60 protein-coding genes, 2 tRNA genes and 3 pseudogenes (2 of these 65 cut by a window edge) are annotated in these 57489 nt (G+C 43.7%); 30 read left to right on the top strand and 35 right to left on the bottom strand.

From position 1 onward, the window contains the following. The 5 genes from HYN51_RS07455 to HYN51_RS07475 form a co-directional block, all read left to right on the top strand. Positions 1 to 135, top strand: partial view of an MATE family efflux transporter gene (locus tag HYN51_RS07455; RefSeq protein WP_108899447.1) — the 3' portion only. Its footprint begins 1239 nt before the window's first position; only the last 135 of its 1374 coding nucleotides appear in the window; its start codon lies beyond the left edge, outside the window; the stop codon is at positions 133 to 135. 167 nt (positions 136 to 302) lie between these two features. Next, positions 303 to 379: transfer RNA gene (locus HYN51_RS07460), tRNA-Val, on the top strand. 26 nt (positions 380 to 405) lie between these two features. Further along, positions 406 to 482 (top strand) — tRNA-Val (locus HYN51_RS07465). Between the two features lie 340 nt (positions 483 to 822). Then, complete coding sequence (pykF, locus tag HYN51_RS07470) at positions 823 to 2235, top strand: pyruvate kinase PykF (protein ID WP_108899448.1); 1413 nt, start codon at positions 823 to 825, stop codon at positions 2233 to 2235. Between the two features lie 370 nt (positions 2236 to 2605). Then, positions 2606 to 2818 carry an LPP leucine zipper domain-containing protein gene (locus HYN51_RS07475; RefSeq protein WP_108899449.1) on the top strand — a complete coding sequence of 71 codons (213 nt, stop codon included), beginning with the start codon at positions 2606 to 2608 and terminating at the stop codon, positions 2816 to 2818. Positions 2819 to 3223: 405 nt separating this feature from the next. Here HYN51_RS07475 and HYN51_RS07480 read toward each other — a convergent pair. Continuing rightward, positions 3224 to 4138: pseudogene (locus tag HYN51_RS07480) on the bottom strand (L,D-transpeptidase family protein); the annotation flags it as partial. Between the two features lie 357 nt (positions 4139 to 4495). Here HYN51_RS07480 and tpx point away from each other — a divergent pair. Continuing rightward, positions 4496 to 4999: a thiol peroxidase gene (gene tpx / locus HYN51_RS07485; RefSeq protein ID WP_108899451.1), complete on the top strand. Its 504-nt coding sequence runs from the start codon at positions 4496 to 4498 to the stop codon at positions 4997 to 4999. Between the two features lie 74 nt (positions 5000 to 5073). Here tpx and tyrR read toward each other — a convergent pair whose 3' ends face one another. The 7 genes from tyrR to pspA form a co-directional block, all read right to left on the bottom strand. Further along, the gene (gene tyrR, locus HYN51_RS07490) at positions 5074 to 6654 is read right to left on the bottom strand and encodes a transcriptional regulator TyrR (protein ID WP_108899452.1); all 1581 of its coding nucleotides are present in this window, start codon (positions 6652 to 6654) and stop codon (positions 5074 to 5076) included. Positions 6655 to 6818: 164 nt separating this feature from the next. After that, on the bottom strand, positions 6819 to 7880 hold the full coding sequence (locus tag HYN51_RS07495; RefSeq protein WP_108899453.1) for a YcjF family protein: 1062 nt from the start codon (positions 7878 to 7880) through the stop codon (positions 6819 to 6821). Next, entirely contained in the window at positions 7877 to 9274 is a 1398-nt protein-coding gene (locus tag HYN51_RS07500) for a YcjX family GTP-binding protein (RefSeq protein WP_108899454.1), read from the bottom strand. Before HYN51_RS07500 ends, HYN51_RS07495 begins: the two co-directional genes overlap by 4 nt. After that, positions 9255 to 9485, bottom strand: coding sequence for a phage shock protein D (locus HYN51_RS07505; RefSeq protein WP_108899455.1), 231 nt, complete (start codon positions 9483 to 9485; stop codon positions 9255 to 9257). The genes HYN51_RS07500 and HYN51_RS07505 overlap by 20 nt, the downstream gene beginning before the upstream one ends. A 142-nt stretch (positions 9486 to 9627) precedes the next feature. Then, a complete protein-coding gene (gene pspC / locus HYN51_RS07510; RefSeq protein ID WP_108899456.1) occupies positions 9628 to 9972 on the bottom strand; it encodes an envelope stress response membrane protein PspC in 345 nt (114 codons plus the stop codon). Further along, on the bottom strand, positions 9972 to 10205 hold the full coding sequence (gene pspB, locus HYN51_RS07515; protein WP_108899457.1) for an envelope stress response membrane protein PspB: 234 nt from the start codon (positions 10203 to 10205) through the stop codon (positions 9972 to 9974). Before pspB ends, pspC begins: the two co-directional genes overlap by 1 nt. Positions 10206 to 10286: 81 nt before the next feature. Then, a complete protein-coding gene (pspA, locus tag HYN51_RS07520) occupies positions 10287 to 10958 on the bottom strand; it encodes a phage shock protein PspA (RefSeq protein WP_108899458.1) in 672 nt (223 codons plus the stop codon). 198 nt (positions 10959 to 11156) lie between these two features. On the opposite strand from pspA, the gene pspF reads away from it, so the two are divergent. The 7 genes from pspF (at position 11157) to fabI (ending at position 18637) form a co-directional block, all read left to right on the top strand. Next, complete coding sequence (gene pspF, locus HYN51_RS07525; protein ID WP_108901992.1) at positions 11157 to 12161, top strand: phage shock protein operon transcriptional activator; 1005 nt, start codon at positions 11157 to 11159, stop codon at positions 12159 to 12161. 146 nt (positions 12162 to 12307) lie between these two features. Continuing rightward, positions 12308 to 14011, top strand: a complete 1704-nt coding sequence (sapA, locus tag HYN51_RS07530; RefSeq protein ID WP_108899459.1) for an ABC transporter substrate-binding protein SapA — start codon at positions 12308 to 12310, stop codon at positions 14009 to 14011. After that, complete coding sequence (gene sapB / locus HYN51_RS07535) at positions 14008 to 14973, top strand: putrescine export ABC transporter permease SapB (protein ID WP_108899460.1); 966 nt, start codon at positions 14008 to 14010, stop codon at positions 14971 to 14973. The genes sapA and sapB overlap by 4 nt, the downstream gene beginning before the upstream one ends. Further along, positions 14960 to 15850 carry a putrescine export ABC transporter permease SapC gene (gene sapC, locus HYN51_RS07540; protein ID WP_108899461.1) on the top strand — a complete coding sequence of 297 codons (891 nt, stop codon included), beginning with the start codon at positions 14960 to 14962 and terminating at the stop codon, positions 15848 to 15850. The genes sapB and sapC overlap by 14 nt, the downstream gene beginning before the upstream one ends. Next, the gene (gene sapD, locus HYN51_RS07545; protein ID WP_108899462.1) at positions 15850 to 16845 is read left to right on the top strand and encodes a putrescine export ABC transporter ATP-binding protein SapD; all 996 of its coding nucleotides are present in this window, start codon (positions 15850 to 15852) and stop codon (positions 16843 to 16845) included. Before sapC ends, sapD begins: the two co-directional genes overlap by 1 nt. Next, on the top strand, positions 16845 to 17657 hold the full coding sequence (gene sapF, locus HYN51_RS07550) for a putrescine export ABC transporter ATP-binding protein SapF (protein WP_407936338.1): 813 nt from the start codon (positions 16845 to 16847) through the stop codon (positions 17655 to 17657). Before sapD ends, sapF begins: the two co-directional genes overlap by 1 nt. Positions 17658 to 17845: 188 nt before the next feature. Continuing rightward, positions 17846 to 18637: an enoyl-ACP reductase FabI gene (gene fabI / locus HYN51_RS07555; RefSeq protein ID WP_108899464.1), complete on the top strand. Its 792-nt coding sequence runs from the start codon at positions 17846 to 17848 to the stop codon at positions 18635 to 18637. A gap of 71 nt (positions 18638 to 18708) precedes the next feature. Here fabI and ppnP read toward each other — a convergent pair whose 3' ends face one another. Further along, the gene (gene ppnP, locus HYN51_RS07560; protein WP_108899465.1) at positions 18709 to 18993 is read right to left on the bottom strand and encodes a pyrimidine/purine nucleoside phosphorylase; all 285 of its coding nucleotides are present in this window, start codon (positions 18991 to 18993) and stop codon (positions 18709 to 18711) included. Positions 18994 to 19235: 242 nt separating this feature from the next. On the opposite strand from ppnP, the gene HYN51_RS07565 reads away from it, so the two are divergent. Both HYN51_RS07565 and HYN51_RS07570 read left to right on the top strand, forming a co-directional pair. Further along, the gene (locus HYN51_RS07565) at positions 19236 to 21179 is read left to right on the top strand and encodes an exoribonuclease II (protein WP_108899466.1); all 1944 of its coding nucleotides are present in this window, start codon (positions 19236 to 19238) and stop codon (positions 21177 to 21179) included. Positions 21180 to 21336: 157 nt separating this feature from the next. Next, positions 21337 to 21597: an Arc family DNA-binding protein gene (locus HYN51_RS07570; protein WP_108899467.1), complete on the top strand. Its 261-nt coding sequence runs from the start codon at positions 21337 to 21339 to the stop codon at positions 21595 to 21597. A 90-nt stretch (positions 21598 to 21687) separates the two neighbouring features. Here HYN51_RS07570 and cspE (HYN51_RS07575) read toward each other — a convergent pair whose 3' ends face one another. Continuing rightward, positions 21688 to 21897, bottom strand: a complete 210-nt coding sequence (cspE, locus tag HYN51_RS07575; RefSeq protein WP_108899468.1) for a transcription antiterminator/RNA stability regulator CspE — start codon at positions 21895 to 21897, stop codon at positions 21688 to 21690. A 452-nt stretch (positions 21898 to 22349) separates the two neighbouring features. On the opposite strand from cspE (HYN51_RS07575), the gene HYN51_RS07580 reads away from it, so the two are divergent. Further along, entirely contained in the window at positions 22350 to 22868 is a 519-nt protein-coding gene (locus HYN51_RS07580) for a M48 metallopeptidase family protein (RefSeq protein ID WP_108899469.1), read from the top strand. A 3-nt stretch (positions 22869 to 22871) separates the two neighbouring features. Here the strand turns inward: HYN51_RS07580 and HYN51_RS07585 are convergent, their stop codons facing one another. Beyond that, the gene (locus HYN51_RS07585; RefSeq protein ID WP_108901993.1) at positions 22872 to 23048 is read right to left on the bottom strand and encodes a YoaH family protein; all 177 of its coding nucleotides are present in this window, start codon (positions 23046 to 23048) and stop codon (positions 22872 to 22874) included. Positions 23049 to 23201: 153 nt separating this feature from the next. Here HYN51_RS07585 and HYN51_RS07590 point away from each other — a divergent pair, with 153 nt between their 5' ends. Continuing rightward, a complete protein-coding gene (locus HYN51_RS07590; RefSeq protein ID WP_108899470.1) occupies positions 23202 to 23789 on the top strand; it encodes a CoA pyrophosphatase in 588 nt (195 codons plus the stop codon). Between the two features lie 262 nt (positions 23790 to 24051). Beyond that, entirely contained in the window at positions 24052 to 25419 is a 1368-nt protein-coding gene (locus HYN51_RS07595; RefSeq protein WP_108899471.1) for an L-serine ammonia-lyase, read from the top strand. Between the two features lie 148 nt (positions 25420 to 25567). On the opposite strand, the gene rlmA is transcribed toward HYN51_RS07595, so the two are convergent. The 5 genes and pseudogenes from rlmA to HYN51_RS07620 all read right to left on the bottom strand — a co-directional run. Continuing rightward, a complete protein-coding gene (rlmA, locus tag HYN51_RS07600) occupies positions 25568 to 26389 on the bottom strand; it encodes a 23S rRNA (guanine(745)-N(1))-methyltransferase (RefSeq protein WP_108899472.1) in 822 nt (273 codons plus the stop codon). A 182-nt stretch (positions 26390 to 26571) separates the two neighbouring features. Beyond that, entirely contained in the window at positions 26572 to 26778 is a 207-nt protein-coding gene (locus HYN51_RS07605) for a cold-shock protein (RefSeq protein ID WP_108899473.1), read from the bottom strand. 200 nt (positions 26779 to 26978) lie between these two features. After that, positions 26979 to 27188: a transcription antiterminator/RNA stability regulator CspE gene (gene cspE / locus HYN51_RS07610; RefSeq protein ID WP_047780981.1), complete on the bottom strand. Its 210-nt coding sequence runs from the start codon at positions 27186 to 27188 to the stop codon at positions 26979 to 26981. Between the two features lie 290 nt (positions 27189 to 27478). Next, positions 27479 to 28405, bottom strand: a complete 927-nt coding sequence (locus HYN51_RS07615) for a Kdo(2)-lipid IV(A) acyltransferase (protein WP_108899474.1) — start codon at positions 28403 to 28405, stop codon at positions 27479 to 27481. A gap of 208 nt (positions 28406 to 28613) precedes the next feature. Beyond that, a pseudogene (locus HYN51_RS07620) lies at positions 28614 to 28838 on the bottom strand (bile acid:sodium symporter); the annotation flags it as partial. Positions 28839 to 29068: 230 nt separating this feature from the next. On the opposite strand from HYN51_RS07620, the gene HYN51_RS07625 reads away from it, so the two are divergent. The 9 genes from HYN51_RS07625 (at position 29069) to gstA (ending at position 38095) form a co-directional block, all read left to right on the top strand. Then, positions 29069 to 30775 carry a formate--tetrahydrofolate ligase gene (locus tag HYN51_RS07625; protein WP_108899476.1) on the top strand — a complete coding sequence of 569 codons (1707 nt, stop codon included), beginning with the start codon at positions 29069 to 29071 and terminating at the stop codon, positions 30773 to 30775. Positions 30776 to 30889: 114 nt separating this feature from the next. Beyond that, positions 30890 to 31471 carry an electron transport complex subunit RsxA gene (gene rsxA, locus HYN51_RS07630; RefSeq protein WP_108899477.1) on the top strand — a complete coding sequence of 194 codons (582 nt, stop codon included), beginning with the start codon at positions 30890 to 30892 and terminating at the stop codon, positions 31469 to 31471. Then, positions 31471 to 32049, top strand: a complete 579-nt coding sequence (gene rsxB, locus HYN51_RS07635; protein WP_108899478.1) for an electron transport complex subunit RsxB — start codon at positions 31471 to 31473, stop codon at positions 32047 to 32049. Before rsxA ends, rsxB begins: the two co-directional genes overlap by 1 nt. Beyond that, positions 32042 to 34222 (top strand): electron transport complex subunit RsxC, encoded by a 2181-nt coding sequence (gene rsxC, locus HYN51_RS07640; protein ID WP_108899479.1) that lies wholly within the window; start codon positions 32042 to 32044, stop codon positions 34220 to 34222. The genes rsxB and rsxC overlap by 8 nt, the downstream gene beginning before the upstream one ends. Next, a complete protein-coding gene (rsxD, locus tag HYN51_RS07645) occupies positions 34223 to 35272 on the top strand; it encodes an electron transport complex subunit RsxD (protein ID WP_108899480.1) in 1050 nt (349 codons plus the stop codon). Positions 35273 to 35281: 9 nt separating this feature from the next. Further along, positions 35282 to 35908: an electron transport complex subunit RsxG gene (rsxG, locus tag HYN51_RS07650; RefSeq protein WP_108899481.1), complete on the top strand. Its 627-nt coding sequence runs from the start codon at positions 35282 to 35284 to the stop codon at positions 35906 to 35908. Beyond that, on the top strand, positions 35909 to 36604 hold the full coding sequence (locus HYN51_RS07655) for an electron transport complex subunit E (RefSeq protein WP_108899482.1): 696 nt from the start codon (positions 35909 to 35911) through the stop codon (positions 36602 to 36604). Between the two features lie 19 nt (positions 36605 to 36623). Next, the gene (gene nth, locus HYN51_RS07660; RefSeq protein ID WP_108899483.1) at positions 36624 to 37256 is read left to right on the top strand and encodes an endonuclease III; all 633 of its coding nucleotides are present in this window, start codon (positions 36624 to 36626) and stop codon (positions 37254 to 37256) included. Between the two features lie 239 nt (positions 37257 to 37495). Then, positions 37496 to 38095, top strand: coding sequence for a glutathione transferase GstA (gene gstA / locus HYN51_RS07665; RefSeq protein ID WP_108899484.1), 600 nt, complete (start codon positions 37496 to 37498; stop codon positions 38093 to 38095). Positions 38096 to 38172: 77 nt separating this feature from the next. Here gstA and pdxY read toward each other — a convergent pair whose 3' ends face one another. The 7 genes from pdxY to HYN51_RS07705 form a co-directional block, all read right to left on the bottom strand. Then, the gene (pdxY, locus tag HYN51_RS07670) at positions 38173 to 39033 is read right to left on the bottom strand and encodes a pyridoxal kinase PdxY (protein ID WP_108899485.1); all 861 of its coding nucleotides are present in this window, start codon (positions 39031 to 39033) and stop codon (positions 38173 to 38175) included. Positions 39034 to 39160: 127 nt separating this feature from the next. After that, a complete protein-coding gene (gene tyrS, locus HYN51_RS07675) occupies positions 39161 to 40432 on the bottom strand; it encodes a tyrosine--tRNA ligase (protein ID WP_108899486.1) in 1272 nt (423 codons plus the stop codon). Positions 40433 to 40537: 105 nt separating this feature from the next. After that, positions 40538 to 41191, bottom strand: coding sequence for a pyridoxamine 5'-phosphate oxidase (pdxH, locus tag HYN51_RS07680; RefSeq protein WP_108899487.1), 654 nt, complete (start codon positions 41189 to 41191; stop codon positions 40538 to 40540). 98 nt (positions 41192 to 41289) lie between these two features. Beyond that, positions 41290 to 41598, bottom strand: a complete 309-nt coding sequence (locus tag HYN51_RS07685) for an MliC family protein (protein WP_157953006.1) — start codon at positions 41596 to 41598, stop codon at positions 41290 to 41292. 65 nt (positions 41599 to 41663) lie between these two features. Then, positions 41664 to 42767 carry an anhydro-N-acetylmuramic acid kinase gene (gene anmK / locus HYN51_RS07690; RefSeq protein WP_108899489.1) on the bottom strand — a complete coding sequence of 368 codons (1104 nt, stop codon included), beginning with the start codon at positions 42765 to 42767 and terminating at the stop codon, positions 41664 to 41666. Between the two features lie 187 nt (positions 42768 to 42954). Then, positions 42955 to 43386 carry a transcriptional regulator SlyA gene (slyA, locus tag HYN51_RS07695; RefSeq protein WP_108901994.1) on the bottom strand — a complete coding sequence of 144 codons (432 nt, stop codon included), beginning with the start codon at positions 43384 to 43386 and terminating at the stop codon, positions 42955 to 42957. A gap of 780 nt (positions 43387 to 44166) precedes the next feature. Further along, positions 44167 to 44406: a DUF1289 domain-containing protein gene (locus tag HYN51_RS07705; protein WP_108899490.1), complete on the bottom strand. Its 240-nt coding sequence runs from the start codon at positions 44404 to 44406 to the stop codon at positions 44167 to 44169. 243 nt (positions 44407 to 44649) lie between these two features. On the opposite strand from HYN51_RS07705, the gene gloA reads away from it, so the two are divergent. Continuing rightward, positions 44650 to 45057: a lactoylglutathione lyase gene (gloA, locus tag HYN51_RS07710; protein ID WP_108899491.1), complete on the top strand. Its 408-nt coding sequence runs from the start codon at positions 44650 to 44652 to the stop codon at positions 45055 to 45057. 178 nt (positions 45058 to 45235) lie between these two features. Then, positions 45236 to 45889: a ribonuclease T gene (gene rnt, locus HYN51_RS07715; protein WP_108899492.1), complete on the top strand. Its 654-nt coding sequence runs from the start codon at positions 45236 to 45238 to the stop codon at positions 45887 to 45889. 54 nt (positions 45890 to 45943) lie between these two features. Here the strand turns inward: rnt and HYN51_RS07720 are convergent, their stop codons facing one another. Beyond that, positions 45944 to 46285: a Grx4 family monothiol glutaredoxin gene (locus tag HYN51_RS07720; RefSeq protein ID WP_108899493.1), complete on the bottom strand. Its 342-nt coding sequence runs from the start codon at positions 46283 to 46285 to the stop codon at positions 45944 to 45946. A gap of 390 nt (positions 46286 to 46675) precedes the next feature. Here HYN51_RS07720 and sodB point away from each other — a divergent pair, with 390 nt between their 5' ends. Beyond that, positions 46676 to 47254, top strand: coding sequence for a superoxide dismutase [Fe] (gene sodB / locus HYN51_RS07725; protein WP_108899494.1), 579 nt, complete (start codon positions 46676 to 46678; stop codon positions 47252 to 47254). A gap of 63 nt (positions 47255 to 47317) precedes the next feature. Here sodB and nagK read toward each other — a convergent pair whose 3' ends face one another. The 11 genes and pseudogenes from nagK to plsX form a co-directional block, all read right to left on the bottom strand. After that, positions 47318 to 48229 (bottom strand): N-acetylglucosamine kinase, encoded by a 912-nt coding sequence (gene nagK / locus HYN51_RS07730; protein WP_108899495.1) that lies wholly within the window; start codon positions 48227 to 48229, stop codon positions 47318 to 47320. 265 nt (positions 48230 to 48494) lie between these two features. Continuing rightward, positions 48495 to 49271, bottom strand: coding sequence for a metal-dependent hydrolase (locus tag HYN51_RS07735; RefSeq protein WP_108899496.1), 777 nt, complete (start codon positions 49269 to 49271; stop codon positions 48495 to 48497). Between the two features lie 28 nt (positions 49272 to 49299). Then, positions 49300 to 50276, bottom strand: a pseudogene (gene holB, locus HYN51_RS16740) (DNA polymerase III subunit delta'). Next, a complete protein-coding gene (gene tmk, locus HYN51_RS07745) occupies positions 50273 to 50908 on the bottom strand; it encodes a dTMP kinase (protein WP_108899497.1) in 636 nt (211 codons plus the stop codon). Before tmk ends, holB begins: the two are co-directional and overlap by 4 nt. 2 nt (positions 50909 to 50910) lie before the next feature. Then, positions 50911 to 51930 carry an endolytic transglycosylase MltG gene (gene mltG, locus HYN51_RS07750; protein ID WP_108899498.1) on the bottom strand — a complete coding sequence of 340 codons (1020 nt, stop codon included), beginning with the start codon at positions 51928 to 51930 and terminating at the stop codon, positions 50911 to 50913. A 139-nt stretch (positions 51931 to 52069) separates the two neighbouring features. Next, positions 52070 to 53311, bottom strand: a complete 1242-nt coding sequence (gene fabF, locus HYN51_RS07755) for a beta-ketoacyl-ACP synthase II (RefSeq protein ID WP_108899499.1) — start codon at positions 53309 to 53311, stop codon at positions 52070 to 52072. Between the two features lie 84 nt (positions 53312 to 53395). Beyond that, the gene (gene acpP / locus HYN51_RS07760; RefSeq protein ID WP_108899500.1) at positions 53396 to 53632 is read right to left on the bottom strand and encodes an acyl carrier protein; all 237 of its coding nucleotides are present in this window, start codon (positions 53630 to 53632) and stop codon (positions 53396 to 53398) included. A gap of 152 nt (positions 53633 to 53784) precedes the next feature. Further along, positions 53785 to 54519, bottom strand: coding sequence for a 3-oxoacyl-ACP reductase FabG (gene fabG / locus HYN51_RS07765; protein ID WP_108899501.1), 735 nt, complete (start codon positions 54517 to 54519; stop codon positions 53785 to 53787). A gap of 33 nt (positions 54520 to 54552) precedes the next feature. Then, a complete protein-coding gene (fabD, locus tag HYN51_RS07770) occupies positions 54553 to 55482 on the bottom strand; it encodes an ACP S-malonyltransferase (protein WP_108899502.1) in 930 nt (309 codons plus the stop codon). Positions 55483 to 55504: 22 nt separating this feature from the next. Further along, a complete protein-coding gene (locus HYN51_RS07775; RefSeq protein ID WP_108899503.1) occupies positions 55505 to 56458 on the bottom strand; it encodes a beta-ketoacyl-ACP synthase III in 954 nt (317 codons plus the stop codon). A gap of 6 nt (positions 56459 to 56464) precedes the next feature. Then, on the bottom strand, positions 56465 to 57489 hold the 3' portion of the coding sequence (gene plsX, locus HYN51_RS07780) for a phosphate acyltransferase PlsX (protein WP_108899504.1). 4 nt of this gene lie beyond the right edge of the window; 1025 of the gene's 1029 nt are visible here — the last part of the coding sequence; the start codon falls outside the window, past its right edge; its stop codon occupies positions 56465 to 56467.

Consider the following 57489-nt stretch of genomic DNA (forward strand, 5'->3'; position numbering starts at 1 on the left):
CCCGCAATGGGGCCCGCTGGTTTCTGGATTGGGTTTATCATTGGTTTGAGCGCCGCTGCTGTTTTGATGATGCTGCGTATGCACTGGTTGCAAAAACAACCCATTGAGTTAATTTTATCGCGTTCTCAGCGCTAATCACTTCTCAGGCAGTCTGTTGGATAAAAAAGAGGCTGCCTGAACAGTAAGTCGCCAATTAGTGATGTCAGCATAAGAAAATCGCTTTTTCTCCTTGCCAGTGAGCCACTTCATCGTTAATATTCGTGCGCGTCGTTAACGCAATAGGCTTTAATGATACATAATATGCGTCCGTAGCTCAGTTGGTTAGAGCACCACCTTGACATGGTGGGGGTCGGTGGTTCGAGTCCACTCGGACGCACCAGATATTTCAGTATCTGGTATTTCAAAGCGCCCTTAGCTCAGTTGGTTAGAGCGCCACCTTGACATGGTGGAGGTCGGTGATTCGAGTTCACTAGGGCGCACCATTTCTTTATCTCTTTATCTCCCACACACCTCCTGTTTCCGGCCTTTTTGTACGTTCTCACTAAATTTAGCTGCTTATTACATTATTTTTTCGACAATTATCCATTTTCTTCTGGTGCATTTCCCCTTTATAATAGGCAAAATAGTTAGTTGAAAGGTTTCAGCAGATGAGCAAACCGCAGTTTCTTCGGTATCAAAGATGATTTCTGTCTACAGACTGGCGATATTGCCTATGTTTCGCAATACTGAAAGTAACCTGATTACGCGTGTATTTTTTTCTGAAGCCTCAATAGCAGGCTCTCGTTTTCTTTCCACACAAAAATATCGGTAAAAATTATCATCATGAAAAAGACTAAAATTGTATGTACCATCGGTCCGAAAACTGAATCAGAAGAAGTTTTGGGTAAGCTGCTAAATGCAGGTATGAATGTAATGCGTTTGAACTTTTCTCATGGTGACTATAATGAGCACGGACAACGTATTTCCAACCTGCGCGCAGTACTGGCGAGAACCGGTCAAAAAGCAGCAATCCTTCTAGATACCAAAGGCCCAGAAATCCGCACAATGAAACTGGAAGGTGGTAGTGATGCTCCTCTGGTTGCGGGTCAAACTTTCATCTTTACTACTGACCAAAGCGTTATTGGTAATAGTGAGCGTGTTGCTGTGACCTACACGGGTTTTGCAGAAGACTTGAAAGTTGGCAATACCGTACTGGTTGACGATGGCTTAATTGGTATGGAAGTTATCGAAGTCCGAGCGAAAGAAATTGTGTGTAAAGTACTGAACAGCGGCGATTTGGGTGAAAACAAGGGTATTAACCTGCCAAACGTATCCATTCAACTGCCTGCCCTGTCAGAAAAAGACAAAAAAGACTTAGTATTTGGCTGTGAGCAAAACGTTGATTTCGTTGCTGCCTCTTTTATTCGTAAGCGTTCAGACGTACTGGATATTCGTGAACATTTAAAAGCAAACGGTGGTGAGCACATTCAAATCATCTCCAAAATTGAAAACCAAGAAGGCCTGAACAACTTCGATGAAATTCTCGAAGCGTCTGATGGCATCATGGTGGCTCGCGGTGACCTTGGCGTTGAAATCCCAGTTGAAGAAGTTATCTTTGCTCAGAAAATGATGATCGAGAAGTGTAACCAAGCGCGTAAAGTGGTTATCACTGCAACTCAAATGCTAGACTCAATGATCAAAAACCCTCGCCCTACTCGCGCTGAAGCCGGTGACGTTGCTAACGCCATTCTGGACGGTACTGATGCCGTTATGCTGTCCGGTGAGAGTGCTAAGGGTAAATACCCACTGGAATCCGTTACTATCATGGCCACCATTTGCGATCGTACCGATCGTGTGATGCCATGTCGCGTAGACAAACTGACCTCTTCCGGTAAATTACGTATTACTGAAGCGGTATGTCGTGGCGCAGTAGAAACTTCAGAGAAGCTGGATGCCGTACTGATTGTTGTTGCGACTCAAGGTGGTAAATCAGCTAAAGCTATCCGTAAATACTTCCCTACAGCACCTATTCTAGCGCTAACCACCAATGAAACGACCGCTCGTCAGTTAGTTCTGACCAAAGGCGTTACGGCTCAAGTGGTTAAAGAAATCGCCTCTACTGATGATTTCTACCGTATTGGCAAAGAAATGGCGTTAACCAGCGGATTGGCACAGAAGAATGATATTATTGTAATGGTATCTGGCGCACTGGTTGCCAGCGGCACGACAAATACGGCTTCTGTACATATTCTTTAACAACTCTTGTAACATTAAGACGCCATCTAACTCAGATGGCGTTTTTTTTCGTCTGTTTTAAGGCTAAACCTACAATCAGAATTATTGGCTAATTGTACTATTCTTTTTATCCAAAAATAGATAATGGTGTATAAAAACACAGGCTTATTTCCCTCACTTATCGTTAGATAAATTTTTCACCACCACACGTTACCTTTTTTTAGTAGCGTAAAATCCTTTTTTTCGCAAATAATAATTTGTTTTGACTATTCTTTAACCAAATAAGCAAAATAGTTTGCGAGAAGTTAAAAAATTATTCTCATTCCGAAAAAGTTTGTGTAATACTTATCGGGCTACATGCAAAAAGTTAATTCAAATTGAGGGTGTAAATATGAACCGTACTAAAGTGGTACTGGGTGCTGTAATTTTAAGTGCTACTCTGTTAGCTGGCTGTGCAAAAAGCACTGACACTTCAACTAACAGCAAGCTGACTCAACTGATCAGCGATGTTGCTGCTTTACGTTCAGATGTACAAGTTGCTAAAGATGAAGCAGCTCGTGCTAACCAACGTTTAGACAACATGACTCGTTCTTACAAGAAATAATATTTCTCGTAAGGGAAAATGGCGCACTTAAGTGCGCCATTTTTTTATCAGTAATAATCCGTCACTGTTCTATAACTTTTCTTTTTATTTATCTGCCCCGCCTATCCTAAACTGTCCACTTTTATTCAGTTATTCGCTAATGCCAATAATAAGCGCCTATGGCTCATTCTAAGCTTAGTATAAAAAAACAAGATCGGCGTGGGGGTTAACAATAAAAATGCCTCAAATTGACACTCAAGCGATTATTTATCGAAATAACATATCAGTACTGAAAAAAATTTAAGGAAGAGAAAAATAATTAAGAGGGAAGCTAAAGGAAAACATTATGGCAGGAAATCTTATTAAAGCAGTGGGAGTATTTCCCCACTGCTTTATGTATAGCTATCGTTAGGGATATTAATGATTCACTAACAGTGGCAATCCAGAACGACGCTCAATTTCAGCATTCACTCGGGAAGCATCCGTTGACGGATTATTAATAAATGTTGCAATGCTTGGGTGAATATCAATTGGCTTAGTCTGCGGATTGTCGTTTTCAGACTTTGATAATGGCTGATGAATTTCGACATAACGAGAACCATCAGGCTCTGTCGTTGCTTTAATCGGCTCATTGATCACCTGAACCCGAGTTCCCACCGGGACCGTGTTAAACAACTCTTCAATATCGTTAGGACGCAAACGGATACAACCTGAGCTAACACGCATACCAATACCAAAATCCGCATTAGTACCATGAATCAGATAAGTACCGCCCGCAGCAGCCATACGTAAGGCGAACAATCCCATTGGATTTTCAGGGCCTGCTGGAACCATTGCCGGTAAAGTAATACCTTCTGCCGCATAATTCTTACGGATATTGGCTGTTGGTGTCCAGGTCGGATTGGCCTTTCTTTCAACAATGGTCGTGGTCATTACTGGCGTATCACGACCCAGTTGACCAATACCAATTGGATAAACGATAACGGTATTTTTGCCTTTCGGATAGTAGTAAAGACGAAGTTCCGACAGGTTAATAACAATACCATCGCGCGGCGTATCCGGCAGGATCATTTGTAGCGGAAGAATTAATTCTGAACCCGCTTTTGGCAACAGTGGATCAACGTCCGGATTTGCTTCCAGCATAGCAATCAGGCCAATTTGATAATCTGAGGCGATTCGTTCCAGTGAGCGCCCGTCATTCGGAACAATCAATACCCTATTCTCACCAATTAAACGGCTATTAGACGGTGGTAACGGGTATTCCATAGCTTGAGCCACTGAAAAATGACCAACGAACAATATAGCCAGTACAGCCTTACAAACTGCAAAAACACGGTTCATTCTTAATTCCTAAACTTCAGCTTTATATCAGTTAAATTTGTCTGGTTTACCGCAGACGAGGTAACCATCAGTTTACATCTATCAACAGCTATTATGAATCAAAACAGATCATACATATAGAGATGCTACCTGTTGTACGGTAAAAAATAATCAATTTTTTTGCCTATTAGCACAATTGAATACCGGAGGATTCAGCTTGAAGCATCTAATTGCATTGATTTAAAGAGAAAAAAAACAAGAGATAGAGGGTGTGATCAATTGATGGCAAGACTAATTTATTTTGAGATATCCAAAAGTGTTTTGTTGGACTAAGATAACTTAATTGTTAATTTAAAGTAACATTCACTGGAGGCAGTTATGACTCAAACCGTACAAATGAAAGGCAATCCGGTATCCGTTGCCGGGCAATTACCCAAAGCGGGTGACAGCGCAAAAGCATTCACTCTGGTCGCAAAAGATCTCTCTGATGTCACATTAAGTACCTATGCCGGCAAACGTAAGGTACTGAATATATTTCCAAGTGTGGATACTTCTGTTTGTGCTACGTCGGTCAGAACGTTTAACCAACGCGTGGGTGATACCAACAATACGGTTGTGCTATGTATCTCCGCCGATCTGCCTTTTGCTCAGGCACGTTTTTGTGGGGCTGAAGGTTTAGACCATGTTGTTACCCTGTCTACATTCCGTAATCCTGAGTTTAAACAAAATTATGGTATTGATATTCAGGATGGTCCATTGAAAGGTTTAACCACTCGTGCTGTGGTGGTACTGGATGCTAACGATAAAGTGGTTTACAGCGAACTGGTTAAAGAGATCTCTACTGAACCAAACTATGATGCTGCGCTAGCCGCACTGAAATAGTTGCACCCTATTAAACAAATTGAATAATAAAGGGAGCCATTGGCTCCCTTCTGTTTTATTGGCTTTCAGTTTACTTATTCATTATCGATAGCTTCTGCATTTTCAGCAGAACGTGATGGTTGGCTTAAACCATATTCTCTAAGCTTATTCGCAATCGCCGTGTGGGATACGCCTAACCGTTTAGCCAGCTTACGAGTACTTGGGTAGCTGCTGTACAGTTGAGTTAATACTGAACATTCGAATCGTTTACATATCTCATCTAGGCTGCCATCCATAACATTATTATTCAGCATCATTTCAGCAGATACTTCAGGTAATACAATATCTTTGACCTGTAATTCATTACCTTCCAACTGAGTAAAACTTCGATAAAGAATATTCTTCAGTTGTCTGACATTGCCCGGCCAGCCGTATTGAGTTAACAGCGGTGTTAAATCCGGTGCCAGCTTAGGGCGATGAACACCAAGTTGATCGGCGAACAGCGTGATAAATTGCTCAGCCAGCGGCATGATGTCGGAAACGCGTTCTTTTAACGGAGGGATAGTCAAAGTCAGTACGTTCAGACGGTAATAGAGGTCTTCTCTAAACATCCCCTGACTGACCAAATTAAACAGACTTTTTTGAGTCGCGCAAATCACGCGAACATCCACATACACTTCCTGATCTTCACCCACTCGCCGGAAGGTGCCATCATTTAGAAAGCGTAATAATTTTGCCTGCATGGTTGGCGACATTTCACTGATGTTATCTAGCAGAACTGAACCACCATTTGCTTGTTCAAAGAATCCTTTCTTGCTTTCAACTTGTGCACTTCCACCATGACCGAACAGCTCACTTTCCACCACATCATCAGGCAAAGAGGCACAATTAATCGCCAGAAAAGGCTTATCTCGGCGAGCGCTGCGAACATGGCAAGCTTGAGCCAAAATATCTTTACCGGTTCCAGTATCACCAATAATCAGTAGAGGTACATCCAGCATGGCTAACTTATTGGCCTGTTCAATCAACAATTTCATTTTGCTGCTAATGGCAACGATATGACCAAATGCATGATTATCAGCAACGTTCTTATTCTGTAGTTGGCGCCCAATTCTGGCCGCTGACTTCAGAACAATGACTGCTCCTGTCACCTCTTTCGGTTGCTGTTCATCATCACTCTGGTTGATAGGTGTGATATCCATCAGGTAATCCTGACCGCGAATAATCGCACGCTCCGAATGAGGTACAATATTTTCACCTTCCAGATGACGGAGGAAGTTGTAGCCACTTAACAAGCTAGACGCTGTCTGAGTCAGTATTTTTTCCTCAGATAGCCCAAACAGCATTAGTGCGGCATGGTTAGCCAAGTCGATTCGCCCTTTCAAATCGATAGAAATCACTGGTTCTGGCAGAGACTCCAACAGCGCTCTCAATGCGTGTAAGCGCTGTTCTGAAGGCATATAAGAAACTGTACGGACATCGATCACGCCGGCGATCCGCCGAATGTTCACCATTAATGCACTAAATACATCAAAATCAATAGAAGAAAAATTAAGATAGATCTTGCCGCTGACATCGATTTCGATGCCCCGTAGATCAAGATTGCGGGCAACCAGCAAATCAAGTAGTTCACGGGTTAATCCCAGACGATCTTCGCAGAGGACTTCAAGACGCATTGTGAATAGCCTTGTTTAACGAGCGTGCTGTAATGGTTGTTGCCCCTATCATACCCGCTGTCCCCGTTCAGATGAAGAGACGTGTCACAAAAAGTTGACAGATCAGACGGAAACTCATTGGAGACACCCCGTCATCACTGCTTTTTGTCTCTAAACACACGCTCTTAAGATTTGCTGCTTCCACCTTTTGGTAGCTTACTTTTTATCTGAGCAATCAGTTGGGTGCGAAAATCCCCTAATCGTGGTTTATCGTTATCTATCCACGGCAATGGGCGGCACAATTCCATGGCCTTAATACCAAGACGAGCCGTCAATAAACCAGCACCAATACCCTGAGCTGCCCGAGTAGATAGCCTGGCGGTAATATCCTGAGAAATCCAGTCCATACCCATTTCCCGAATCAGTTCAGTTGCGCCAGCAAAAGCGATGTTCAGCATAACCAGCTTAAATAATCGAATACGGCTAAAGTACCCCAGTTGGATCCCATAAATGCTGGCGATACGGTTAATTAATCGTATATTACGCCAAGCAATAAATGCCATATCGACAATCGCCAGTGGGCTGACGGCAATCATCAAGGCTGATTCGGCTGCTGAACCACTGATTTCGCGGCGGGCTTGTTGATCTAATACGGGTTGAACTAATGTGGCATACAGGGAAACCACTTCGCGATCGTTTTGTGTTTCATGTAGTGATGCTTGCCAGCGTTGTAGTGCTGGGTGGCTTTTATCAATACCCGCCTGAATAGCCAGTTTCTCACAAAACTCACGTCCTTTACCTAAGGCGTGACTATGTAACAATTCTCGGGCGATATCGCGCTCTTCGGCACGCTCCCGCAATCGATATAAACGACGCCATTCAGTTAACACTGAACCAACACCGGCGACAACGATAATTGCGCCTGCACTATATGCGCCCAACGTAATCCATTCATGATTCTGAATCGCATCAGAAATACGATAAATGCCCTGAGCTACCACGCTAATGCCAAAAACCCCTAGCCCCAAAGTGACCATTTTACGCCACAGGCTGGTTTTTGGCCTAAGGGCATTCATAATGATCCCTTCAGCTTCGCCCTCTTCTTGCTCTTCCTCCAACTCCGGCGCTGTGGGGAAGAAATTCTCTGCCTCTTGCGAATTAAATTGTAGATTGCTGCGCAAAACAGGCTCTTTTTCATCCAACAGTGGCTCTTCGAAGGTGATTCGCCCTTTTATTGGTTGGTTCATTTAAGCTTATCTCCTAACAAAAACTCCATAACTGCATCTAGACGAATATGAGGCAATGGCGTATCAACGCTCATGGGCTGAGGTCTGAATTGATCAAAATGAAAACCTTGCTGTTGCCAGAATGACGGTTCCGGTAAACGGGCTGGAACCTCACCGGGATAGACGGTTAATGGTTGACCATCCTCCAGACGATAACCTTTCAGCGCGGGCAGTCGATTTCCTTGATGTTCAATCATACCGCTCTCTGTTGCCTGTACTGATGCAAGGCCTACGCAATCCATACTGATACCTTCAAACGCTGCGTTCTGCCATGCTTCCTGTACCAGTTGCTGCAATAGAGAAACTAAATTAGCGTGCTGATCCGGTGTGATATGGTCCGCCTTGCTGGCCGCAAACATTAACTTATCAATACAGGGGGAAAACAGACGTCTGAGCAAAGAGCGTTGACCATAGTGGAAACTCTGCATTAACTGAGTTAGCGCCAGTCGCATATCATTAAACGCCTGCGGGCCGTTATTTAACGGTTGCAGACAATCCACTAACACAATCTGACGGTCAAACTTCATGAAATGATCCCGATAGAAACCTTTTACTACATGCTGACAATAGTAATCATAACGGGCTTTCAGCATTCCCCAGTTGGTTCGCTTATCGGCCTGTGCCAGTCGAGATTGATTTTGTGCGTTAATCTCAGGCCATGGGAAAAATTGCAATGCCGGAGCACCGGCTAAATCTCCCGGTAAAACAAAACGCCCTGGTTGAATAAAGTGCAACCCTTCCTGTTTGCAACGCAGCAAATAGTCACTATAGGCTTGGGCAATATCCGCCAATAAATTCTCATCAACTGGCCCTAACGGATCGCATTTAGCACAGAGGTCAAGCCAGGGCTTGGCCCATTCGGCACGCTCTCCCTGCCGAATACTGTTCATTTGATGCGACCATTCAAGATAGTTTTGTTCTAGCATGGGTAAATCTAATAGCCACTCTCCCGGGTAATCTACAATCTCCAGATAGAGTGTTGAATGACTGGTAAAGTGGCGTATCAGCGAATCATTAGAACGAAAACGCAGTGCTAGCTGAATTTCACTCACACCACGGGTTGCCGTTGGCCAACTGGGGGGTGAACCATACAATGATGCCACCCCTTCATCATAGGTAAACCGTGGGATACCAAAATCTTTTTGTGGGATCCGTTTTACTCCCATCAGCCGCTCTTCCCGTACGGCAGAAAACAGAGGCAAACGCGCCCCATTATTCACATTCAAAAGTTGGTTAACAAACGCGGTAATAAATGCGGTTTTTCCGCTACGGCTCAACCCTGTAACCGCCAATCTTAAGTGACGGTCCAGCCCGCGGTTAACCAACGAATTTATTTCATTTTGCAATCGTTTCATCCGAACCCTTTTTAAATCGCCAGGCAATGGAACCAAACACTTTTCTTAATAATGGCTCACCAAACATAACCAGTAATAATCGAACCGGCCGCCATAATTTGCTTTTTAACAGGAATGATAGCATTAACGCCGGAGCATAAGAGCGCCCAAAGAACAATATTATGGTGATAAGTGGTTGAATAAGAGCCTGCAGTTTAGCTGACTTTTGCATGATTGTTCCTGAATATATGGGGTTATGCTATCTCATCGGAAGATGATGTCATGTTGATGCGAGCAACCCTGAACTAAGGGTTACTCGCATTGTATGAAAATAATGACAGTAACTGATATTGCGGTTAGTTATGCCGCGGGTATTACAGGCGACGAAATCGACTTTCCACCTGAAAAGTTTCAGAGGTCAAATAACGCTCCAGATCCCGCAGACGCTGTTCGCTGGCGGCCAGCTCTTGTTCAACTTGCTTCATCCGCTGGCGGGCAGGGATTCGGCTATGCAAGTTGGCCTCTTCGGCCGGTGCACTTTCCAGAAAGAACACCATGGTGAAATAAACCACAACGGTGATAAAGAAAAAACCAAACACTAATGCTAACAGGGCTAAAATTCTAACCACCAGTACCGGAATGCCTAGATAACGTGCAATTCCCGCACATACGCCGCTAATCATGCCCTCATCAGGAATACGATACAGTTTATTGTTCATTAACGTTGTCTCCAGTTTGGATGCTCTTCATCCAAAATAGCTTCCAGAGCCTGAATGCGATCACGCATTCTTTGCGCTTCTTCAGTAAGTTTTACTAACCGCTGCATATCTTGCTGATTTAACTGACCACCATCGCCCTGTTTTCCACGGTAGTGCAGCCAGAGCCAGATAGGGACAACAAACAAGATGAATATTGTCAGCGGTATGGCAAGTAAACCCAGTAGCCAACTCATTGATATTCCTTTTTATCTAAAATTCTTAGATTGTCGCTTATTCATACCTTCTGAATAAGCGACCTCATCAGCCTGTTAGGATTAGGCGTCTTTGTTCATATTCATTTTTGCTTTCAGGGCCGCTAATTCACTATTAATTTGCTCGTTAACTTTCAGCTCAGTGAATTCTTGACTCAGGCTCTTTGATTTACCTAAACCAACGCTTTCCCCTTCTGCTTCCATATGGTCAATACGACGTTCAAACTGTTCAAAACGTGCCATTGCAGCATCAATTTTACCGCTGTCCAGTTGGCGGCGAACATCACGTGAAGAGCTGGCAGCCTGATGACGCAAAGTCAACGCTTGCTGGCGCGCACGAGTTTCACTTAGTTTCGCTTCCAACTCACCAATTTCGTGACGCATACGATCAAGAGTTTCATTTACTAATACCAATTCTGACTGCAACACGGCTACTAGGTCAGCCACTTTTTGCTTTTCAATCAGCGCAGCACGAGCCAAATCTTCTTTATCTTTACGTAATGCCAGCTCCGCTTTTTCCTGCCATTCAGCCTGCTGCGCTTCGCCTTGTTCAATACGGCGAGATAATTGCTTTTTCTCTGCCAGTGCACGAGCTGATGTTGAACGAATCTCTACCAGTGTGTCTTCCATTTCCTGAATCATCAGGCGAACCATTTTTTGTGGATCTTCAGCCTTCTCTAATAAGCTGCTGATGTTAGCATTTACGATATCAGCGAAACGAGAAAAAATACCCATGGTTATGTCCTCTTCTACAGTGGTTAATCAATTAACTGGCATATATTGCCATTCCGGTTAGTTACCGTAGATGTATCAAGAAGCGTGCCAACTTTTTAAATTTTTTAATCAATTGATTTTAAATAGATTTTATTTTCCTTGCCATTTGCACATGAAAAATGGTTTGATGAAAAAAACCAACTATTGGCGAAATTAACCATGCAGAACGCTATTGATAATATTATTGGTGAGGCAAATAGCTTCCTTGAAGTACTTGAACAGGCATCCCATGTAGCTCCGTTAACCAAACCGGTATTAATTATTGGCGAACGCGGTACAGGGAAAGAGTTAATAGCTCATCGTTTGCATTATCTCTCCAAACGTTGGCAAGGCCCTTTTATTTCTCTCAACTGTGCGGCATTAAGCGACACCCTTTTGGATTCAGAACTATTTGGTCATGAGGCTGGCGCGTTTACTGGTGCACAACGTAGGCATCTTGGCCGTTTTGAACGTGCGGATGGCGGTACGTTGTTTTTGGACGAGCTGGCAAATGCGCCTATGTTAGTACAGGAAAAATTATTACGGGTTATCGAATATGGCCAATTAGAGCGGGTTGGCGGGACGCAACCCTTGCAGGTTGATGTACGTCTGGTCTGTGCAACCAATGAAGATTTACCCGCCATGGCGAAAGTTGGCAAATTTCGTGCTGACCTGCTTGACCGATTGGCGTTTGATGTCATTAATCTGCCGCCGTTACGGGAACGTCGTCAGGATATTATGTTACTGGCAAATAATTTCGCGATCCAAATGTGCAGAGAACTGGAATACGCCTTATTCCCCGGTTTCTCACCTCAAGCCATTGAAATGCTGATTAACTACAGTTGGCCAGGAAATATCCGTGAGCTAAAAAATGTGGTGGAACGTTCAATTTATCGCCACGGGGAAAATGAAATGCCGTTAGATAACATTATTATTGACCCTTTTGTACGCCTTTCTTCCAATATTGATTCAGATAAATTATCGATAACAAACACGGATGTGCAAGTTACAGGGCTACCCGCATTACCACTCGACCTGAAACAGTGGTTATCCCAACAAGAGGAGTCGATGGTAACCAAAGCACTGGAGCAATCCCAATACAACCAACGTCAGGCAGCCAAACTATTAGGTCTTAGCTATCATCAGTTGAGAGGGATGCTACGCAAGAATGAGCAATCCAAATAGCGATAACGCTCGGTTTTCAGACAGCTTTCGCATAATTGTTATACGGTTTTAATGAATCGTCGCTTAAGCAAAGCTAAGCATTGGGATGACGGCTATACTCCTGTATAATCGGCAACTTGAACTATATATCAAAGAATCCTTTATATATGCGCGGTTTAAAAATTGGGGCGTTGCTCTGTGTAGGTTTCCTTATTATTCCTGCATGGGCAGCACCAACCGGAAAGCTGGAAACGCCACCCTTGATTACCACTCCCGGTACGACACCGGCATTGGTACCATCAAAACCTGCTCAGTCAGATATTCGCCAGAGCGGTTTTGTCTATTGTGTCAGTGGTGTTGTTGATAGTTTTAACCCACAAATAGCTAACGGCGGAGTGATGGTTGATACCATTGCTGCTCAGCTATATGACCGCCTATTGGATGTGGATCCTTATACCTACCGATTGATCCCCGAACTGGCCGAACGTTGGGAGAGTCTGAATAACGGTGCCACTTACCGTTTTCATCTGCGTAAAGGGGTGACTTTTCAAAGCACCGAATGGTTTACGCCAACCCGCACGATGAATGCGGACGATGTGGTATTCAGTTTCAGCCGAATCTTTAATGCTGAAGCGCCCTACCATCTGGTAAATGGTGGGCATTATCCCTATTTTGACAGTATGCAATTTTCCGACTCGGTAAAAAGCATACACAAAGTTAATGACTACACCGTCGATATTGAATTGCATAATGCAGATGCTTCTTTCCTGTGGCATTTAGCAACCCACTATGCCCCTGTTCTCTCCGCCGAGTATGCGAATAATCTAACCCGCGCGGGTATGCAAGAACGCATCGATAGACAACCTGTTGGCACAGGCCCTTTTTTGCTGAACGAGTATCATCCTGGGCAGTTTGTTCGCCTTTATCGTCATAAAGATTACTGGCGTGGCTCCCCTAAAATGCAACAGGTGGTGATCGATTTAGGCGCTGGCGGCACCGGTCGTTTGTCTAAATTACTCACCGGTGAATGTGACGTTTTGGCCTATCCTGCAGCCAGTCAGCTTTCCATATTGCGTGACGATCCGCGTTTGCGAATTTCGCTACGTACCGGTATGAATGTAGCCTATTTAGCTTTTAATACCGGAAAAGCACCTTTCAACGATCGTCGGGTACGCCAGGCTATTGCACTGGCCATCAATAATCCACGTCTGATGCAATCGATTTATTATGGTACAGCTGAAACCGCGTCATCCATTCTTCCTCGTACGTCATGGGCTTACGACAATGAGTCAGATATTACTGAGTACAATGTCGAAAAATCTAAACAGTTACTGAAAGAAGCGGGTGTCAACAACCTTCAACTGCACCTCTGGGTACCCACTGCCTCTCAGGCTTATAATCCTAGCCCGCTGAAAATGGCGGAACTGCTTCAGGCGGATTTAGCCAAAGTGAATATTAAAGTCACTATTGTTCCAGTTGAGGGGCGCTTTCAGGAACTTAGCCTTAGCGATGATACTCACGACCTGACGCTAACCGGTTGGACGACCGACAGTAACGATCCTGACAGCTTTTTCCGACCGCTACTCAGTTGTGCCGGTATTGATTCACAGACCAACTATGCTCGTTGGTGTAATCAGGAATTCGATCAGTTGTTATCTAACGGTGTCACTTCTCAGGATCTTTCCATGCGAATTGAGACCTATACTAAAGCTCAGAAGATTCTGGCTCAGGAACTGCCCGTTCTGCCATTGGCCTCTTCATTACGGATTCAAGCTTATCGATACGATATTAAGGGGTTGGTATTGAGCCCTCTGGGTAACGTTTCATTTGCCGGTGTCTATCGAGAAAAATCAGAGACGAATAATAAATGATTATTTATATTCTCAGGCGGTTGTTACTCGCATTTGTCACTTTGCTGATTCTAACGTTTGTTAGTTTTGGTATCTCTTATTTTACGCCTAATGCCCCATTGGCTGGAGCGCATCTGTTTGATGCTTATGTTTTTTATATGGAAAGTCTGCTTCAGGGGGAGTTTGGTACTTCAGTGATTAACGGGCAGATTATTGGTGAACAGTTAAAGATTGTGTTTCCCGCCACCCTTGAGTTGTGCGTTTTTGCCTTTGTCATTGCTTTAGGTTTAGGTATTCCATTGGGAATTTTGGCCGCCATGTCGAAAGAAAAATGGCCTGACCACATTATTACTTCAATTTCTCTGTTCGGTTTCTCTATCCCTATCTTTTGGCTGGCATTACTGCTGATGCTGTTTTTTTCGTTAACCCTTGGCTGGTTACCCGTTTCCGGTCGTTATGATTTGTTATACCAGATTAAGCCAATTACCGGTGTTGCGTTAATTGATGCCTGGCTCTCTGATTCACTCTATCGTGAAGAGATTATTATCAGTGTCTTGAAACATCTGATCTTACCGGTACTGACTCTAGCCGTTGCACCAACGACGGAAGTTATTCGCCTGACGCGTCAGAGCGTGATTCAAATTATCGGACAGAACTATATTAAGGCTGCGGCAACGCGCGGTTTGTCTCGTTTTACCATTATTCGTCGCCATGTGTTACATAATGCTCTGCCGATGATTATTCCTAAACTGAGCCTACAGTTTTCCACAATGTTAGCTTTAGCAATGATCACTGAATCGGTCTTTAATTGGCCTGGCTTAGGCCGTTGGCTCATTTTGGCGATTCGCCAGCAGGATTTTGCCGTTATTTCAGCGGGCATTATCGTCATAGGAAGTCTGTCTATCGCGGTTAATCTAATTGCCGATATCTTTAGTGCAATGACTGACCCTTTTAAAAATAAGGAGTGGTATGCTTTCCGATAACGTATACCGCGAAAAGAAAATGCCGGGAGCTATGAGCTATATCTGGCAGCGTATCCATAAAGATATTCTGGCGATGATTGGCCTTTACGGTGTTCTTATGCTGGTTGTTTTATGCTTGTTTGGTGAGATTATTGCGCCTTATCAACTCGATCAGCAATTCCTCGGTTACCAACTTCTACCACCGTCTTGGTCTCGTCACGGTGATGTCTCCTTTTTCTTGGGTACCGATGATTTAGGCCGAGATCTGTTAAGCCGCCTGCTTAATGGGGCAGCACCAACCTTTGGTTCAGCGTTGCTGGTTACATTAGCAGCCGCTTTTTTTGGCACCCTGCTTGGTTTATTGGCTGGCGTCAGTCATGGATTACGTTCTGCCGCATTTAACCACATGCTTGATACGCTACTGGCAATTCCTTCTCTGCTACTGGCAATTATTGTTGTCGCTTTCTTAGGGCCTAGGTTGGAACATGCCATGTTCGCTATCTGGCTGGCGCTATTACCTCGTATGGTTCACACCATATACAGGACAGTGCATGATGAACTGGAAAAAGAGTATGTTATTGCAGCTCGTCTGGATGGTGCATCCACGGCCTATATTTTGTGGAATGGTTTACTTCCTAATATTGCTCCAGTGTTGGTTACTGAATTCACCCGTTCTCTGTCTATGGCCATTATGGATATTGCCGCATTAGGCTTCCTGAATCTTGGTGCTCAAATGCCTTCGCCCGAATGGGGAGCTATGCTGGGCGACTCTTTGGAGCTGTTGTATGTGGCTCCCTGGAGCGTGATGTTACCTGGTGCTGCCATTATGATTAGCGTATTGCTGGTCAACCTTCTCGGTGATGGGTTATACCGAGCTATTTCTACGGGTGATGAATAATGCCTTTACTCGATATTCGTAATCTCACCATTGAATTTATGACAGCGGATGGTCCGGTAAAAGCCGTCGATCGCGTCAGCCTGACCCTGACCGAAGGGGAAATTCGAGGACTCGTGGGAGAATCCGGCTCAGGAAAAAGTCTGATAGCTAAAGCCATTTGCGGTATCAGTAAGGATAACTGGCGCATAACTGCCGATCGTTTTCGTCTAAATGATATCGATTTACTCAAGCTAACCCCTCGCCAGCGTAGAAAATTGGTTGGACATAATATTTCGATGATCTTTCAGGAACCGCAATCCTGTCTGGATCCATCAGAGAAAGTGGGTCGTCAGTTAATTCAGGCTATTCCGGGGTGGACTTATAAAGGTCGATGGTGGCAACGTTTTAATTGGCGTAAGCATCGGGCTATCGAATTACTGCATCGGGTGGGAATTAAAGACCACAAAGATATCATGCGCAGTTATCCTTACGAGATTACTGAAGGTGAATGTCAGAAAGTCATGATTGCCATTGCGTTGGCTAATCAGCCACGGTTACTGATTGCCGATGAACCAACCAATGCGATGGAACCCACTACTCAGGCACAAATATTTCGCTTGTTGGCTCGAATGAACCAGAATAACAACACCACTATTTTGCTAATTAGTCATGACCTGCAAATGATGAGTAAATGGGCAAATCGTATTAATGTGATGTACTGCGGTCAAACGGTTGAAAGTGCATTATGTGATGAACTGTTGACAGCCCCCCATCATCCCTATACTCAGGCATTAATTCGTGCAATGCCTGATTTTGGCCGAGCCTTGCCCCATAAGAGCCGCTTAAATACGTTATCGGGCGTTATTCCATCCCTTGAGCATTTGCCTATTGGCTGTCGTTTAGGTCCTCGCTGTCCTTATGCACAGAAAAAATGCATCGAAACACCTCGCTTAAGGGATGTTAAAGGCCATAAATTTGCCTGCCATTTTCCTCTTAACTATGAGGAGCCATCCTGATGGGTACCTTACTTGAAGTACGTAATTTATCCAAAACCTTCCATTTTCGTACAGGCCTATTTCAGCCTCAGGAACTGGAAGCAGTAAAGCCCGTTAGCTTTATTCTGCGTGAAAGGCAGACTATGGCAATTATTGGTGAGAATGGTTCGGGTAAGTCAACGCTGGCAAAAATGATTTCCGGCATGATTAAACCGACCTCCGGAGAAATGATGATCGGAGATCATAAACTGGAATTTGGCGATTATGGCTACCGCAGTCAGCATATTCGCATGATATTTCAGGATCCGAACACTTCATTTAACCCGCGGCAGCGCATTGGGCAATTGCTGGATATTCCACTTAAACTGAATACTAATCTGGAAGCGTCCGCACGGGAAAAGCAAATAAATATGACCTTACGTCAGGTCGGTTTGCTCCCTGACCATGCTTATTATTATCCACAAATGCTGGCTTCCGGTCAGAAGCAGCGGGTAGCGCTAGCCAGAGCACTAATACTACAGCCCAAAATTATCATTGCTGATGAAGCGTTAGCCTCGCTGGATATGTCCATGCGTTCACAGTTAGTGAACTTAATGATGGAATTGCAAGAAAAGCACGGTATATCCTATATCTACGTAAGCCAACATCTCGGTATGATTAAACATGTCAGTGACCAATTATTGGTTATGCAAAATGGTGAAGTGGTTGAACGAGGTAATACGGCTGAGGTTATCGCTTCACCACTGCATGATATCACCCGCCGAATGATTAACAGCCATTTCACGGAAGCGCTAACCGCGGACCACTGGCGTAAAGATGTATCAGATAGTTAACAACCGGCAGAAGAATCGAGAGACTACAAAATATTTGATAATACGGTCTGTTTCATATCACTGATCGGAGCAGTATGACAAACATGCACTATCCATCGTAGTTGCATGATAGAATCGCTCCGTTTTTTAACAATGATTGCTCCGGATATACTCCGGCAGCCATAAAATTGACTACAAGGATCATAGCTATGGGTTTTTTAACCGGTAAGCGCATTCTGGTTACTGGCGTTGCCAGCAATCGTTCAATCGCCTTTGGTATTGCACAAGCAATGAAACGTGAAGGTGCAGAACTGGCGCTGACTTATCAGAATGAAAGACTGAAATCTCGCGTAGAAGAGTTTGCTAATGAATTAGGCTGCAATATTGTATTGCCATGTGACGTTGCTGAAGATTCAAGCATGACTGAGCTGTTTGCTCAACTGGCTAAAGTATGGCCTAAATTCGACGGTTTCGTTCACTCTATCGGTTTTGCTCCTGGCGACCAGTTAGATGGTGACTATGTGAACGCGGTAACCCGTGAAGGCTTCAACATTGCTCACGATATTAGCTCTTACAGCTTTGTGGCATTAGCTAAAGCTTGCCGCAGCATGTTAAATCCTGGTTCTGCGTTACTGACTCTTTCTTATCTGGGTGCAGAGCGTGCTATTCCAAACTACAACGTCATGGGATTAGCTAAAGCCTCTTTGGAAGCCAACGTTCGTTATATGGCCAACGCAATGGGGCCTGAAGGCGTTCGCGTTAACGCAATCTCTGCGGGTCCGATTCGTACCTTAGCGGCTTCAGGCATCAAAGATTTTAAAAAGATGCTGTCTCACTGTGAAGCCGTTACCCCTATTCGTCGTACAGTAACCATTGAAGACGTAGGTAACTCTGCAGCATTCCTGTGTTCAGATCTCTCTTCAGGCGTGACGGGTGAAGTTCTGCACGTTGATGGTGGTTTCAGCATTGCTGCCATGAATGAGCTTGAGCTAAAAGCCTAATTCTCATGTCATTTCGGCTTACTGCATCAGTAGTAAGCCGAAATACTCTTAATTATATTCTTAGCTAATTATTATAAATAGCGGCACAGATAGGCCGTACTCTCACATACCTGTACGTTAAACTCACTTTTTCCTGGTACGTGGAATGACTCCCCAGCGGAAAAAACCGTCCATTCTGTCGAACCCGGAAGCAACACATTAAGAGAACCGGTAATCACCGTCATCTCTTCAGGTTGTGCTGTGCCGAAGTTATATTCACCTGCAGCCATCACCCCTACGCTGGAACGACCAATGCTCCCATTTTCAAAGCCAATCGATTTTACTTTTCCGGCAAAATATTCATTTACATTGATCATAATTGGGTTCCTGATGTGAGTAGTAAAATAGAGTCTTTATATTAATAAAATCAGTGAATTATTGTCACAAACAAAACGCCAGTTTGTGAAGCATAGCCGATATTCACTTTTTCATCTCAAACCGCCCTATCATGACATATCAATTAATTGCGGTAAACGACAGGTTAAGCTTGCTCCGGACACGCCTTTTGTGTAAAACAAGCCATCACAAAAATGGTTGACTCATTTATAGCGCTTCTCATATGTTTCAAAATAACCCGCTGCTCGCTCAGCTTAAACAGCAACTTAATGCTAACACTCCACGGGTTGAAGGCATTGTTAAAGCCACCGAAAAAGGTTTTGGCTTTCTTGAAGTAGATAACCAGAAAAGCTACTTCATCCCACCTCCACAAATGAAGAAAGTCATGCATGGAGATCGTGTTTCAGCCACCATCCATACGGACAAAGATCGTGAATTGGCTGAACCAGAAACGTTAATTGAGCCATTTCTGACACGTTTTATTGGTCGTATTCAACAGAAGAATGACCGGCTGATGGTGATTCCCGATCACCCAATGATTAAAGATGTCATTGCATGTAATCCGGTCAAAGGGCTAACTCACCCTTTGACTCAGGGGGACTGGGTAGTTGCAGAAATAACCAGCCATCCGTTGAAAAATGAACGTGGCTTTCATGCGCAAATCAATGAGTACATAACTCATGGGGACGACCATTTAGCGCCGTGGTGGGTGACGTTGTCACGTCATCAGTTGGAACGTACCGCGCCAGAATGGACATCAGAACCCATTAAAGATGAAGGAATTGTTCGCCGCGATTTAACCGAGCTAAATTTCGTTACTATTGATAGTGAATCTACCGAAGATATGGATGATGCGCTGTACGTAGAACAACTGAATAACCAATCGCTTCGGCTCTTCATTGCTATTGCCGATCCAAGCGCTTATGTTACAGCCGGCAGTGAACTGGATAATATTGCTTTAAAACGGGCATTTACCAATTATCTGCCGGGTTTTAATATACCAATGCTTCCTAGAGAACTATCGGATAGCCTTTGTTCTTTACAGCCAAATCAACGTCGTCCGGCACTGGTTTGTCAGGTAACCCTCACTCCTGATGGTTCAATCGGTGATGATATTGAGTTTTTCTGCGCTTGGGTGACATCTAAGGCGAAGCTTGATTATGAAAAGCTCTCAAACTGGATTGAAGGTATCGACGGCTGGAAACCAGAACAACCTGAAATAGCTCAACAAATTGATCTGTTGCATCAGGTTGCATTACGCCGTATATCTTGGCGCACAGAGCACGCTCTGGTATTTAAAGATCGTCCTGACTATCGCTTCATTCTCGGTGAAAATGGTCAGGTATTGGATATCATTACTGAATATCGCCGTATTGCTAATCGTATTGTTGAGGAGTCGATGATTGTGGCCAATATCTGCGCCGCTATCGTACTGAAAACGCAATTAGGTTATGGAATCTTTAACGTGCATGCTGGTTTTGACCCTTCCATGGTCGATCAGGCAATAAATGTTCTGGAGCTCAATGGTGTTGAGTTTAATAAAGAGAAGGTTCTGACGCTTGATGGATTCTGCGAACTGCGCCGTTTTCTGGATAAACAGCCGACATCTTATTTGGATAGCCGTATCCGCAAGTACCAAACTTATGCAGAAATCAGTACAACGCCAGCGCCTCACTACGGATTAGGACTGGAAGCTTATGCCACTTGGACCTCTCCAATCCGTAAATATGGTGATATTATCAATCATCGATTGTTAAAAGCATTGATTCACGGCAACCCATCTACAGCACCAGATGAAAGCGTTATGCAACCATTGGCAGAGCGCCGTCGAGCTAATCGAATTGCTGAACGTGATGTTGGGGATTGGCTATATGCACGATTCTTACAGGATAAAGCAGGTACTGATATTCGCTATCAGGCAGAAATTATGGATATCTCTCGTGGAGGTATGCGAATTAAACTGACTGAAAATGGTGCTGTCGCATTTATTCCAGCGCCATTTATCCACCCAGTACGTGATGAACTGATTTGTAGCACGGAGAGCGGTACCATCCAACTTAATGGTAATGTAGTTTATCGTCAGGGCGATACACTGGAAGTCACTATCGCCGAAGTTCGAATGGAAACTCGCAGTATTATTGCTCGCCCTGCTCCATCATTCGCTTGATCAACTTATTATTCTTATCTTTTGAATGCGCTCTTATTTTCAGGGCGCATTTTTCTTTTATTGCTGATTATCCTTTATTCGCTACATTAAAGAGGTTATAACCTTATCAACTGGTAATATCTCACTCTTCCTTATATAGCCAAACGGGAGCATCATTATGACGATTACTTCGCTGAGCGTACGAATACCTGCTGCGTTAAGAGCAAAATTGAAAGTCCAGGCAGAACACAATAATCACTCAATGAATGCTGAAATTATCAAGCGGCTGGAAGAGAGTTTAACCAGCCAAACAGAACGGATACCGGTGGTAAACAAAAAAAACAATTCGGGTAACGTAGAGCTTCCTGCCGCTGATGTAAATCGTCTCCGAAACGTACTGACGAAAGCCGCAAAAGAACTGAAGAAAAGAACTGATTAAGCAGTAATAGCCCTATTGTTCTGGCTATTTTAAGACAATAAAAAACCCGCTGATGCGGGTTTTGGGGCAAGACAGTTATTGTGTAATAAATTACAGAGAAACAACTTCAGCCGCAGACGGGCCACGTGGGCTGTCTTGAATAGAAAATTCAACATGCTGGCCTTCAGCCAGAGTTTTGAAACCATCATTAACGATAGCAGAGAAATGAACGAACACATCTTTGCTGCCATCAGTTGGAGTGATGAAACCAAAACCTTTACTTTCGTTGAACCACTTAACGTGACCAGTTTTCTTAGACATTACAAAATTCCTATTGATGTTTAACCTGCCAAAAGGCACGAAAGGCCAGACAGTTATGGTTACCTGTGTTAAGCACTAAGAAGAGAACCTGGAAGAAGTTAAGAATAACGAACTTGCCGGGAATACCTGATTCAAAATGACTTATCTGAAGTAGCGCTATTTTACTGACCAAAAACATTACCGCATATCCAATAAATTTAGGCAAGGTGTTTTCAGCAGCACAATAAAAAATTAGATCAAGAGCACATATTTTTGTTTCTCAATGGATATTGAAACGGTTAAGCAAATACCTCATCAAAGTCTTATTCTAATATTAATTAGTAACGTACATAATGAGATATTAATTTCATTAATCTAACTAATCCCGCCAATCTGTAATGCAAAAAAACTTATTAACTGTTAAGATCGTTCGTCTATTTATATGATAAATACATTTGAACAAGAAAAATAACGTGAATTCCCTTCCCTATCTTGTTGGCTACCCTGAACACATCCAACTTCAGGTGGCACAACTCGTTAAGCAAGAAAAATTAGGGGCTTTATTACTAAGCCGCTATCCCATAGCACATATCCACGTCACCGATAAAATGTTATATCAATACGTGATGGAGATAAAAAATCAATACATGAAAAATGCTCAATTAGTTAGCAAAGTTTGTTATGACAATAAAATTCACATTATCAAACATGCGTTGGGTTTACATACTTCAATATCTCGAATTCAGGGGAGTAAATTAAAATCAAAAGCAGAGATAAGAATATCAAGTCTGTTCAAATCAGCACCGGAAGCATTATTACGGATGATCGTGGTGCATGAATTAGCACACTTAAAAGAAAAGCAACACAATAAAGATTTTTATAATCTATGCTGTTATATGGAACCGGACTACCATCAGTTAGAGTTAGACACTCGACTTTATCTCACCTATCAAGATAAATGTGGTGCACTTTATTCTGATGTTAATTCGTAAAAATTACTCATCATCAAAAGACGCAAAAGTTTGCTCTCCTTGATGGCTTTCTCGGATTTCTTTGGCTACCAGAGCAATAGCTTCTCCGCTACTCATCCCCTCAGCCATCAATTGATGGATACGATCTACAGCCTCTTGCTGCTGATCGTGACGAAGTGCAGGTGAACCAATCGTAGTCATATATTTCAATGTTCCCGGTAGGATAAAATAGAATTTTGCAGAATTGCCCAAAAGCATATTGTGAAAGATTATAATAACACAGAATGATACATAGCTGAGAATATCTCCCATTAATCTCAGCCACTCAACCACGAATTTCAGTGATGAAAACTAATGAGCGATACTCTTCAACATTTTATCCAGCGTTTTCAGCTTCAATTACCACCCCCCGCCCATGATACTCATCAGATGCGAAAAGCTGCGGTATTAATTCCAATAATTAATGGCAACACTCCCTCTTTACTACTGACCAAACGCTCAGCCGCTTTGCGTAAACATCCAGGACAGGTCGCCTTTCCCGGTGGTGCAATGGATGATACTGATATATTGCCAGAGACCACCGCGCTCAGAGAAGCTTACGAAGAGGTTGGACTTAATCCAGAATACGTTGAGATTATTGGCCAACTTCCGGCGTTAGACAGCGTCAGCGGTTTTCAGGTAACGCCGATTGTTGGGGTACTCCCCGCTGGATTAATCTTCAATAAAAATCATCATGAAGTAGAGACGTTATTTGAAGTCCCTATGGACTACGCTTTAAATAGTGAAAACTATCATTCCATTGAAATTATTCGTTGTGGAAAACCCTTACGTATCTATTTTCTTCATTACGCCAATAATTTGATTTGGGGCCTGACTGCCACTATTCTTCAACGCTTGTCCATTCAGGTCAAAGGGTTTAATATCCCTTTAAATAACAGATAATTAAAATTATTTTCGCAACGAATTTAATTTTATTTTTCATTGATTAAAAAGAAAACTTTCCATTAACAACATACCTTTCAATACACTATATTTATAGCCGAACACTATGTAAAAAGACTATAATTGCCCTATGAGCCAAGATGAAATTTTATTCTGATAAATTCAAGCAGGTCATTTGACTGATGAATATCCATAATATTTCTACTGTTATTTATACTTTCGGCCAAATAATTAAACAAGTTTACTTACTGAGGAGTTTTGTGTGATTAGCGTTTTTGACATGTTCAAAATTGGTATTGGCCCGTCCAGTTCACATACTGTCGGTCCAATGAAAGCGGGCAAAGAGTTTGTCGATGAGCTTTGTCATAAAGCGTTAATTTCTTCTGTCAGTAAAGTCGTCGTTGATGTTTACGGCTCGCTTTCGCTGACGGGCAAAGGTCACCACACTGATATCGCAATTATTATGGGTTTGGCCGGTAATTTACCCGCTACAGTAGATATTGATTCAATTCCCAGTTTTATTCGTAATGTAGAAACTACAGAGCGTCTTCCCTTGGCTAATGGTCAACAAGACGTTGATTTCCCTCGACAAGGCAGTATGGTATTTCACAGTGATAACTTACCGTTGCACGAAAACGGTATGACCATTACCGCTTTTTCTGGTAATAAAACGATTTATACCAAAACTTATTACTCTATTGGCGGCGGGTTTATTGTTGATGAAGAAAACTTTGGTAAAACATCTGAAAATGAAGTGACGGTGCCTTACCCGTTCAAATTCGCAACTGAGCTGTTGGATTTATGCAAACATCACGGCCTGTCTATCTCTGGTCTAGTGATGCAAAACGAACTGGCCATGCATAGTAAGAAAGAGATCGAAACCTATTTTGCTGCAGTATGGCAGACTATGCGTGATTGTATTGACCGGGGTATGAACACTGAAGGCGTTCTGCCTGGGCCACTCCAAGTACCTCGCCGTGCCGCCCCGTTGCGCAGGATGTTGATCTCTTCCGATAAATTGTCCAATGACCCAATGAATATCATTGATTGGGTCAATATGTTTGCTTTGGCGGTGAATGAAGAGAATGCGGCCGGCGGTCGGGTTGTCACTGCACCAACCAATGGTGCCTGCGGTATTGTACCTGCTGTTCTAGCTTACTATGACCAATTTATTCAACCGGTAAGTCCAGAGGCCTATATTCGCTATTTCATGGCATCAGGCGCTATCGGTACCCTATATAAAATGAATGCTTCGATTTCTGGCGCTGAAGTGGGTTGCCAAGGCGAAGTCGGCGTAGCCTGTTCAATGGCTGCCGCAGGGCTGACCGAATTACTGGGTGGTAGCCCTCAACAGGTTTGTGACGCGGCTGAAATTGGTATGGAACATAATCTAGGTTTAACGTGTGATCCTGTCGCAGGACAAGTTCAAGTGCCTTGTATTGAACGTAACGCTATTGCATCAGTTAAGGCTATTAACGCGGCACGCATGGCATTGCGTCGTACCAGTGAACCTCGTGTATCGCTGGATAAGGTGATTGAAACCATGTATGAGACCGGTAAGGATATGAACTCCAAATACCGTGAAACTTCGCGTGGTGGATTAGCTATCAAGGTTGTTCACTGCGATTAATGTCACTCTAACGCCCTTTTATTCGTTAAGAGGGCGTTTATCTGTGTTCAATGCAGGTCATGCCACTATCATTTGCAATTGCATCAATCACCAACGGTAATGACATTTGGGCGATAGTTAACCATCTGGCTTAACAATTGTGGGAGCGCTAATTTTTGCGATATAAGCGAATGTAGAAATCCGTTTCACAATAAAAGTCTGTATTGTCAGAAAGTTCAGCGATCAATTGCTCTGAGGCCTTCCAAGCAAAGGGGGTCATTTGCAGCAAATTAACCGCCTGTTCACCCGGTAAATTCAATCCATAGCTTAAACGCTGGCTTTCCACTAGGTAGAAACCATCAATGTGTTCTTCGCTATCATCATGGGGTTGAGGCACTTGATAGATCAGTCCTTTGAGCTGTATCAAATGATTAGGTGCGGGAGTAACTGCCACAATCAAACCATCTGACTTAACCACTCTGCTTAGCTCCTGTGCTTTACAAGGCGCATAAATTCGCAATACCGCATCCATCGATTGATTACTGAAAGGTAAAAGATGACTGGATGCGACACAAAACTCCGCAGAGGCGTAACGCTTGGCCGCTGAACGTATTGCACCTTTGGCAATATCCAGACCATACACCGTAATATTTCTACGTAGCTTGAGCTTTTCCGCGAAAAAACCGGTGTAATAGCCTTCACCACAACCAATATCTAACAGTGTCTGAGAGGTTGAATCATCGGGCAATAAATTATCTAACAGTGAGAAAATGGCATCTCTTAGAGGCTGATAATATCCCGCGTCCAGAAACTGGCGGCGGGCTTGCATCATCATTTGGTTATCGCCCGGATTTTTAGATTTTTTATGCTGAACGGGCATCAGGTTCACATACCCTTCTTTTGCCCGATCAAACTGGTGGTGATTACTGCACAGCCATATCTGATTGTCCAATTGCAACGGTTGGTGACAAAGTGGACATTGATATTGCATAGCGGAATCCTGACGAAATAATGGATATCGGAATCACCGATATATCAGTAAATAAAATTTTTATGAAGGAAGTATAACATTAAAGCAGCAAGGTTTGAGATGCGTGTTAATTGTGATTTAACACGTTAATAATGCAGAAACTTTAATTAATCTCTTCCTCCATCTCATTATCAATTAACGAGTTAAAATGCGATTACATCCGTTGCTAACAGACCGCGGGAAGTTTTATAAGTAGAAAACTCTACGTTTTGCCCTTCGGTCAATGACTTAATTGATGTCGCAATTGATTTACGATCTACATACAGTTCACTACTACCATCAAGTGGGGTAATTAAACCGATACCTTGGTTTTTATCAAACCATTTTACGAGTCCCATTCTTAGGGTCATAATTTTTACCTCTTAATTTGCTCAGTTATTTTATTTCCTTCTACAGTAAGTTTTTACAACATCTGTACCTGGAATATCAGGTTCAAGTAAATTTTCTGTTCCAAAACCACAAAAAAACCCGCATCAGCGATGCGGGTTCCTTGTCACTGAAGTTAAGAAAGCCAGAGACTTATCTTATCTTCCTTAACGTTTGCTGCTAATTACAGAGCAACAACGTTTGCAGCTGCTGGACCGCGTGGGCTGTCTTGAATGGTATATTCAACTTTCTGGCCTTCGGCCAAAGTTTTAAAACCTTCACTAGCGATAGCAGAGAAGTGAACGAATACGTCTTTACCACCGTCATCTTGCTCAATAAAACCAAAACCTTTACTTTCATTGAACCATTTAACTTTGCCAGTTTTCTTGGACATCTTTACTTACCTTTAAATTAGTTAACCTGCCATACATCATAGGGTATAGGCATTATGGCCAGATTTTCAGAGTCATTACTTATGGAGGCACTAAGAAGATGTTCGTCTAATAAGCGAAATCAAAAGATAACGGCTTTAAGAAGGAACTGCTTTACTCTAATGTCGTACATAAATAGGTCTGTAACACAGGCCGGTTCACATTTACTCATAATGAATCACATAACGCAAGCGATTTCTCACTCTTTTAGGTAAAACAACGCGATTGGCTGTTTTTTACCCTTGTAAATTGATTAATAAAGAGATATTTCACCGGCTGGCCGCGTCTTAAATCGACGGTGTAGCCACATATACAACTCAGGTGCTTTCAATATTTCCTTCTCAACCACTTTATTCATAAATTTTGCTGCTTCCGTAGAGTTATCCATCGGGAAGCCGGTAGGCGGCTCAGTTACCATCACGGTATAACCGCTACCATCTATGTGACGTTTTGGCGTAAACGGCAATATTACCGGATTAGCCTGACGCATTAATATACTGGTTCCAATGGTCGTTGCCGCTTGAGGAACTGCAAAGAATGGCGCAAATACGCTGTTACGGGGGCCATAATCATGATCCGGCGCATACCAAAGGATCTCCCCTTTGCGCAGTTCACGAATCATGCCTTTGATATCATGACGGTCAATAAAATACTTATTTGAGCGACTGCGGCCTTTGCACTGAACCCAATCCATTAATTTATTATTGTGTGGCCGGTAAACACCAACACCAGGATTATACATGCCGTATATACGCCCCCCCAACTCGAGGGTTAGAAAATGGACGCCAACCAACAGCACCCCTTTTCCATCAGATCGAATACGTGACATAATCTCCATATTATCAACTTTGCACCATTTCTTGATCCGGTTATCAGACCAAAACCAGGCCATTCCTGTTTCCAGTAGCCCCATTCCTAACGATTCAAAGTTCTCAACCAGCAGTTTATCTCTGTCTTCTAAACTCAGGTTTGGAAAACAAAGCTCCAGATTTCGCTGAGCGATATATTTGCGGCGCTTTAAAAAGCGCATTGATAAATGACCTGTTCGAGTACCAATAAAATGAATCACAGGATAGGGTAACTGCACTAATAAGTAGAGCAAAATGATACCAAACCAAGTTAACCAATACTTTGGCATCAGAAAGGAGTAATGAAATTCAGGTTGTTTAAATTTCGACATTCAGGTTCTGCTTTCTCTTGCTGCAACGCAGCACTAATGGACAAAATTAGCCTTTGTTCAAATAGATATTAATATGCTAATACAGATAGCAAATTAACGTGTAATTGAGACAATGCTGTGCATACCATTTGACAATGGGTTAATAAACAAGTTCTTACCTACCCATTGTTTACATAACATAATGTTTTCAATCAAAAAGAGCGCTGGACTATTTATTGTTGGTTTTTTCTATTATAGCGATTTTTTTTGCATAACGTTGAGCTAAAAATACATATACCGTCAGTTGAATTTTGTGAAAAATCATCATCCCAACGGATGCCGCGGAAAAAAGTACATTAGCCATCGGAATACCCTTAGCCGGACTCTTTTTAGACCCAAAAAAAACAATGGATATTTCATCTTGAATGTAAAAACCCAACCACGACATGGAAAACAACCTTTAGAAACCGCCCCTATCAATTGAATTGCGTAATCTATTCCGTTTTAGCAAAAATGCAAATTTTAGCATTACGCAAACGATACCTTCACTTCATAGTCAGCAGAACCATTAAAAATAAAATGATGATTCTTGCCCTTTTCCACGTTGATTTATGACATAATTTGGCCTTCGCTTACTCCCGCCCGCTGGGTATGTTGATTTTAATACATAGGATCATGTAGAGAATGGCATCTTCACCATCACTTAAGCCAATTCAAGAAATTGCACAACGTTATGGTATCACCTCTGAATACCTTATCCCTTACGGCGCCAGCATGGCCAAAGTTGACCTGTCATTAATCAATCCTCAGGCTTCCAAAGGTAAATTAATTTTAGTTTCCAGCATCACGCCGACGCCATTAGGTGAAGGTAAAACCGTGACCACTATTGGTTTAAGTCAAGGTTTTAATTTTATCGGCAAACCTTGTATCGCCTGTATTCGCCAGCCAAGTCTTGGCCCGGTGTTCGGTGTGAAAGGCGGTGCTGCTGGCGGGGGAAAAGCTCAGGTGTTACCAATGGAGAAGCTAAACCTCCATCTTACTGGTGATATCCATGCCATAACCGCAGCGCATAATCTGGCGGCAGCGGCATTAGATGCTCGTTTGTATCATGAACATCGTTTGGGGGATCAGTTTGCCGAGCAAACGGGCCTGCCCGCGTTACATATTGATATCAATCATATTCTTTGGAAGCGTGTGGTTGACCACAACGACCGTGCTTTACGTCATATTACTGTCGGTGTAGGCGGTGGTGCTAACGGGGTTGAGCGAGCCGATGGTTATGATATTACCGCCGCTTCCGAATTGATGGCAATTCTTGCACTGTCAGAAGATCTGAAAGATATGCGTCAGCGTATTGGTCGCGTTATTCTGGCTCTCGATATTCATGGCAAACCCATTACTGCAGAGCGTCTGGAAGTGGCTGGCGCTATGACGGTATTAATGAAAGATGCCATTCAACCGACGCTAATGCAAACCAGTGAAAATACACCGGTGCTGATCCATGCGGGGCCTTTCGCCAATATTGCCCACGGTAACTCTTCAGTTATCGCCGATCGCATTGGCTTACAGCAGGCAGACTATGTTGTAACCGAAGCGGGGTTTGGTTCCGATATGGGAATGGAGAAATTCTTCAATATCAAATATCGCCAGTCGGGTATCAAACCATCCTGTGTGGTATTGGTGGCAACATTGCGTAGCCTGAAAGCTAATAGCGGTAAGTTTAATATTAAACCGGGCCAACCCCTGCCAGCCGAAATTGCTGAAAGTAATGTTGAACTATTGGCGCTAGGTTGCCAAAACTTAGGCTGGCATATTGCTAACGCCAAACGTTATGGTTTACCAGTGGTAATTGCCATTAACCGATTCCCAACCGACTCAGGCGAAGAACTGGAATATTTGCGCCAATACGCCCTCTCTTGTGGTGCAGAAGGGGTAGAAATCAGCGATGCCTTTGCTGCGGGCGGTGCAGGAACAGCAAAACTGGCTGAACTGGTCTCTGATGTTTGTGAAAAACAGCAAGAAGTCACCTTACTCTATCCTGATAACATCAGTCTGTTGGAAAAAGTACAGATTCTGATTAATACTTACGGCGCAAAACAGGCCGTGTTGACCGCTCAAGCCGCTGACCAGTTAGCGCAACTGGAAAAAGCAGGATTTGGTCATCTTCCGCTATGTATAGCGAAAACGCCGCTGTCAATCAGCGCCGATCCAGCGTTAAAAAATGTGCCAAAAGACTTTACTGTCACAATCTCTTCTTTCCGGGTTTCTGCCGGTGCTGGATTTATCCGTGCTTATGCAGGAAATATTATGACTATGCCGGGTTTAGGTACGCTACCGGCCTATCGCAATATTGATATCGACCAATCAGGGGAGATTATTGGCCTAAGCTAATGCTGTTTATTTACCTCTACCGAGGTAAATACCAATAACCCTACACTTGCAGTGTTGTGATTAAGCCGCCAATTATTGATAATATGGCGGCTTCACTCTTTTTTAGGCAGTTTAATGAGCGATTATTTGCTACTTTTTGTTGGTACTGTTTTTGTCAATAACTTTGTGTTGGTCAAGTTTTTAGGCTTATGCCCTTTTATGGGCGTTTCGAAAAAGCTGGAAACGGCCATCGGAATGGGATTAGCAACAACATTTGTGCTGACTCTTGCCTCCATCTGTGCATGGTTGGTTGAAAATTATATTTTAGAACCGTTAGGGTTGTCTTATTTACGCACCCTAGCGTTCATTTTTGTTATCGCTGTTGTGGTTCAGTTCACAGAGTTAGTTGTGCGTAAAACCAGCCCGGTACTTTACCGTCTACTGGGCATATTTTTACCGCTGATTACCACTAACTGTGCGGTGTTAGGTGTCGCATTACTTAACGTTAACCAGTCACACAACTTTATACAGTCCACCGTGTATGGCTTTAGCGCCGCCGTGGGTTTTTCATTTGTGATGGTTCTTTTTGCCGCTATTCGTGAACGTCTGGCCGTTGCTGATGTACCCGCCCCTTTTAAAGGTTCATCCATTGCGTTGATTACAGCCGGATTAATGTCACTGGCCTTTATGGGTTTCACCGGGTTGGTAAGATTTTAATGTTTTCTTTATGGTCCAGTATTATTGCACTCACACTACTGGCGTTGGTGTGTGGTGCTATTTTGGGGTTTGCTGCTCGCCGTTTTCAGGTGGATGCCGATCCGATCGTCGATAAAGTTGAAGCACTACTGCCGCAAAGTCAGTGTGGTCAATGCGGCTATCCCGGATGTCGCCCCTACGCGGAAGCCGTGGCAAATAATGGCGAAAATATTAATCAATGCGCCCCTGGTGGTGAAGCGGTGATGCTAAAGTTGGCGGATACGCTGGGGATTGAACCTCAACCGCTGGATCAGTCCACAATGGAGAGCAATCCAGTACGTAAAGTCGCATTTATTGATGAAAATAACTGTATCGGTTGCACCAAATGTATTCAGGCTTGTCCTGTGGATGCCATTGTAGGCTCTACCAGGGCTATGCATACTGTCGTCATTGACCTTTGTACCGGATGCGATCTCTGTGTTGCCCCTTGCCCTACAGACTGCATTGAAATGCGTCCAGTGGAACAGACCACGTCAACCTGGAAATGGAACCTGCAAGCCATACCCGTTAAAGTGATAGAGATTAATTCACATGTTTGATCTATTTGCTAAGTTCAGAAAAACCAAAGTCTGGGATTTTGACGGCGGCATTCATCCTCCAGAGATGAAAGATCAAACGCGCCTTATTCCTATTAGGCGCCCTGTATTACCGGATTATTTGCAAATACCTCTGCAACAGCACCTTGGCCCTGAGGGTGAATTGCTGGTAAAAGAAGGTGATTATGTATTTAAAGGTCAAAAGCTAACCACCGGTAAAAACCGCGCTTTGCCGGTACATGCCTCTACATCCGGTACGGTGATGGATATTGGTTATTATCCAAGTACTCATCCCTCAGCGATTCCTGAACGCTGTATCCGTTTGAAACCAGACGGTCTTGAACAATGGGCTGAATTGCATGCACTGGACGATTACCTGTCTTATACACCGGAACAATTAATTGCCCACATTCATCATTCCGGTATTGCTGGTTTAGGTGGTGCCGTATTCCCGACCGCCAGCAAAATTAATGGGGCTTTAAACCGGGTTAATACCCTGATTATTAACGGTGCTGAGTGCGAACCTTACATTACCGCTGATGATAGACTGATGCAGGAATATGCCGATGAGTTGATGACTGGCTGCGAAATACTGCGTCATATACTGAAACCTGAACGTATTCTGATTGGTATTGAAGATAATAAACCCGAGGCCATTCAGCAGGTAAATCAGGCGTTACAGCGTAACGGATCTGCGGATATTTCCCTGCGCGTTATTCCAACCAAATACCCTTCCGGTGGCGCTAAGCAGCTAACAAAAATTCTTACTGGACTTGAAGTGCCTCACGGTGGACGTTCATCCGATATCGGTGTATTGATGCAAAACGTTGGCACGGTATACGCCATTAAACGTGCTGTCATTAATGGCGAACCGTTGATTGAGCGCGTTGTTACCTTAACCGGCGAAGCGCTTCAAAATAAAGGAAACGTCTGGGTACTGTTGGGCACTCCGGTGTCTGATCTTCTGAAACAGATGCAATATCAGCCTCAAACCCAACCTATGGTGATTATGGGGGGGCCATTGATGGGCTTTGCATTACCGGATATGCGAGTACCGGTAACCAAAATGAGCAACTGCATTATTGCACCATCCATTGATGAAATTGAACCACCACCACAAGAACAGGCCTGTATTCGCTGTACCCAGTGTGTCGATGCCTGCCCAGCCGGATTATTACCTCAGCAGCTTTACTGGTTCAGTCGGGGCAAGGAACATGAAAAGGCTCGTAACTACAATCTGTTCGATTGTATTGAATGCGGTGCCTGTGCTTACGTTTGCCCCAGCAATATTCCTTTGGTGCAGTATTACCGTCAGGAAAAAGCAGAAATCCGCGAACAGGATCAGTTAGCTGAACTGGCCCGTACCGCTAAAATTCGTTTTGAAGCCAAACAAGCACGCCTTGAAAAAGAAAAGTTAGCACGTCAACAACGCCACAAACAGGCCGAAACCCGATTGGATAATAAAGACAACTCTATTATTCAGGCCGCTCAGGAACGAGTAAATCAACAAAAATTAACTGATGCTACGAATAGCTCAACGGTACCTGTGATTAAATCTGTTGATGGCAAATTGCTACCGGATAACAGTGCTGTGATTGCACTCAGACAGGCCAGAAAAGCACAACGTCAGGCCAGCCAAATCACAGAACTACCTGAAAAGCTGATTAACAACGACGTTGATGCTGAGCAAGATTCACGTAAAGCCGCACTGGCCGCCGCGATTGCCCGTGCTAAAGCCAAAAAAGAGCGAAACCAACAGCCAGATGAGATAAAAACTGCTGAACAAGACCTTTCCGAGGCAGACGAGCGTAAAAATGCGGTCGCCGAGGCCATTGCTCGAGTTAAGGCGCGTAAAACCCAACAGCACGGTGATTCTGAGCCTCTATCAGCATCAGTAAACGAAAAAGAAACGACGCCTACTCAACAACCAACGATTTCAGACGATCGTAAAGCCGCCGTTGCTGAAGCTATCGCCCGTGCTAAAGCACGTAAAGAGCAACGCCAGGGAACACAGCAACAATCTGAGTTTTGTGAGCAACAGCATGACGCTATTGCGAGTCAATCAGTAATAGAAGTCGATAAACGCAAAGTTGCTGTTGCAGAAGCGATCGCCCGAGTGAAAGCCATTAAAGCACAACAGGCTGCACTTCAGTTAACCATTACAGGTGAAGAATAGATGTCATTTCGTATAACCAGTTCACCCTTTTCACACAGTCAACAATCGACACAGCGATTAATGTTGTTAGTGGTGCTTGCCTGTATACCGGGAATTGCTGCTCAATGGTATTTTTTTGGCTACGGTAATTTAATTCAAGTCATGTTGGCCACATTGGTTGCATTATCCGCCGAAGCCGTTGTATTAAAATTGCGACATCAACTCATTGCTCCCCGGCTAAGCGATAATTCCGCCCTGTTAACCGCCATATTGTTAGGGATCAGCATTCCACCGTTAGCACCCTGGTGGATCATCGTTATCGGTACTTTTGCTGCTATTATCATTGCGAAACAACTGTATGGCGGTTTGGGACAGAATCCGTTCAATCCGGCAATGGTAGGCTACGTTATTCTGCTGATCTCCTTTCCGGTGCAAATGAGCAGTTGGCTACCCCCTGCACCGCTTCAGGCAACGCATATAGGTTTGATGGATACGCTGAGCATCATTTTTAGCGGGCATAGCTCTCAAGGTGATGATGTTTTCAAGCTGATGTTAGGTATCGATGGTGTCAGTCAAGCCACGCCATTGGATACGTTAAAAACGGGACTCCGCGGTGGTCACAGTATTACCGAAGTATTAAGCCAGCCGATTTATAACAGCTTGGGCGGTATTGGTTGGCAATGGGTGAATGCCGGATTCCTGATTGGTGGGTTGTTCCTGCTTGGGAAAAAAGTGATTCAATGGCATCTCCCTATCAGTTTTCTGCTGACGCTGGCAATAGTCTCTACGCTTGGCTGGCTGCTGGATCCTTCACATAACGCCGCACCGTGGTTTCATCTGCTTTCTGGTGCCAGCATGTTATGTGCCTTCTTTATTATTACCGATCCGGTAACCGCCTCAACCACGGTAAAAGGCCGGCTAATTTTCGGTGTGTTAGTTGGCGTACTGGTTTGGCTAATTCGTAGCTATGGCGGCTATCCTGATGGTGTGGCTTTTGCCATTTTACTGGCAAACATCACCGTACCATTGATTGACCACTATACCCAACCCCGTGCCTATGGACATCGCTAAGGAGCCCCTATGCTGAGTACCATGAGACGACACGGCCTGACGTTAGCCCTTTATGCCGCACTGGCAACCGGTATTACCTCAGGCGTTTATCTGCTGACCAAATCCACTATCGAGAAACAGGCAATTCAACAGCAAAAAGCGCTGTTTGATCAAGTTATTCCCCCTACCGTTTATGATAATGCATTACAGGCTGAATGTTACGTTGTCACAGATAAATCTTTAGGCACTGATAACGCTCATCGCCTATTTATCGCTCGTAAAGGTTACACACCGGTAGCTGCGGTGATAGAAACCACGGCCCCTGATGGCTATTCTGGTGCGATTCAATTGATGGTTGCCGCTGATTTTAACGGCAATGTATTGGGCGTTCGAACTCTTGAGCACCATGAAACACCCGGGTTGGGCGATAAAATAGAGTTGCGAATCTCCGACTGGATTACTCATTTTGCGGGAAAACAGGTAAATGGAGAACAGGATAAACAATGGCTGGTACGTAAAGATGGAGGTATGTTTGACCAATTCACCGGAGCCACCATTACTCCCAGAGCGGTGGTAAAAGCGGTAAAACAGACGACGCTTTATATACAGCAACATCACCCGCAATTTGAAACATTACCCCATTGTGAGGCAGAGTAAATGAGCGAAATAAAGACGCTGCTTAATCAGGGTTTATGGAAAAATAACTCTGCGCTGGTTCAGCTATTAGGACTTTGCCCTCTGCTGGCGGTTTCCTCGACGGCAACCAATGCACTTGGCCTCGGTCTTGCAACTACACTGGTTCTGGTTTGTACCAACGTGGCAGTATCAGCATTGCGTCGCTGGGTTCCACAAGAGATCCGTATTCCTATTTACGTCATGATCATTGCCTGCGTGGTGACCGTTGTTCAATTATTGATTAATGCCTATGCCTATGGCTTATATCAATCATTAGGCATCTTCATTCCACTGATTACCACCAACTGTATTGTTATTGGTCGTGCAGAAGCTTATGCAGCACAAAATCCAGTATCATTATCCGCTCTGGATGGTTTTGCCATGGGCTTTGGCGCGACCATTGTGCTGTTTATTTTGGGCAGCATGCGAGAGATTCTGGGGAATGGCACCCTGTTTGATGGCGCCGATTCTTTGTTAGGTTCTTGGGCTAAAGTGCTGCGTATTGAAGTATTGCATTTAGATAATGCATTTCTGTTGGCAATATTACCTCCCGGCGCTTTTTTAGGGCTTGGTTTTTTACTGGCATTGAAATATGTTATTGATGAAAAGGTTAAAGCCTATAAACAAAAATCCACAGAGGTAAAAATTTCCACTCTGTCAGGTGAAAACGTTAAATAATCAAGTAAGGATACCCGGTTTGAATCAGGCAAAACGCATAGAAATCTTGACTCGGCTGCGTGATAACAACCCAACGCCTACAACAGAACTGGCTTTCTCCAGCCCATTTGAACTATTGATTTCCGTTTTACTTTCAGCACAGGCAACGGATGTCAGCGTAAATAAAGCAACCGCCAAACTTTATCCGATCGCCAATACGCCCGAAACTATTCTGGCGTTAGGTGTCGATGGTGTTAAAGAATACATCAAGACCATTGGCCTGTTTAACAGCAAGGCAGAAAATGTCATTAAAACCTGCCGTATTCTGATTGAAAAGCATCACAGCCAAGTACCGGAAGATCGTACGGCGCTTGAGGCATTACCCGGTGTCGGTCGTAAAACCGCCAATGTGGTTTTAAACACGGCCTTTGGTTGGCCAACGATTGCTGTCGATACCCATATTTTCCGCGTATGTAACCGTACCTGTTTTGCCCCTGGTAAAACCGTTGAACTGGTAGAAGAAAAGTTACTTAAGGTCGTTCCCGCTGAATTTAAAGTTGATTGTCATCACTGGTTAATTCTGCACGGTCGCTATACTTGTATAGCCCGTAAGCCACGTTGTAGTTCCTGTCTAATTGAAGATCTGTGTGAGTTTAAAGAAAAAACTGAATAGAACGTTCCACAGAGAATGGCAACGCTTCTTTTGGGTTCATCAGTGATGATGGCTGTTTAATTGGTTGAACCACTGCTTTACAGGTTCTTTATGCTGATGTTTAGTTACTATTTAATAACATATATCAAACATCTTTCAGGAAGGATACAATACGACTCCTAAACGTTTCATACTGTTAGTTTCATACTGTTAGTTTCATACTGTTAGTCTCATACCTTTAACCACAGCGGAGAGTCTTAATGAAATTATATTATAAGCCAGGTGCCTGTTCGTTATCCCCCCACATCATTCTGAATGAAAGCGGCCTAAATTACTCATTAGAGAAAGTAGACTTAGCCACCAAGAAAACCGAGCATGGTGCAGATTTTCTGGCCGTTAACCCAAAAGGGCAAGTTCCTACTCTGGAATTAAATGATGGCAGTATTTTGACTGAAGGTGTGGCAATTGTTCAGTATCTAGCACATAAAGTCCCTGGTAAACATCTGATGCCAGGCGTAGGGACGCCTGAATATTATCACGCTATCGAATGGCTGAATTTTATTTCAACTGAACTGCATAAAGGCTACAGTCCGCTATTCAACTCACAGACGCCTGAAGAATATAAGAAAATTGCTAAAGATAAATTACTTAAGCAATTTACCTATGTTGATAGCGTGCTGGAAAAACAGGACTATGTTTTAGGCGCATCATTCAACGTAGCAGATGCCTATCTGTTTACGGTGACTCGTTGGGCTGATGCGGTAAAACTGGATCTGAGTGGATTAAAATCGCTATCTGCTTATATGGCGCGGATGGCCGCCAGACCAGCGACAGTCGCCGCACTTAAAGCCGAAGGTTAGTCTTCTGGCTAAGCGATAAAAAACGGGCCATATGGCCCGTTTCTCATTGATAAACATGACAATATATCGGTGTAGTATTAGAGCTTAATCGCTTTAAAATGATGCTCTGGCTTAACCATTTTGTCCTGCGCAGCGACCAATTGCAGCTCATACTCCCCACGGCGTTGCGTTTCCAGCATGACTTCATAAACGGCCGCGGTTACGTGTTCCAATGCATCTGCTAACGATTTTTCCAATAATAAGTTGACCAATAACAGACCGCTGGTGAGATCACCAACACCAACCGGTTGACGAGGCCCAAAATCGACCAGCGGGCGGCTAATGTGCCATGCTTCACTGGGTGTTACCAACGCCATTTCAAAAGCATCAGCCCGGTAGCCAGCACGGCTTAAGTGTTTAACCAAAATCAGCTCGGGGCCTTGTCTACACAACTCACGCGCTGCGCTGATAACTTCATCAACAGAGGTAATGGTTTTGCCGCTTAATATTTCCAGTTCCAGCAAGTTTGGCGCCATCATATCGCTCAGTGGCAATGCATCCCGACAAAAAAATTCTGAAACACCCGGAGCAACAATACAGCCCTTCTCTGGATGCCCCATCACAGGATCGCAGAAATATCGCGCTTTAGGGTTTGCCGCTTTAACGGATGCCACTGCATCTAAAATACTCTTTCCCTGTTCTGGCGAACCAATATAACCGCTCAAAACGACATCACAACGCACCAACTGATTAATTTCACTGATACCACGAACAATATCCGTTAAGTGGCTGGCTGGCATTACACACCCTTCCCATTGACGGTACTGGGTATGGTTAGAAAACTGTACCGTATTTAGCGGCCATACGTTCACACCCATTCTGCGCATTGGAAATTCAGCCGCGCTATTCCCTGCATGACCATATACCACGTGGGACTGAATGGATAAGATGTTTTTCATGATGGTATATCCCTAATATAGAAAGGTATTGGCAATATTGTGTTAGATATCAGACTATGATTATTACGCTCAATACAATAAATTCGGCCGCTTAGCGGCCGAATTTATAGAACAATAGATTTCCAGCTTATTTCCAAATCAGCAGGCAATAATGTTTTTTACCACGACGTAATAATGTATAGCGATTAAACAAACGATCGCTGTCTGTAAAAACGTATTCCGGACTGGATTGTTTTTCACCATTGATGGTGACGGCATTTGAGCTAATCATGGTTCTTGCCTGACCCCGTGATGGCACCAACTCTGCACCTACCAGCGCCTGTTGTAAATCTGCACCGCTTTCCAGTTCCACTGCTGGCATACCATCCTGCGCCAGTTGAGCAAAATCTTCTTCGGTAATTTCCGCCAACTCACCCGAAAACAGGCTTTGAGTGATACGTTTCGCTGCATTTAGCCCTTTATCACCATGAACTAAATGGGTCACTTTCTCCGCCAACACATATTGAGCACGAGGTGCAACGCCGCTGTTCTTATCTTCCTCTTCCAGCGCATTAATCTCTTCAATACTCATAAAGGTGAAGAATTTTAGGAAGCGATACACATCAGCATCCGCGGTATTAATCCAGAACTGATAAAATTTATAAGGGCTGGTTTTCTTTGGATCGAGCCAAATCGCACCGCCTTCGGTTTTACCAAACTTAGTACCATCAGATTTAGTGATCAACGGTACGGTAAAGCCGTAGACTTGTTTTTGATGCAGTCGACGGGTTAAGTCGATGCCTGATGTAATGTTACCCCACTGGTCGGAGCCACCAATTTGCAGCTCAACGCCATGCTCTTTATTCAGGCAAGCAAAATCATAGGCCTGCAACAGGTTATAAGAGAACTCAGTAAAAGAGATGCCGCTGTCATCACGATTCAGTCGTTGTTTAACCGCTTCTTTATTAATCATTGCGTTAACAGAGAAGTGCTTACCGATATCCCGCAAAAAAGTCAGCACTTTCATGCCACCAAACCAATCATAGTTGTTGGCCATCTTGGCGCTGTTATTACCACTATCGAAGTCTAGGAACGGTGAAACCTGCTGGCGAATTTTATCAACCCAATCAGCAACAGTCTCTTCGGTATTCAGTTTACGTTCATCCGCTTTAAAGCTAGGGTCACCAATCAGACCGGTAGCACCACCCACTAATGCAACGGGCTGATGCCCGGCCAACTGAAAACGTTTTAAACACAATAACGGAACCAAATGGCCCAAATGCAAGCTATCAGCGGTAGGATCGAAACCACAATACAGTGCGATAGGCCCTTGCGCCAATCGTTCTGCCAGTGCTTTTTCATCCGTAAGCTGGGCTACTAGCCCCCGCTCCTGCAATTGTTTAATCAGGTTATTCGCCATCGATACATAACTCCGTTGTTATAAGTTGCGATATTTATTACCGCTGAATAAATTAGTTTTAATGAGCTGGATAGCATAAACGCCGATTAGTGCAATGACCAGTATTTAAGGTGCCAGCCGATCAATATTCCAGTGATTTTCTGTTCGTTGATAAATAAATCTATCATGTAACCGATTTACACCGCCTTGCCAAAACTCTATTTCCTCAATACTGATGCGAAACCCACCCCAAAAGCTAGGCAATGGAACGTCACCCTGAAGAAATTTCTGTTTTAGTTCCAGAAATTTACTTTCCAGCACACCGCGAGTTGAGATTCGGGACGATTGTTGAGAAACCCAGGCTGCAATCTGACTGTCTTTAGGGCGAGAGTGAAAATATTTCAATACTTCCATTGATGAAAGTCGCTCTGCCTTACCGGAAACCATGACCTGTCTGTCAAAAAAATGCCAAGGAAACAGCAAATTGACCTGATTATTTTGCGCAATTTGCTGCGCTTTACGGCTGCCCAAATTGGTATAAAAGACGAAACCTTTTTCATCATAATGCTTTAGTAACACAATACGCTGAGAAGGCCGACCTTGAGAATCAACGGTAGCAACACACATCGCAGTAGGATCGGGGACTTGAGCTTCACAAGCCTGTTTTAACCATCGTTCAAACAAAACCAGAGGGTCTTCAGGGAGGTCTTTGCGGCGCAAACCACCCTGAGTGTATTCACGCCGTAGGTCAGCAATATTATCGCTTAATTGAGTTGGCATAATCAGAAAACCTATTGGTATCTTATTTTGCCTTATCTTGCACTCACTATTGCCGGATTTCAAACCTTGTAAAAAGAAAACCAGCAAAAAAGAATCGATTACTGCACCAGTTTACAGTCGTTAATAATGATATCGTCGCCTTTCAGTACCATCGCCGTATCGCCTTTAGACCAGAATGAATAGTTACCATTGCTGTATTTCGCACCGGACGCAGATACCACCTGATGAAGTTGCTGAGGTTCTCCGGCAATAATCACATTAACCGACTGTTTTTCATTATTTAGTATTACTGATAGCGATTGACCTTCACATTGATAGTTAAGCTCCGTACCTTCAACTCGCTGCTCGGTTGTGACTGTACAGCCGGTTAGTGCCATAACGAATAATCCTGCTAATAATGTTTTCATCAGATCTCCCATAATTAATGATAAAAAAAACACAATATAAATAGATTAAAATACCTAAGTTTAGACTAGGGTGTATAGATAGCCCCTAACACCGTTGCTTTGGATGCTCCAGTAACCGCTGGCAAATTCCCCGGTAATCCTGATAAGGTGCGAGCGGCTAACCACGCAAAAGCGATGGCTTCCATATCATCTCCGCTTATGCCGTAATTATCTGTGGTGTCGACCACGGTTCCGGGAAGTGTTTCTGCCATACGGGCCATTAGATATGGGTTACGCGCCCCACCGCCACATACCAGTAATCGATCACAACCGCCTGAAGCATTTACCTGATCGACAATAGTTCTTACCGTTAATTCAGCCAGAGTAATTTGTACATCTTGGGGCTTGAGATGAGGGAATGTTGCTAAATGGCGCTGTAACCACTGAATATTGAAGTATTCTCTCCCAGTACTTTTAGGGGCTGGCAGCGTAAAATAAGCATCCGATATCATTTGTTGTAATAAAGACTCATTAATCTGTCCCTGACGTGCCCATAGGGCATCTTTGTCATAGGGTAATCCCTGCTGCTGTTGAATCCAGGCATCCATCAACATATTCCCCGGGCCAGAGTCAAAACCCGTGACATCATCACCCGGAATCAATAATGATAAATTAGCAATGCCGCCAATATTCACTATAATTCGCCGTTCGTCATCTACCATCAGTAATGCCCGATGAAAAGCGGGCACCAATGGGGCTCCTTGCCCACCAAACGCCATATCTTTACGGCGAAAATCGCCAACGGTCACAATACCGGTACTAGCAGCAATACGGTTGTTATCGCCAAGTTGCATAGTAAAGGGATAATCGCCATCCGGCTGATGCCAGACGGTTTGCCCGTGACATCCAATAGCAGTGATACTTTCTGGTTCAATATGGTGAGTATTCAGTAAACCCTGAATGGCTTCGGCAAACAAAATACCTAAACGAAGATCTAATTGACCAATTTGAGATAACGTAGTTTTTTGTCCCTGACATACCGATAAAACATCCGCTTTGAGAGAAGCAGGCATTGGATGTGAATAACTGGCAATTTGCGTAACGGTAGTGTTGTCAATGTTAACTAATGCCACATCGACACCGTCTAGACTAGTGCCCGACATAACACCAATATAATGGCCTGCTTTCATGATTAATACCTTCTCAGCAATTGTGATGAATAAATCAAAATGACCAGAGCGGGTATTAGAACAAAAAAAACAGTAATTGCCAGAAATTAATCGAGGCAAGGTGTAGGCATATTTTTATACGGAGATCGGGTGCACACCCCCGCTAGAGGGTGCTTAACCATGAGATATCTTAGGTTAGCCAGAAAAACTATTTTCCAGATAAATCAGCAATGTTTTGCTCAAATTTCCTGATCAGATTGACAAACGTGGCTAACTCTTCGTCCTTAACATCATGCAGGATACCTTCTCTAACTCTATCAATAACCTCTTTCACCTGACTCAGAATGGGTTTCACTTCTTCAGTCAGATTAATTTGTTTCGCTCTGCGATCGTTTGGGCAAGGATCTCTTCTGACATATCCCATGCCCTCTAATTGGTCTAAAGTACGAACTAATGATGGTTGCTCTATTCCAATTGCTTTCGCTAATTGTATTTGTGATTGATTTGGAGGTAAGCCATTTAAATAGTGAAGCGTAACCCAATGCGTTTGAGTTAAGCCAATTGGTTTAAGTTGGAGATCGATAGCGCTCCGCCAACTACGTACTAAACGTGCAATATCTGCACCTAATGTGTATTCAATTTTTGAATTCATGAGTTAATCCGATGGCAGTATAATGAATGATATTCTTACGAAGCTAATTATTACTTTTTTTACCACTCAATTGCCAATAATTAAAGCATTAATCTGCAATTAATTTCAATTAAGATGATTGATATAGCCGGTAACATATATTTTTATCATTTAAAATTAGTATGTTAATGAATTTCACCCATTAATCAAAATAAGACATTCTGAGAATAGGTATATTGATAAATTCAACATCAATTATTATATTTATGTTGAATAATTACGAATTGAAATTAACACCAAGAAACATTCACGTTAATAGATGATAAATTAAATTAATTAAGGTATAATGCGTGTTACAAATTAATAACACCACCGTTAAGTGGTTCTGAATGATCGTTATAATTATCTCCGCCAGCAGAAAATGCAGCAACCGATTTACCCTCTTTCATTCCAGGTTCTCAACTTCCTTTTCATGGGTATGAAATCCATGAACGCCTGTGGGAAGGGACTTCAAGTGAGGGGGAAACAGTAATCCATATCCCTGACAGCACCTACAGATTGTCCTATTCCTTCAGCGAAAACACGATTAATAACCAATGCAGCCAAGACCATTAAATGGCCTTTCATTGGTTATTCTTTTAACAAATAATTACTCATTATCTAAATCACTTTATTATGACTGATATATGAGGAAATTGCAGGAGACGCATCAAGCCAAGCTATCGTTATCACGTCATATAAAAATGAACGTGTTTTAAATTTTAAAAACATAAAGAATAAGTGGAGCATTTAAAACAAGGACGGTTGCTCCGACTGATTATCATCTTGTGCCGCTGGCTTTCGGTTTCTAATGAGGCGTCGCTGTTGGCAAAGTCGTAAAACATCACGTTTTTCAGTATCGTTGAATGTCATCCACTTAAAGCGTTCATCCCTGCTTCTAAAACAACCCAGACAATATCCTCGGCTGTCACTTTGACAAACGCCGCGGCATGGTGAAGGGATATCAAAAAATTCCAGTTGCTGTGACATAATCAGACCCAGAATATTACTTAGCAAACAAAATAATGATTATTGATAGGTAATAGATTGAACGATGATAAAAAGCAAGGTGTTTATTGTATGTAGGAATGACTGTTGCCGACTTTGCAAGCCAATTCAATGCTCTCTGTATCAATCCATTAAGCACTTCTGCTCACTCTCGGGTATACTGGGCGGCAGAATAATTTGTCAGAATTTACCGAATGAAAGTTTTAACAACCAGAGGATAACGAGATGCGTTTGCTTCATACCATGCTACGAGTTGGTAATTTACAGCGTTCTATTGATTTCTATACCAAGGTATTAGGAATGCGTTTATTGCGCAGTAGCGAAAATACCGAGTATAAATACTCATTAGCGTTTGTCGGTTACAGTGATGAGAGTCAGGGTGCAGTTATTGAGCTGACTTACAACTGGGGCGTCGAAAGTTATGATATGGGAACCGCATTCGGTCATATAGCTCTGGGGGTTGATAATGTTGCTGCCACATGTGAACAAATACGCAACGCAGGTGGAAATGTAACTCGTGACGCAGGTCCAGTAAAAGGCGGCTCCACTATTATTGCATTTGTCGAAGATCCTGATGGCTATAAGATTGAACTGATCGAAAATAAGCAAGCAAGTCAGGCATTAGGTCACTAATTCATATTTTCTTTTCGGTCATTGAGCATACTTCGGTATGCTCAAGAGACAATTTTTTTCCTCATTTTATCGTTTCTGATGATCGGTTAGCGTTATTTCTTAGTTCTAGGTTATCCCAAGCATCAGACGGTAAAATTTGGCATAATAGCGGCTTAAAAATTTTAAATAACAGGTAGACATGGCTGATAATAATACTCAAAACAGTTTAAGCGAGCGTTTTCGCGGGTTTTACCCCGTTGTGATTGATGTGGAAACCGCAGGATTTGACGCAAAAACTAACGCGTTATTAGAAATAGCCGCCTTTACCTTAAAAATGAATGACCAAGGCTGGTTGATGCGCGACCAATCTCTTCATTTTCATATTGAGCCTTTTGAAGGCGCTATACTTTCTCCCGATGCTTTAGCCTTTAATGGTATCGACCCGACCAATCCCCTGCGCGGAGCGGTCAGTGAGCATGATGCGTTACATGCCATTTTCAAAATGGTTCGTAAAGGAATTAAAGATCAGAACTGTAACCGGGCCATTGTTGTTGCACATAATGCCACATTTGATCATGGTTTTCTGATGGCTGCCGCAGAACGCGCCAGCCTGAAGCGTAATCCTTTTCATCCTTTCGCCACGTTTGATACCGCAGCCCTAAGTGGTTTAGTGCTTGGACAAACCGTACTGGCAAGAGCGTGTATTACGGCAGGTATTGCCTTTGACAGCGCCCAGGCGCACTCTGCTCTCTACGATACAGAAAGAACAACTGAATTGTTTTGTGAGTTGGTTAATCGCTGGAAAAAACTCGGTGGCTGGCCGGTAACACCTGACCAACAAGTGAGAGACTAATAGTCAAAAAGCCCCAATACTTGGGGCTTTTACATTTATAACAAAACAAACAAATTACTCAGCGTCCGACGATCCTGCATTTGCGGCAGCTTCTTTCAGCAATGTTTGTAATTCACCGCGCTGATACATTTCCAGAATAATATCACAGCCGCCAACCAGCTCACCGTTAACCCACAATTGAGGGAAGGTTGGCCAGTTAGCATATTTAGGTAATTCGGCACGAATATCAGGATTTTGTAGAATATCCACATAGGCGAAGCGCTCACCACAAGCTGACAGAGCCTGAACCGCCTGAGCGCTGAAACCACAACTAGGCAGTTTTGGAGAACCTTTCATATAGAGTAAAATTGGGTTTTCAGCGATTTGGCGCTGAATCTTTTCTAGTGTTGTCATTATTTTGCTTCCTCAAGCAGACATTGCGCTTATTGACGACTATTGTAGCGACTATAGTAACAGGAAAAAATACCACTTTTTATAGGGTTATTTTATAGCAGATAGAGAGCATTCTATGATGTATAGCTTATAACGTAATAATTTAATTTTTTTACACCGTTAACCACTTTTTTATTTTTCTTCTATCCCTTTGATACCGGCTTCTTCATTGATAAAACCCTATTTAGGCCCCCATCTTTTCCACTATTTTCCTTTAAATATAAAAAAAAATTGATAAAATCATGACTTATAACAAAGTAACAACAGTTTTTTTGCAAATAGCTCATGATTCATACAACCCATTATCAGGATGATGCATCAATGAGCACTATTTTTTTCTTGAGGAGCAATAAAATGTCATTTGAATTACCAGCCCTTCCTTATGCTAAAGATGCCTTGGAACCTCATATTTCCGCTGAAACTCTGGAATATCATTACGGTAAGCACCACAACACCTACGTTGTTAACCTGAATAACTTAGTAAAAGGTACCGAATTTGAAGGTAAATCTTTAGAAGAGATCGTTCTGAAATCTTCTGGCGGTATCTTTAATAACGCAGCACAAGTCTGGAACCATACTTTCTACTGGAACTGTCTGGCTCCTAAAGCGGGAGGTGAACCAACCGGCCCACTGGCTGACGCGATTGCTAAAAACTTTGGTTCTTTCGCTGCATTTAAAGAGCAATTATCTGATTCAGCAGTAAAAAACTTCGGCTCAGGCTGGACGTGGTTGGTGAAAAAGGCTGACGGTAAATTAGCTATCGTGAATACATCCAATGCGGCTAATCCGATGACCGATGGTGATAAGCCGTTGTTAACGGTAGACGTATGGGAACATGCTTACTACATCGATTACCGCAATGCTCGTCCTAAATATTTAGAAAATTTCTGGGCGCTGGTTAACTGGGAATTTGTTGCTAAAAATCTAGCATAACGATTTTAGTGACACAAAAATGCCGCATATGATTGCGGCATTTCTTTTTCTAAAGTTTTGTCACTAATCTACCAGATTAAGGCAGGCTGCGCCCCGGGCACCACCGGCGTCACCATAGCGGGCCTTTTCAATCGCCGGTAACGTTGCGATACCATACAAATATTGAGGTAAATACTCAGGTAATAAACGATAGATTTCATCAAACTGTGATAATCCGCCGCCAATTACCAGTAAATGTGGATCGAACAATGTCAGGATATTTCCCAAATAAATGGATAATACGGTGAGATAACGCTCAACGTGAATCTTAGCCGATGTATCTCCGGCATAATAATCCTCAATGATTTGCACTGCAGTCAGCGGTTTTTGATAAAAGCTGCGATAGATGCGCTCAAAACCCGGGCCAGCCAGATACCCTTCAAAACACCCCATCTTACCGCAACCACAGACTATCTGAGGTACCGCATCGGTCAGAACTTTATCGGCAGCACTTGTTAGATTCAAATGCCCTATTTCACCCGCGATACCATTTTTACCGGAAATCACTTTCCCGTTAACCACGAAGCCACCACCGACTCCCGTCCCTAGAATTAATCCCAGTACAGTAGAATGTTGTCGAAACTCAGGAGCCCATGCTTCAGATAGCGCAAAACAATTGGCATCATTGTCAATTTTCACTGTCCGTTGCAAGCAGTGGCTCAAATCGGCGACCAGCGGTTTGTATTTAGCCGCCGGGACATTGGTAGTGAACACCGTTCCCTCTTTAGCATTAACAATCCCTGGGATACCTACACCAACCTGCCCTTTGATATGAAATCGTTGGTCAGCTTCATTAGTCAGATCGATAAATACTTGTAGCAGAGCCTGATAATCATCTTTAGGCGTTGGAACTCGCTTCTGCCATAACTGATTTAAGTTTGCATCAAATACGGCCAGTTCCGTTTTGGTGCCGCCCATATCAAAACCATAATACATATCAGACTCCTAAATAATATTTATCTCTGACTATAGCTTCTGATGTCATGATTAAACAATCCGTCAAATCATAGAAATCACATGATTCTATTCAAATGAACAAATGATATAGCACAAAACTGAGGAATTTTAACGCGGAGAAACTTGAAAGCGGGAGCATGTTAACAGGGTAAAAATGAATTTATCACCAGCCGATGGATGAAAAAATGGCCGCCAGACAGATCATCAATTTCTGTCCAGCGAACCAATATAAGCACCGTGTAAGTTACAGTGTAACGTTAAATAATTGACTAAAGTTTTTAGTGGTGGCCTCAGCAAACTCTTCCAATTCAACGCGCTTTAATACCGCCAAGTATTCCGCCACATCGCGCACGTATGCCGGTTGGTTCTCTTTACCACGGTGTGGTACAGGTGCTAAATAAGGCGAGTCTGTTTCAACCAGCATTCTGTCTAGAGGAACATAACGCGCAACCTCGCGCAAAGCATCGGCATTACGAAAGGTGACAATACCTGAAAATGAAATATAAAAACCGATATCCAATAGTTTTTTGGCGGTATCACAATCTTCAGTGAAACAGTGTAAAACACCACCGCATTCATTGGCTTTCTCTTCTTTCAGAATAGCCAGAGTATCGGTGCGCGCATCCCGCGTATGGACAATGATCGGTTTATTCAACTCTCGTCCTACTTGAATGTGCTGACGAAAACAGTTCTGCTGCAATGGAATATTATCTTTTTGATAATAGTAATCCAGCCCGGTCTCCCCCAATGCTATGACTCGAGGATCGTCGGCCAATGTCAGTAATTCTTCTTGCTGATAAACCTCATCCAGATTTAATGGATGAACACCACAGGAAAGAAACACCTCATCATGCCCAATCACCATTTGTTTCAACGTTTTAAATCCTGGCAACGTAGTGGACACCGCCAGACAGGCCTTAACATCACGAATTCTAGCTTGCTGAAGTACACTGGCAAGATCGGTGTGTAATCCGGTGTAATCCAAGCCATCAAGATGACAATGTGAATCAACTAAATACATAGGAATATTAACTCATTAAAATAGGCAATCAGGACAGTAAACTATCAGCCTGATTTAATATATTGGTCAGTAACAGCTCTTTGTTCACACCGGCAACGCTTAACAGTTCGTGTCGACAGTTTAACCAATCGTGTATCAACTGATTAAATAGTGATGTTGAACCCATCGCTGCCAGCCTTTGAATTAGCGGTATACCATCTAGATTTACCAAGAAACTTACCGCACCCTGCTGATATTTAACCACATCCAGCAATAAGGAGACCGCCCAATGGATCCGCTCATCTACATTGTCATGATTAAGTTGAGGTAAAAAAGACAGTAAATCTCGTTGCGAAAATGCACTATCCAACCCTTGGCATACTGCCTCTCTCTGCTTCCAAACCTCTGCGGTCAACAACTGCTGTGCCGCCAACGGTGCACCATAGCTAAGCCGTAATGCCGTTTTCAGACTATCTGGCTGTCCGGCATGTTGTCGTGATAGCCATTCAATGCTGAATGCTTCAGTTGGACAGTTCAGCGTCCATAGCAAACAACGGCTACGTATCGTTGCCGGTATTTGTGCGATTTCACGGATACCTAATAAAAATAGGTGCCTTCGGGCGGTTCTTCAAGAGTTTTTAGTAATGCATTGGCTGCGGCTTCACTAAGCAGATCCGATTGAGGAAACCAAACCGCTTTAACCCCGCCTTGCTGAGCATGGTTATACAGGATTTCGGTGAGTTGACGAATGTGATCCACACCGATCGCGGTTTTCCCCTTTTCTGGTTCCACTACGTGCCAGTCGGGATGGGTACCCGCTTTCATTAGATTACAGCTATGACAAACGCCACAGGTCTTTTCACCTTGAGGAGCCTGACACATGAGCCAACGACCAAGTGCCTGAATGAGTAGCTCATCACCACATCCTTGTATGGATTGTAACAACAGTGCGTGATGCTTACGCTCAGAAGCATATTGAGCAACTAATTGCTTATAGGCATGCGTTAACCATGGATACCAAATCACTTGCGGCTCTCCAGCCAATGGTACATCGCAGTCTGTATGCTAGCCGTGACGTTATCTAATGACTGAGAAGCATCAATCGTCACAATAGTGGGATCCGCTTGTGCCAATTCAATATAGCGTTGTCGGGTTCGTTCAAAAAAGGCCAACGATTCCTTCTCGATACGGTCTAGCTCACCACGGGCTCTGGCGCGTTTTAATCCGGCTTCCGGTGAAATATCGAGATATAGCGTAAAGTCTGGGCGGAAATCTCCCAGCACGGCATCTCTCAGGGTTGTCATCAAGTGATTATCGATTCCCCGGCCCCCCCCTTGATAAGCTTGAGAAGAGAGATCGTGACGATCGCCTACCACCCAATCTCCCCGACTTAATGCGGGTTTAATCAGGTTCTCAACTAACTGAACGCGTGAGGTATACATCATCAGAAGCTCTGCCTTATCGGTCAAAACCTCATCACCAATCCCCTGCTTGACCAATTCTCGTAATTTCTCTGCCAGCGGAGTTCCCCCTGGCTCACGGGTAAAAACAATATTTTGAATACCGCTATGACGTAGCGCCTCAACAACAGTATCTCGAGCTGTGGTTTTACCAGCACCCTCTAGCCCTTCGATAACAATGAATTTACCTTTGGTCATGCCTATTGTCCTGCGCGTAAAGTTTTAAGATAAACCTGTACAGCCTGATTATGACTTACCAGATTAGTGGTAAATGTATGCCCGCCTTTGCCATCAGCTACAAAATAGAGATAAGGCGTTTTTGCTGGATGTGCAGCCGCTTTCAATGAGGCTAATCCCGGCATGGCAATGGGTGTTGGTGGTAAACGATCAATTACGTAAGTGTTGTACTCAGTCGGCGTAGTCAGGTCTTTACGGGTAATATTGCCGTTATACTGATCACCCATACCATAAATAACCGTTGGGTCAGTCTGTAGCTTCATACCAATACGCATCCGGTTGATAAATACTGATGCGACTTTGTCTCTTTCTGAGTCTAACGCCGTCTCTTTCTCGATGATTGATGCCATGATCAGCATCTCATACGGTGTCTTATACGGGAGATTCTCTTCTTTGCCGGCCCATGCTTCATCAAGGGATGTTTTCATCCGCGAATAGGCACGTTTCAATACCGCAAGATCGCTGGTTTCCGCCGTGTAATTATAGGTATCAGGATAGAGCCAACCTTCAGGGTGTTCCGGATCTTGAATTCCCAACTTCTCCGCAATCTCTCTATCACTCAAACCATTCAGCGTGTGCTGTAAAAAATTAGCATTAGCTAGCAGAGGTATCCAGTCCTTCATTCGGGTACCTTCAATAAAGCGAATCGAGAATTGCGCTTCACGACCGGAGCGCAACAACAGTAAAAGCTGCTTTAATGTCATTCCCGGTGTAATCTGGTAGGTGCCTGCCTTAAATCCCCCTAATTCTGGCTGCACTCGCAGCAACCATGGGAAAGGCCTAACCTCATCAATCATTTTTTTATCAACCAGCAGTTGGGATAGGCCAACCCGCCCGGTTCCTACTGGCAGCGTAAAATAGGTTTCCTGCTCAATATTCAGCGGGGTCTCTGCATATTTCTGTAGCCATTTATACCCGGCAAACACACCGGCAGTACCAGCCAGTATTAATATTGCAAAGATCCCTAAAATTTTTTTCTTCATTGCCCTGGCCATTCCTTTCAAGCGTGTTTCTGAAACGTTTTGCTCATTTACCGAAATTATCCTGATTTTATAAGCAAAACGGCCCGGTGAATATACCAGGCCGTTTATTTACTCATTACAGAACTTATTTATTCTGGCATTACACTTTACGGAACAGTACTGAACCGTTAGTACCACCAAAACCAAATGAGTTACATAATACATACTCCATTCCTTTTACCTGACGCGCTTCATGAGGAACGAAATCCAAATCACAACCTTCATCCGGGTTATCCAAGTTGATGGTTGGCGGAATCGCCTGATCGCGTAAAGCAAGGATAGAGAAAATAGATTCAACTGCACCGGCCGCACCCAACAAGTGCCCCGTCATCGATTTGGTCGAGCTTACCAATACACGTTTCGCATCTTCTTTGAAAATGGTTTTTACCGCTTGCGTTTCAGCTTTATCGCCTGCGTTAGTGGATGTTCCGTGAGCATTCACATAACCAACTTGTGACGGCGTCACATTAGCATCACGCAGCGCATTCTCCATCGCTAACGCGGCCCCTGCGCCATCTTCCGGTGGTGATGTCATATGATAAGCATCACTGCTCATGCCAAAACCAACGATCTCAGCATAAATTTTTGCACCACGTTTCTTGGCATGCTCATACTCTTCCAGCACCATAATACCGGCACCATCACCCAGCACGAAACCATCACGGTCTCTGTCCCAAGGGCGGCTAGCTGCCTGAGGATTATCGTTACGGGTAGATAATGCACGCGCAGCGCCAAAACCACCGACTCCCAGAGGGGTACTGGCTTTTTCGCCACCACCTGCCAACATCACATCAGCATCATTATGTGCGATAATTCTCGCTGCGTGACCAATGTTATGCACGCCAGATGTACATGCCGTTGCAATAGAGATGCTTGGGCCTCTTAATCCATAAATAATAGATAGATGACCAGCAATCATGTTCACAATGGTTGAAGGTACAAAGAATGGACTGACTTTACGTGGACCACCAGACATCAATGCGCTGTGGTTCTCTTCAATTAAGCCAAGGCCACCGATACCTGAACCGATAGCCGCACCAATGCGTGGTGCGTTTTCTCCTGTGACTTCAATACCGGAATCTTTCATGGCTTGAATGCCTGCAGCAATACCGTATTGAATAAAGGCGTCCATTTTTCTAGCATCTTTGCGAGAAATGTACTCTTCACAGTCAAAACCTTTAACTAAACCAGCAAAACGCGTTGCGTAGGCGCTAGTATCGAAATGGTCTATTAGGCTGATACCACTCTGCCCGGCAAGGAGAGCCTTCCATGTAGTCTCTACAGTGTTGCCGACAGGGGATAACATGCCCATTCCAGTCACTACAACTCGACGCTTAGACACGTTGAATCCTCCAGAGGGGGAATAATTTGTATATGGAAATGAGAAAAAACTTAGGCGGTCGAATGACCGCCTAGATATGTCTGATTACGCGTTAGCAGCAGTGATATAATCAATTGCTGCCTGAACAGTAGTAATCTTCTCTGCTTCTTCGTCTGGAATCTCAGTATCAAACTCTTCTTCCAGAGCCATAACTAGCTCTACAGTGTCAAGAGAATCAGCACCCAGGTCTTCTACGAAAGAAGCTGCGTTTTTGACTTCGTCTTCTTTAACACCCAGTTGTTCAATAATGATTTTCTTAACACGTTCTTCGATAGTGCTCATACTCTTAAATTTCCTATCAAAACTCGCTAACGCGATGGTTTTCGTAGTTTATTCAATGTTGAAAAAGATGCAACCAAATATCGGCTGGTCGAACCACAATTTTAAGCTATTTTGCTAAATTTAGCGCAATTTGCTTAAAAAAAACGCGATTCTTAAAGCATATACATGCCACCATTCACATGTAAGGTTTCACCCGTAATATATCCAGCTTCATCAGAGGCTAAAAATGCAGCAGCGCTGGCTATCTCTTTTGCTTCGCCCAAACGGTTAGCTGGGACTTGTGACAAAATGCCTGACCGTTGTTCATCTGTCAATGCACGCGTCATATCAGTTTCAATGAAACCTGGTGCAATAACATTGACAGTGATGCCTCTTGAGGCGACTTCACGCGCCAGCGACTTACTAAAACCAATAATGCCAGCTTTAGCCGCAGCGTAGTTTGTCTGCCCTGCATTACCCATTGTACCAACAACTGAGCCAATAGTAATTATCCGACCATAACGTTTTTTCATCATCGCACGCATAACTGCTTTTGATAATCTGAAAACAGATGTCAGATTCGTGTCAATAATATCTTGCCACTCATCATCTTTCATACGCATTAACAGGTTATCACGGGTAATCCCCGCATTATTGATCAGAATATCGATTTCACCAAATTCAGCACGAATAGTCTCAAGTACAGATTCAATAGATGCGGAATCAGTCACATTTAGCGCTAATCCTTTTCCATGAGTCCCCAGATATTCGCTAATCGCCTCTGCACCCGTTTCTGTTGTTGCCGTACCAATAACACGAGCCCCTTCAGAAACCAATTTTTCAGCGATAGCTTTGCCTATACCCCGGCTTGCGCCAGTGACCAGTGCAATTTTTCCGTCTAACTTCATGCATTTCCCCTTTAGGATAAACTCGGTTCTAGCTTACAGTTCCAGAGCACTTTGTAAGCTAGCTGGATCGTTAACCGCAGCGGCTGACAAGGTGTCTACAATGCGCTTGGTTAATCCGGTTAAAACTTTCCCAGGGCCCATTTCCAATAAGAATGTCACCTGTTCTGCCGCCATATACTCAACGGCCTCGGCCCAACGTACCGGACTATACAACTGGCGAACCAATGCATTACGAATCGCTTCGCCATCGGTTTCAGCTTTAACATCGACATTATTAATAACGGCAATTTGTGGTACGTTAAAGTTAACTGATTTCAATGCCTCAGCCAGTTTGTCTGCTGCCGGTTTCATCAATGCACAGTGAGAAGGCACACTGACAGGTAATGGCAGAGCACGTTTAGCCCCTGCCGCTTTACAGGCCGCGCCCGCACGTTCAACGGCCTCTTTATTACCAGCAATCACCACCTGACCCGGTGAGTTGAAGTTAACTGGCGAAACCACTTGGCCTTGAGCCGATTCTTCACAAGCTTTAACAATAGCGTCGTTATCCAGACCGATAATGGCATACATGGCGCCAGTACCTTCTGGTACAGCGTCCTGCATCAACTTACCGCGCAGTTCAACCAGTTTAATCGCGTCTTTAAAATCCAACACGCCAGCACAAACCAGAGCCGAATATTCACCCAAACTATGGCCTGCCAGCACCACAGGCTGTTTACCGCCCTGCTGTTGCCAAACACGCCAGATAGCTACAGATGCAGCCAACAGTGCAGGTTGAGTTTGCCATGTTTTATTCAACTCAGTTTCCGGGCCCTGTTGTACCAGCGACCAAAGATCGTAACCTAATGCCTCGGAAGCCTGAGCAAACATATCCAGTACGGCTGGAAACTCCTCAGCCAGAGTGGTTAGCATGCCAACGGTTTGTGAACCCTGCCCCGGAAATACGATTGCAAATTGACTCATATTTATTTTTCCAGATCCCTACTTAAAAACGAATTAATGCTGAACCCCAGGTGAAACCGCCACCAAAAGCTTCCAGCAAAATAAGATGACCACGCTGAATGCGCCCGTCCCTAACCGCTTCATCCAACGCCGAAGGAACTGATGCTGCTGAGGTATTACCATGACGATCGAGGGTAATGACCACTTTATCTATTTCCATACCCAGCTTTTTCGCCGTAGCTGAAACAATCCGTAAGTTAGCCTGATGGGGAACCAACCAGTCCAGTTCAGATTTATCAATATTATTGGCATTAAGGGTTTCCTCAACAATGTGGGCCAGTTCTGTCACAGCCACTTTAAACACATCGTTACCCTTCATCGTCAGATAATCAGGCTTGGAAGGATCAACCCGATCGTGATTAGGTAAAGTTAATAACTCACCATAACGACCATCAGCATGTAAATGCGTAGAAATAATCCCTGGTTCATCTGAAGCGCCAACAACAATCGCCCCTGCACCATCACCAAACAGAATAATAGTACCGCGATCTTCTGGATCCAACGTGCGACTTAACGCATCAGAACCGATAACCAGAGCGGTTTTAACAAAGCCAGTTTTAACATACTGGTCCGCTACGCTAATAGCGTAAGCAAAACCTGCACAGGCGGCAGCAATATCGAATGCTGCTGCATCTTTAATACCTAAATATTTTTGGACTTCGCAAGCAGCACTGGGGAAAGCGTTACTTGATGAGGTGGTTGCAACAATAATCAACCCAATATCATCTTTATCGATTCCCGCCATTTCAATCGCTTTATCAGCTGCGCGGCATCCCATGGTAGCAACGGTTTCATCCGCTGCGGCGATATGACGTTGGCGAATCCCTGTGCGGGAGACAATCCACTCATCTGTTGTATCTACCATCTGCTCTAGATCGGCATTGGTACGCACTTGTACAGGCAGGTAGCTACCGGTACCGAGAATTTTTGTATACATGGACGATCATTCACTCTTAGGTAATACAGCCTGAAGGCGAGCAGCAATTAGCATGGGAATCTGACGTTCCACCGCCTGCACTGCTTGCTCAATGGCTACGGTGAAAGCCTGTTGATTTGCTGCACCATGACTTTTAATCACGGAGCTGCGTAATCCTAACAGACAGGCACCATTATATCGATCAGGATTTAAATGACCGAAACGCTTGGAGAGACTCTTTTTAAACCAGTAACTGATTAATTTCATCCACCATAAACGCTTCCGCTTCCCTGACGACAGTAATGAAAGGAATACTCTGACTACGCCTTCCAGTGTCTTTAACGTAACGTTACCGACAAAACCGTCGCATACTAACACATCCGTTTCGCCAGTCAGAAGATCGTTACCTTCAAGATAACCGATATAGTTTATCTGTTGGACATCGCGGAGTATAGCCGCAGCAGCCTGAATATTATCAAGGCCTTTAGTCTCTTCTTCACCAATATTCAGTAACGCCACGCGAGGGTTGCTAATCTGCAGAATCTCTTCTGCCATCACCGACCCCATTACAGCAAACTGAACCAACATATCACAGTCACACTCGACGTTGGCACCCAAATCCAGTAACAACGTTTTGCCCCCTTTCTGATTTGGTAAGGCGGTGACCAATGCTGGACGGTCAATACCATCAAGGGGTTTGAGCATCATTTTAGCTAATCCCATTAGCGCACCTGTATTTCCGGCGCTAACACAGGCTTGCGCTTCCCCTTCCTTTAACAGTTCCAGTGCAATACGCATAGAAGTGCCACGGCTATTACGAATAGCCTGAGAAGGTTTGGCATCATTAGCCACCATCAGTTCTGCGGGGATAAGTTGAAGACGTTCAAGAACAGCTGGGTCACATTGATTAAGATGTGGCTGGATATCGAATGGATTACCAACGAGCTTGATAATCAATACTGGATTAGAAGCCAATGCCTGCAAGGCTGCAGGCACTGTTACGCGGGGACCGAAGTCCCCGCCCATAGCATCTAACGCAATGGTTAGACGAG

This window comes from Limnobaculum parvum (assembly GCF_003096015.2).
Taxonomy (GTDB): Bacteria; Pseudomonadota; Gammaproteobacteria; order Enterobacterales; family Enterobacteriaceae; genus Limnobaculum; species Limnobaculum parvum.

What these genes read in the sequence shown, in the direction of transcription:
- HYN51_RS07500 (WP_108899454.1), bottom strand. Translation starts at nt 9,274, where the DNA reads ATGAAACGATTGCAAAATGAAATAAATTCGTTGGTTAACCGCGGGCTG.
- rlmA (WP_108899472.1), bottom strand. Translation starts at nt 26,389, where the DNA reads ATGCAATATCAATGTCCACTTTGTCACCAACCGTTGCAATTGGACAAT.
- sodB (WP_108899494.1), top strand. Translation starts at nt 46,676, where the DNA reads ATGTCATTTGAATTACCAGCCCTTCCTTATGCTAAAGATGCCTTGGAA.
- rsxD (WP_108899480.1), top strand. Translation starts at nt 34,223, where the DNA reads ATGTCATTTCGTATAACCAGTTCACCCTTTTCACACAGTCAACAATCG.
- tyrR (WP_108899452.1), bottom strand. Translation starts at nt 6,654, where the DNA reads ATGCGTCTTGAAGTCCTCTGCGAAGATCGTCTGGGATTAACCCGTGAA.
- tyrS (WP_108899486.1), bottom strand. Translation starts at nt 40,432, where the DNA reads ATGGCGAATAACCTGATTAAACAATTGCAGGAGCGGGGGCTAGTAGCC.
- HYN51_RS07705 (WP_108899490.1), bottom strand. Translation starts at nt 44,406, where the DNA reads ATGTCACAGCAACTGGAATTTTTTGATATCCCTTCACCATGCCGCGGC.
- pdxY (WP_108899485.1), bottom strand. Translation starts at nt 39,033, where the DNA reads ATGAAAAACATCTTATCCATTCAGTCCCACGTGGTATATGGTCATGCA.
- HYN51_RS07735 (WP_108899496.1), bottom strand. Translation starts at nt 49,271, where the DNA reads ATGTATTTAGTTGATTCACATTGTCATCTTGATGGCTTGGATTACACC.
- tmk (WP_108899497.1), bottom strand. Translation starts at nt 50,908, where the DNA reads ATGACCAAAGGTAAATTCATTGTTATCGAAGGGCTAGAGGGTGCTGGT.
- rnt (WP_108899492.1), top strand. Translation starts at nt 45,236, where the DNA reads ATGGCTGATAATAATACTCAAAACAGTTTAAGCGAGCGTTTTCGCGGG.
- sapC (WP_108899461.1), top strand. Translation starts at nt 14,960, where the DNA reads ATGCTTTCCGATAACGTATACCGCGAAAAGAAAATGCCGGGAGCTATG.
- anmK (WP_108899489.1), bottom strand. Translation starts at nt 42,767, where the DNA reads ATGAAAGCAGGCCATTATATTGGTGTTATGTCGGGCACTAGTCTAGAC.
- HYN51_RS07775 (WP_108899503.1), bottom strand. Translation starts at nt 56,458, where the DNA reads ATGTATACAAAAATTCTCGGTACCGGTAGCTACCTGCCTGTACAAGTG.
- rsxC (WP_108899479.1), top strand. Translation starts at nt 32,042, where the DNA reads ATGTTTGATCTATTTGCTAAGTTCAGAAAAACCAAAGTCTGGGATTTT.
- HYN51_RS07590 (WP_108899470.1), top strand. Translation starts at nt 23,202, where the DNA reads ATGAGCGATACTCTTCAACATTTTATCCAGCGTTTTCAGCTTCAATTA.
- acpP (WP_108899500.1), bottom strand. Translation starts at nt 53,632, where the DNA reads ATGAGCACTATCGAAGAACGTGTTAAGAAAATCATTATTGAACAACTG.
- HYN51_RS07475 (WP_108899449.1), top strand. Translation starts at nt 2,606, where the DNA reads ATGAACCGTACTAAAGTGGTACTGGGTGCTGTAATTTTAAGTGCTACT.
- nagK (WP_108899495.1), bottom strand. Translation starts at nt 48,229, where the DNA reads ATGTATTATGGTTTTGATATGGGCGGCACCAAAACGGAACTGGCCGTA.
- HYN51_RS07495 (WP_108899453.1), bottom strand. Translation starts at nt 7,880, where the DNA reads ATGAACCAACCAATAAAAGGGCGAATCACCTTCGAAGAGCCACTGTTG.
- fabD (WP_108899502.1), bottom strand. Translation starts at nt 55,482, where the DNA reads ATGAGTCAATTTGCAATCGTATTTCCGGGGCAGGGTTCACAAACCGTT.
- mltG (WP_108899498.1), bottom strand. Translation starts at nt 51,930, where the DNA reads ATGAAGAAAAAAATTTTAGGGATCTTTGCAATATTAATACTGGCTGGT.
- cspE (WP_047780981.1), bottom strand. Translation starts at nt 27,188, where the DNA reads ATGTCCAAGAAAACTGGCAAAGTTAAATGGTTCAATGAAAGTAAAGGT.
- pspF (WP_108901992.1), top strand. Translation starts at nt 11,157, where the DNA reads ATGCAGAACGCTATTGATAATATTATTGGTGAGGCAAATAGCTTCCTT.
- pspC (WP_108899456.1), bottom strand. Translation starts at nt 9,972, where the DNA reads ATGAACAATAAACTGTATCGTATTCCTGATGAGGGCATGATTAGCGGC.
- HYN51_RS07655 (WP_108899482.1), top strand. Translation starts at nt 35,909, where the DNA reads ATGAGCGAAATAAAGACGCTGCTTAATCAGGGTTTATGGAAAAATAAC.
- pykF (WP_108899448.1), top strand. Translation starts at nt 823, where the DNA reads ATGAAAAAGACTAAAATTGTATGTACCATCGGTCCGAAAACTGAATCA.
- gstA (WP_108899484.1), top strand. Translation starts at nt 37,496, where the DNA reads ATGAAATTATATTATAAGCCAGGTGCCTGTTCGTTATCCCCCCACATC.
- HYN51_RS07570 (WP_108899467.1), top strand. Translation starts at nt 21,337, where the DNA reads ATGACGATTACTTCGCTGAGCGTACGAATACCTGCTGCGTTAAGAGCA.
- HYN51_RS07615 (WP_108899474.1), bottom strand. Translation starts at nt 28,405, where the DNA reads ATGTCGAAATTTAAACAACCTGAATTTCATTACTCCTTTCTGATGCCA.
- pspA (WP_108899458.1), bottom strand. Translation starts at nt 10,958, where the DNA reads ATGGGTATTTTTTCTCGTTTCGCTGATATCGTAAATGCTAACATCAGC.
- sapA (WP_108899459.1), top strand. Translation starts at nt 12,308, where the DNA reads ATGCGCGGTTTAAAAATTGGGGCGTTGCTCTGTGTAGGTTTCCTTATT.
- sapD (WP_108899462.1), top strand. Translation starts at nt 15,850, where the DNA reads ATGCCTTTACTCGATATTCGTAATCTCACCATTGAATTTATGACAGCG.
- HYN51_RS07585 (WP_108901993.1), bottom strand. Translation starts at nt 23,048, where the DNA reads ATGACTACGATTGGTTCACCTGCACTTCGTCACGATCAGCAGCAAGAG.
- fabG (WP_108899501.1), bottom strand. Translation starts at nt 54,519, where the DNA reads ATGAAGTTAGACGGAAAAATTGCACTGGTCACTGGCGCAAGCCGGGGT.
- rsxB (WP_108899478.1), top strand. Translation starts at nt 31,471, where the DNA reads ATGTTTTCTTTATGGTCCAGTATTATTGCACTCACACTACTGGCGTTG.
- rsxA (WP_108899477.1), top strand. Translation starts at nt 30,890, where the DNA reads ATGAGCGATTATTTGCTACTTTTTGTTGGTACTGTTTTTGTCAATAAC.
- HYN51_RS07625 (WP_108899476.1), top strand. Translation starts at nt 29,069, where the DNA reads ATGGCATCTTCACCATCACTTAAGCCAATTCAAGAAATTGCACAACGT.
- HYN51_RS07505 (WP_108899455.1), bottom strand. Translation starts at nt 9,485, where the DNA reads ATGCAAAAGTCAGCTAAACTGCAGGCTCTTATTCAACCACTTATCACC.
- tpx (WP_108899451.1), top strand. Translation starts at nt 4,496, where the DNA reads ATGACTCAAACCGTACAAATGAAAGGCAATCCGGTATCCGTTGCCGGG.
- HYN51_RS07565 (WP_108899466.1), top strand. Translation starts at nt 19,236, where the DNA reads ATGTTTCAAAATAACCCGCTGCTCGCTCAGCTTAAACAGCAACTTAAT.
- cspE (WP_108899468.1), bottom strand. Translation starts at nt 21,897, where the DNA reads ATGTCTAAGAAAACTGGTCACGTTAAGTGGTTCAACGAAAGTAAAGGT.
- pdxH (WP_108899487.1), bottom strand. Translation starts at nt 41,191, where the DNA reads ATGCCAACTCAATTAAGCGATAATATTGCTGACCTACGGCGTGAATAC.
- rsxG (WP_108899481.1), top strand. Translation starts at nt 35,282, where the DNA reads ATGCTGAGTACCATGAGACGACACGGCCTGACGTTAGCCCTTTATGCC.
- pspB (WP_108899457.1), bottom strand. Translation starts at nt 10,205, where the DNA reads ATGAGTTGGCTACTGGGTTTACTTGCCATACCGCTGACAATATTCATC.
- HYN51_RS07685 (WP_157953006.1), bottom strand. Translation starts at nt 41,598, where the DNA reads ATGAAAACATTATTAGCAGGATTATTCGTTATGGCACTAACCGGCTGT.
- HYN51_RS07605 (WP_108899473.1), bottom strand. Translation starts at nt 26,778, where the DNA reads ATGACCCTAAGAATGGGACTCGTAAAATGGTTTGATAAAAACCAAGGT.
- fabI (WP_108899464.1), top strand. Translation starts at nt 17,846, where the DNA reads ATGGGTTTTTTAACCGGTAAGCGCATTCTGGTTACTGGCGTTGCCAGC.
- sapB (WP_108899460.1), top strand. Translation starts at nt 14,008, where the DNA reads ATGATTATTTATATTCTCAGGCGGTTGTTACTCGCATTTGTCACTTTG.
- sapF (WP_407936338.1), top strand. Translation starts at nt 16,845, where the DNA reads ATGGGTACCTTACTTGAAGTACGTAATTTATCCAAAACCTTCCATTTT.
- gloA (WP_108899491.1), top strand. Translation starts at nt 44,650, where the DNA reads ATGCGTTTGCTTCATACCATGCTACGAGTTGGTAATTTACAGCGTTCT.
- ppnP (WP_108899465.1), bottom strand. Translation starts at nt 18,993, where the DNA reads ATGATCAATGTAAATGAATATTTTGCCGGAAAAGTAAAATCGATTGGC.